The following is a 57,671-nucleotide window of genomic DNA, read 5'->3' on the forward strand; positions in this document are numbered from 1 at the left end:
ATTCCGCATCTTTAAAGGTATCGATCATCCGCTTCATGGCTTCCTTCGATTCTTTTGTGTATCCGCTATTATAAGCAGGCTGCCCGCAGCATACTTGTGATTCTGGAAAATCTATTTCACATCCTAATCGTTCTAGCAATTCAACGGTAGCTTTCCCAACATTGCTTTGGAAAAGATCCACGAGACATGTGGCAAATAAACTCACTCTCATCTTTCTTACATCCCCTTTTTGCATTTAGCAATTGGCATACATCATAGCTTTTATTTATTTTTGTTTTATTATAATACATTTTTGTTTGTTTTTGAAAGCTTATTGATTAAAATGTAAAATCTTTGTTTCTATTATATTATATATCAACTATCTTTATAGACTTTTTTCTTTAAAAAAAAGGAAGTCAATGGCTGCCCATTAACTTCCTTCTCAACATCATAATTTATAACTAATTGCCTGGCTTCCCATTTGTGCCCACGAGGCTTCAAAGCTTTCCCTGGAAATAGCCTTATAAGGATCCTCAGTTAATGGGTCATTAACGTAAACGTAGTTATTATCATAGCCTAGTATTAATACGCTATGTTCTCGATAGGTAATTTTTACTTGCCCTGAAGGAGTATTCCAAGTAGAAAACTCACTTTCGGGCAGTTTGGAAAATCTTGAATTTGTAATCACCCAAACCGGATTTCCTTGTTCTACACTCTTATAAATAGAATGGATATCTTGACCCGTCATATCAACAATTTTACCTGGTAAGTATTTTTCAGCTAAAGCAGCAATCGGTGCATGATAAACCCCGTAACCCGATTTATTGAACGAATAAATATCACCGACAAATCCCTCGTTAGGATTTCCTTTGAGTCCGCTTTGATAACGAAAAGGAACAGATGTTATTTCTTTTGCAAGTGTCAGTTTATCTACGGAAACTCCGGCATATTGCAACATCATGGTAAGACTAGTTACTTCACACCCCCGTGATAATTCCGGCAGTTGTTGGACTAAGGGGACATCATTTATAACAAATTTTCCATTTTCTCCAAGAGTTACATTTGTCGTTTGTTCCTCAGTTGAGCTTCGGGTTTCGTCTTGACTTGTATTATCTACTTGTCCGGAACTAGCCTGTGAAACATCAGAGGCTGGCGCTGCTTCTTCAGTAAGTTTTTGTTGATCTTGCTTCTGTTCGGTTATATCTTTATTATTAGTCGCATTTGATGAAAGAACAGTTTTTTGTACTCCTACATATCCTACGCTTGTGAGTATCCCCAAAAGAATGATAAGTAGCAAGACTTTTTGCTTCAATGAGTACACTCCTCTCTATTTTTTCTCCAATATGTGATTGTCATACCATACTATTAAACTCTAAGTTAATTATAATAAGACTTCCTTAAAAAAGTCTTAATTTTTCAATTGATTTAAAATAATTGTAAAGATAAGTCCAATTTACTGTCTATTAAAATAGTAACCTTAACATAGATGACGAATTTTGACAACTTAATGATAGATTTTTTCGAAAATACCATTTTATTACCTTTTCATTTTGGCAAAGAAACCCGCACAGGCTCTGTGCGGGTTTCTTTTGAATGTTAACGTTAACATTTTTAAGTTTCCTGTTTAATCTGCTTTTGTTTTCTTACAAATGCCATTTTTTGCTTTCGAAACACCACGAATGAAATGGCTACTAATCCGACTACTTCGCCAGCAGAAGCGGCCATCGCCCCAGCTTTTCCATTCAGTTCCGGAAAAACGTGTACTAACGGGATCATGATCAACACGACTGCAGCCATATTTAAAATTTGTGGTTTTAATAGGGATTTCGTGCTTTTCTGAAGCATGAGCAATCCACCAAAAAAATCAACCCAAGGAAATACTAGTGTTTTAATCAAAAAAAACTTTAATACATGTAAACTTTCTGCGGCAAGTCTCACATCAGCACCTAAGACTGTTCTCATAAACCAAGGCCCAGCTGGTGTAAAACATAACACTCCCAGTAAAACAGAAGGGACTATACTAAAAATCAATACACATTTTATCACTGCTGCTTTATTATGTTTGTAAAATTGTAGAACAATCTGGTGGGTATACATAAAAAAGCTCAGAATTAAATTCGTGATACTAAATGCCAGTGCAAATGAGGCTATGCCCAGATGGGTGTCTTGTATTTGCCCTAAAAAGGCGTATATGATTGGAATCAAGATGCTCTGAAACGACATATAAAAAACTAATGGGAAGTAAAAAGAACCAATATCCTTTTGTTGTAAGTTTTGCTGTTTCGCGGTGAGGCTGCTACCTGCAATTTTCTGCCCCCGCCAAACACTGACCAAACATTCAATCCCCATTCCAATTAAAAAAATAATTGCTCCTGCTGTACTAGTGTTTGCATGGTGCGCATATACAAGATAGCTGGCAACGGCAAACATTCCTGCCAATCTGATAATAACCCCAACGGTGACCCATTTCGTTTCCAGTTGGTTTATAATGATTCCTTGATACAAGCAACGCAATCCCGAAAAGATGATGACTGCCGCCAGAACCAAGAAGGTAACTTTTAAGGAATTCATAGAAGCTGTTTCCGCATTGAAACCATATATAAACAACCAGTCTCCAAGTTTAGTAAAACCGATTATTGCGCTTAAACTAATAATAACGAGACAGACTTTTATAAAAAAAGCCCAAATTCGTTTAAAAGAAGCTTTATCTTTTGCCAATGCCGATGCCGTTTGCCGAAAAACCAGGACCGGCCGCTCAAGGATACCGAACAATGACAAGGCAATCGCATAGTTGGAAATAATCATTTCAGCATGTTCTGCCCTGCTTAACGTCCCATTAATGATGACATGGGATATGGAGGTTAAACTGGCGGAAACAGCCAACGGAACAAAGAATACCAGCATCCTCATTACGTTAAAATCCTTGGTTGCATCTTCCGTTTTGATGGAATTCACCCCATATCTTTCTGATCCTAGACTATGCCTTTACCAAACTGTGATTCATCTTTTTAAACTCCGCCGGAGAGAACCCGGTATACTTTTTAAAACTGCTGCTAAAATAATTGGAATTGGAATAACCTGTTTGTTCAGCCACTTCATAAGTTTTCAGATCACTTTGTTGAAATAGCTCTATTGCCCTGTTCATCCGTTTTTCCAACAATATTTCGCCGAAATTATACCCTAGTTCAACCTTAAAGAGATTGCTGAGATAGGCATAACTCACATGGACTTCATCTGCAACCGTTTGCAAATTTAGACTGGCACATTGATAATGATCATTGATAAAATCAATGGCTTTTTTCACTAGTGTATGCTTTCGATTCCGATTAATGTTTTTGACCATATCAGCTGCTTCCAGGGCCAATCGTTCAATTTCCGTAAAAATATCATCCATGATCTGCATTTTAATTAATTTGTTTTCCAATTCAAGGATTTTAGTTTCATCCCAATTGTTTATGATTTTGGCAGATTCGTAGCCTATTAAATGGACAATTCTAATGGCTAACAGTACCGTGTCCTGTAAAGTCATGTTTCTTTTTATTTTAATTTGTCTCTTTATCACCTCTAATACTTCTGACACCTTATCAGGCAGCCCAAGAGTAACATATTTTAGCAGTTCATGTTCTACCTCGAATGCGTCCCCCCTTTCCTCCCACTGAGAGGTATCAATTGCCTCAATGGAATAGGTGCAATTTATGCCCATTATATGACGAAAATCCATCGCTTTCAATGACTCTAAATAAGAATAGCGAAGGTCCGTCAGCTGTTTATAAACCCTCCCCCTGGTAATTGTAACAGTTGTTTGGAACTTATTTTTTATCAAATTTAGCAATTCTCTTGCCAAATCAGCAATGGACTGAGCAAACATATCTTTACTTGTTTCTGCACTAAATATAAATAATCCAAATTGTTCACCGTCATCATTTAATACGAAACCCTTTAATGGCGCTGTTTTAATATATTCCCTGCATTCCTTCATTATGTTGGTTTTCAATGCAGACGGGAATTCCGTTTGATCCAATTTAACAGATAGAGCGACCGATATAGATCCGACTGGATGGATTCCAATCATAGAAAGCTCTTTGAACATTTCCTGGTTATTTAGAGGCCGGAGACAAAGTGTTTTCAAAAATTGTTGCTGTCGGTACTCATGGCTATCATGTATTTGGCATTCTATTTGATTTTCCCGTTCAATTTCCATTGATGCCTGCTCTAATTTTTCAATCAGTTCACTGGTTTCTATGGGTTTCAAAAGGAAATCAAATGCCTTTAACTGGATAGCCTGATGGGCATATTTAAAATCCTGGTAGCCAGTTAATAGAATAATCTTGGTCTTGGAATTAAACTTCTTTATAGCTCTTGTCATTTCCAGACCATCCATAAATGGCATTTGGATATCAGAGATAACTATTTGTGGATCGGTTTTCTTAATCACATCTAAACCCTCCACTCCATCGGCTGCCAGGCCAGCTAATTCAAACCCATGTTTGGCCCAGGGAATCACCTTCGATAACCCTTTGCGGATAATTCGGTCGTCATCCACAATCACCACCTTATGCATCAATCAAACTCCTCCTTTGGTATGTCGAATGATGGTGGAACAATGGGTACCACTATTTCACCTCACACCATCAATCGGAAACGGTTACATTCAAAGCATTTCTCCTTTCTAATATTTTCTATCTATTACTAAAAATAACCTACTCGTCCCTAATGATAAATGGGTCTTAACGTTTATATTTTTGGAAATAAAAAACCAAGGCTATCAGGAAATTCATAGCCTTGGCGTACATCCAATTAATCAATCTTTCCAGTTCCTGCCTTTGCTTTTACAAGTGCTGGGACTGATTGTGTCGGATAAACTTTGGTAAATAAAGTTGGCTGCCAGCCGACATTTTCATCTAACTGTATATCACTGATTTTGTTATGGGCTGCCACTAAATCCACCTGGCTCCCAGAGCTTTTGCCATTGACAAAAGATCCGTCTTCATAAATGGAAGTTCCCTTCCAATCTTTAATGATTTTCCCTGGATCGACATCTGTGTCAAAATCAAAGTAGTTATTTTCCGCATAAATTTTTGATTTGACCCCAACCCCAAGGGCATAATCAAATTCATAATCTGAATTGCTATTAAACTCATAGTAGTTGTTGTAAACATGGACTTGACCATAACGTACCCTTGGCAGACGCTGCGTTAGGTTCTTGTAATAGTTGTGATGGATGGTGACCTTTAAGTGGCCCTCGTCAGTAGATTTGCTGTCACTTGAACCAATCAGCGATGTCTTGTCATGGTCCTCTAAGACGTTATAAGAGATGGTTACGTAATCAGCACCGTTAGTCACATCGAGTAAGCCATCATGCTGCTGGTAGGTCCGTCCAAACACTTTTCCAAAGTCCTCATCATGATGTTTGCCATCGGTAAATTTATTATGATCGATCCACACATTATGAGTATTATTGGTCACGGTCAAATTGTCATATTCGGAGTTCCACTCACCATAATCACCGTCTGTTGGATCCCATTGCGGGAAGAAATCAACAGGTGCTTCAAATTCAATGTTGCGGATAATGATATTTTCTGACTTGTTTAATACAAAGCTGCCGCCGATAATTTTAGCATCATCGCCTATTCCGATGATGGTGGTGTTAGAGCCAATATTAACGGTTATCTGCTGCTTTTGTCTTTGGGCAGAACGTGCACGAGCATCCTCAAGCGGACCGCTTACTTCGTTATCAAGTCCCCATTTCTCAGGTTTATAGGCTTCCAGGTAAGCATTAAAATCATAGGCTGGATCTGCGTAAAATTCAGGGCCAATTGGCTGATTATTCTCGTCTACATTAAAATCAATCGTGCCCTTAATATAAATAATTTTGGGGGTGTTTAAATTTGCACCGCCAAGGGCCTGTAACAGCTCACTTTTATTAGTTACAGTAAAAATATGATTCACATCTGCTTTTGCCCCGCCTGTGGTTCCCTCACCAGAGGCCGCCCAGCCATCGTTTGGTTTAAGGACTTCTGTACCTAAATCAGATGATGCGGCTGAAACCGAGGATACACTCATTGCTAGTAGAGAGGTTGCTAAAACACTGCTGAATACCTTTTTCATACGCTACACTCCTTTTTCCTTTTTGATAGATTAGCCGGATGGTTATACGCCATGGCCGCTACTTGCTTATGTATCTAACTACTGAATATTTTAACGGAAAACGTTTTCATTAAGAATTTAATATTTTTCGAAAAACCTTTGATATTTTTATTGTTTTATCCTTTTATAATCAAAATGGTAGAAAAACAGCCAATTGCTACAGCTGTTTTTCTACCCTACTCATATTTTTTTGATGTGGTTGCGTAGCTGGACAAGATTCAATTCTTCTGTGCAGCCAATTACTAAACGGGCAATTTGTTTGGCCCCTGCTTCTTGGAAATGGGTGTTATCCTGCCTCAATCTGGATAATTACCAATTTCCCCTGCATCCAACCAAAGGAAGACATCTTTTGCTGCTTCTCGAGCCCAAGTTCTTGAAATAACGCCTTGCTTTTAGCCAAAAAATTAATAACAGGCACATTTTCTTCCAATGCAAGTTCCTTCATGGCCACGGGATCATCACCATGAGAATTACGGGCTTCTGTAAACGACGGCGTTCCACTGGAGTTACAAGCACCGAAATGGCTTTTTTGGCACGTGCTCCGTCGATGTACTGTTTTACATAATTCTTGTATGTTGTAAACGGCTCTGTGTACCAGGTGGGATCGTCGGCATTTTCGTCGTTATGTCCGAATTGGATGAAGTGATAATCGCCTTTTTCAATTTGATTAAGAATCGTCTCGAGCCTGCCTTCATCAATGGCACTCTTAATCTTCTGCCAGACGGGGCTTCATTTTTAACAACTATTTTATCATCGAAAACACATCAAACACTTGACCCAACCTTTTCGTGGTGCCAAATCATCGCTCTGATCACTGAGTGAACCCGCGGCCATGCAGGGGAGTCGAGCGCCGTCCGCTCCAATCAACAGAGATATTAAAATTAACGGCATCGTTTAACGGAGTCAATAAACAAGAATACCTTTTTAAGCACATCTTCGTTTTCTAATTTTCAGAAAATAGTATTGACACAGAATGGTATAACTGCTTATACTTTATTTGTTAACCATTACATGAAATAAGTTAACAAATAACCAGGGGGTATATTGTTATGCTTCAATCACACAATCAATTAAAAATGTGGATTTTTAGTGCATTGTTTGCTGCCATCATCGGAATTTTGGCACAGGTTACGATTCCACTGCCGCTTGTCCCAATTACTGGGCAAACACTTGCAGTCGGGCTGGCAGCGACCATTTTGGGGTCTCGGTATGGCACTCTTTCTGTTATTATATATGCGCTGTTAGGAGCAATCGGCGTTCCTGTTTTTAGTGGTATGTCAGGAGGATTTGGGGTCATTGTTGGTCCTACTGGCGGTTTCATTGTCGGATTCATTCCTGCAGCATTTTTGACGGGGGTTATTCTTGAAAAAACAAGTTTCACAATCCTGAAAGGGATGATTGCTAATACAGTTGGCATGCTTGTTACCTTAGCATTTGGAACAGTATGGCTCAAGTTTGCTGCGAGTCTTACTTGGACAGCTGCCTTAACTTCAGGGTTTTACCCATTTATCGTCGTTGGCTTAATAAAAGCATTTCTGGCATCATGGATTGGCATTACACTTTATAAAAGATTAGTATCGGCAAAGCTGTTAACGTCTCCGCAACAGGTATCGAGTTAATGCTTTTCACACAAAAAGAAACCCGCCAAAGTGAAGTTCACTTGGCGGATTTCCTTTTCTTGCCTTTAAGAAGGCACATTTATTTAACAATTAACGGTAAATTACTTCGTTCCAGCGCAATTCATTTATAAAGGCTTGACTGTCAGTGTTCTTATTAATGACTACCATTTCAATTCCAGCAAGTTCGGCAAAGTCTCGCAGTTGTTCCGTTGTCACTACATAAGAGAAACAAGTGTGATGAGCGCCGCCAGCTTGAATCCAATTCTCCACTGCCTGACTTAAAGATGGCTGTGTCTTCCATAAAACCCGTGCTACCGGAAGTTGCGGCATATCTTTCTCAGGCTGCAATGCATCGACTTCATTCACCACTAAGCGAAAACGATGACCCAGGTCAACAATGGAAGCATTTAGGGCACAACCGCCTCTTCCATCAAACACAATTCTAGCAGGATCTTCCTTACCGCCAATACCAAGCGGATGAACTTCAATTCTCGGTTTAACAGCTGAAATGGTCGGACACACCTCGAGCATATGTGCACCAAGAACCATTTCATTGCCTGGTTCTAAGTGATAAGTATAGTCCTCCATAAAGGAAGTACCTTGATTTCCAGCGAGAGTTTTCATTAAGCGAACAAGAGCTGCTGTTTTCCAGTCTCCTTCTCCACCGAAACCATAGCCTTGTTCCATCAACCGCTGAACGGCGAGACCAGGCAGTTGCCTCATTCCATGTAAATCCTCAAAAGTAGTTGTGAAAGCAGTGTACCCGCCTTCCTCTAGGAAAGCTTTCAAGCCAAGTTCAATTCTTGCCTGATAGCGGATTGCTTCTCGAACTGGGCCGTCAGTCAATCCTTCCGAAGCAATATCATATTGTTCCTCATATTCAGCCATTAGCTGGTCGACTTCTTGTTCCGTTACATCATTCATGCGCTGGACCAAGTCGCCTACGCCATACCCATCGACAGTCCAGCCGAACTTGATTTGCGCTTCTACCTTATCACCTTCTGTTACCGCAACTTGACGCATATTGTCACCAAATCTAGCAACCTTTAAGTTTTGGCTATCCACAAAAGCAACGGCCGTTCTCATCCAGCCGCCAATTCGCTCCCTAATTTCAGCGTTTTCCCAATGGCCGACGATCACTTTTCTTTTCACTTTCAAGCGGCTAGCGATGAAACCATGCTCACGGTCACCGTGTGCGGCTTGGTTTAAGTTCATGAAATCCATGTCAATTGAATTCCATGGGATATCCCGATTAAATTGGGTTGCAAAATGAAGATACGGCTTTTGTAATACAGATAGCCCAGCAATCCACATTTTAGAAGGTGAAAAAGTGTGCATCCAGGTAATAATACCAGCACAGTCCTCATTAGCATTTGCTTCTAAAATCAACTTACGGATCGAGTCTGGATCCTTAACGACTGATTTAAAAACCAATTTAAACGGTGTGTTAGTATCCTCATCCAGACCTTTAACTATAGCTCTTGAGTTTTCTTCTACTTGACGGAGCGCATCTTCTCCATAAAGCAATTGGCTTCCTGTTACAAACCAAAATTCATAGGCTTTTGTTGCTAACACAATAACTCCCCCTCAATAATAATTTTTTAAAATTGAACCTGCTATGTTTAAGTGATACGAGCTAATTACATTTAGATGCTCTCCTGCCTAAGCGCTTACTTTTGTCCGTAATAGGCATTCACCCCGTGCTTTCGAAGATAATGCTTATCTAATAAAAATTGGTCAATCGGTTTCACTTTCGAATTGAGCTGGACCGTATGGAAGGCCATTTTAGCCACTTCCTCCAGCACGACCGCATTGTGAAGTGCTTGGTTGGCATTTTTCCCCCAGCAAAACGGTGCATGTCCAGCTAATACCACACCCGGCATTGCCACAGGATCCAAACCCTGTTTTTCAAATAACTCAATAATCACATTGCCCGTTTCTAGTTCATAGCCGCTGTCAATTTCCTCTTGGGTCAAGGGGCGGGTACATGGAATCTCACCATAAAAGTAATCCGCATGAGTTGTACCTAGCGCTGGAATAGGAAGATGTGCTTGCGCCCAAGTCGTGGCCCATGGAGAATGGGTGTGGACAATCCCGCCTAATTGCGGAAAGGCACGGTATAAAGCAAGATGCGTTGGCGTATCAGATGACGGCCTTAAGTTTCCTTCCACGACCCTGCCTTGCAAGTCTAATACCACTAAATTATCGATTTCCAACTCATCATAGGGAACGCCGCTTGGCTTAATGACCACCAGCCCTTGTTCACGGTCAATCCCGCTGACATTTCCCCATGTAAAGGTAACTAAACCATGCTTTGGCAGTTGTAAATTAGCATCTAGTACCTCTCGTTTTAATCGCTCTAACATACGGTTTCCCCCTTACCAGCCAAGGAGCTTTCTTTCTTAATTTGTTTCAAGATTTTCATGACATTGTTTTCACCGCGGCCAAAATATTCATAAAGTCGAGCATACTCATGATAGAGTTTGTCATATGCCTCAGCATTTGTTTTGATAGGTTGATAGATATGCTTCTTCACTCGTCCCATATCTTTTGCGGCGTCGGTGATGCTGTCATAACCGCCGTGTTCTACTCCGGCAGCGACTGCCCCAAACATTGCAGCGCCAAGGGCTGGGGCCTGCGAGGAGGCAGCAATTTTAATATCCATATTTAATACATCTGAATAGATTTGCATCATCAATGTATTCTTTTCCGCAATTCCCCCTGCGGCATACACTTCATTCACTGGCACGCCATTGTTTCGGAACGTTTCCACAATCATTCGTGTCCCATAGGCAGTGGCTTCGATCAATGCTCGGTAAATTTCTTCCGGTTTTGTTAGTAATGTGGCCCCCAGAAGCAAACCAGTCAAGTCCACATCTACCAGCGTGGACCGATTGCCATTCCACCAATCAAGCGCTAAGAGACCGCTTTCACCGACCTGTAATTGACTTGCCTTCTCCGTTAACAGCTGATGAATGGTAACGCCTTTCTCTTTCGCTTCTTCTTGGTAACTTGCCGGGACGCAGTTTTCAGTAAACCATTCAAAATGGTCTCCCACACAGGATTGGCCTGCTTCATAACCCATAAATCCAGGGATTACGCCATCCTCTACCACACCACACATGCCTGGGACTACTTTCTCTTCTTCCCCAAGTAAAATATGACAAGTAGATGTTCCCATGATCATCAATAATTTGCCAGGTTCGGTAATCCCCACTGCTGGAATCGATACATGTGCATCCACATTGGCGATGGCTACCGCAGTACCTGGATTTAGCCCTGTCAGCTTTGCTGCTTTTTCGGTAATTTCCCCAGCTTTCGAGCCAACCGAGTAAATTCTAGTGGATAATTTATCTTGAACAACGTTCTCCAAACGTGGGTCTAATGCTTTGAAAAACTCAGGTGATGGATACCCATCATGTTTATGCCAAATGGCTTTGTACCCGGCTGTGCAACTGTTCCGTTTGATATCTCCTGTTAACTGAGAGATAACCCAATCGGTTGCTTCTAGGATTTGATCGGCAGCATCATAAATTTCGGGTGCTTCATTTAAAATTTGCCATATTTTTGGAATCATCCATTCGGAAGAAATTTTACCGCCGTAACGCAGCAAAAACTTTTCTCCCCGCTGTTCGGCGATCTCGTTCAGTCGGTTCGCTTCATCTTGGGCAGCATGATGTTTCCAAAGTTTCACATAGCTATGAGGATGGTGTTTAAATTCTTCTTTTAAACATAGTGGTGTTCCATATGCATCAATGGGCAGGACCGTACAAGCTGTAAAATCAATTCCTAAACCAATCACATCATCAGCCGTGACTTGTGCTTTAGTTAATATTTCAGGAATTGTTATCTGCAGCACTTCGAGATAATCCGCTGGATGCTGCAATGCCCAGTCATGCTCTAACTTTGTCTTGCCGTCTGGCAAAAATTCATCCATAACACCATGGGTGTACTCCTTTATAGCTGTAGCTACCTCTTTACCAGTACCAACTTCCACTAAAACTGCCCTGCCAGATTGTGTCCCATAGTCTACGCCTATTGAATATTTAGCCATAAAATACGCCCTTTCTTAAGATCTTCAGCAAAAACATTTGTAAGCTCTTCGAAAACACATACTGTAAAATTTTAACTATATATAAGTACAAGTCAATATTAATTCTACTTGTACGTATAAGTTAATACCATCTTATCATTTCTTTATCTTTTTTCAATATTAAAAATTTAAAATTACTCGCATCCACATATACTTATATATATATATTTAAGAAGGAAAAATAAATTGGAGATATTTCATATTTTTTGTTAAGATAAAGCTTAAAGATATATCCATTTGTACGTACAAGTAATTGCAACGAAGGTAATGGAAGTGGTGATACATTGGCACAGCAAGCTAAATATATGGTGATAAAGGATCAGATAAAGACTTGGATTATCAGTGGAGAGATTAAACCTGGTGATAAAATTTACTCCGAAAATGAATTAATGAAAATGTTCGCGGTGAGTCGGCATACGATACGGCAGGCGGTCGGGGATTTGGTACATGAAGGTTGGTTATATAGAGAACAAGGCGCTGGTACTTTTTGTTCCAACAAAGTTACTTCAAATACTCTATCTGGACAACAGACCGTGGAGCCAAAGCCTGGAAAAAATATTGGAGTCATTACTACCTATATCTCGGATTATATTTTTCCATCAATTATTCGAGGAATTGAATCCTATTTAACAGAAAAGGGGTATACCTTAACACTTGCCTGTACAAACAACGATACAGACAAAGAGAAGCAGTGTTTACAAATGATGTTAAACAGGAATATTGATGGACTTATCGTAGAACCAACTAAGAGCAGCAATTACAACCCTAACATCCAGTATTATCTTGAGCTGGAGCAAAACAACATTCCCTACTTGATGATTAATCAATTTTATTCACAGCTAATTCCACCCCACATTATTGTTAATGATGAACACGGTGGATACTTGGCAACCGAACATTTAATTCATTTGGGGCATGAAAAATTTCTTGGTTTGTTTAAAACCGATGACCTCCAAGGAGTCAATCGAATGAGAGGATTTATCCGAGCCTTTCGGGAAAACGGTTTGACGGCTTCTCCTGAAGCAATCCTTACCTATAACACTGAAGAACGTTATGATCCGTTAATGGATCGACTACTAAATTTATTTAAAACCGGTACAAGACCAACAGCTATTGTTTGCTATAATGACGAACTAGCTATTCACGTATTGGAAGTCCTTAGAAACCTAGGAATCCGTGTTCCGGATGAGATTTCTATTGTTGGTTATGACGATTCCTTCTTAGCAGAGGCTTCGGATATAAAGCTTACAACTGTTGCCCATCCAAAAATGAATATGGGAATGGATGCAGCGAGATGGATTGTTTCAGCAGTTGAAAACAATAGCATAAAATCTCCATCGATTGTATATGATCCGGAATTGGTGGTTCGAACATCCACGGCTCCTGTTATAAAAGAGCAATGTGAATAAGTAGGAGTATAGATACATCCCGTCATATCCAACATAAAAGTCGGAGGAATCCCCCCGACTTTTATTAATAAATAGCGATACCGCTGTGTTGTCCTACATAGCCAATCCAATGTTTTTCCATAACAGTTCGGTCATAATACGATATCAAAGGCAATATTTTTATTTTAGGCTTGTTTTCTTATGGATTGTTCTTTTTACCAAATGAAAATAACAGACCGATTATATATTAACGACCAAACTCCCAGAAAAATAGCCTGCGCAGTCGTTAATAGCGCTTGTGGATAGGATAGTCAAACATTACTATTTTACTACTATAGAAGGGACAAGATTTTGAAACAACTAATTAACCAGAAGTTGAGCAATCCCATCTTTCCAACCAGCCTAGAATGTCATTTCTCAATAATCTCAATAGAAGAAATCCGGGTTGGATTAACCAAGATTTTGCTTTCTCCATCCAAATAAACCAGATTATTGTTCAAGCTTCTTGAGCCATCTGGCAAATCTGCAAAAAAAGGACGAGTAAAGTCATTAACAGAATAATCGTTCTCGCACATTACATATTCTTTCCCAGAATCCATAACAACCTTTATTTTCAACTTCACCACTCCTTGTCAAAAGTATTTTCACTTTTCAGAATTCGATAGCCGTATCTGTAAATCCTTCTTGAATAGTAATACAATTTTTCCTATATCTAAATATAATTAGACATTAAAAAGGGAAAAAGGGAATACCAAGCTATAATGGTATCCCCTTCTTTTTATTTTGGTTCAACAACCTCAACATCGCTTTTCTTTACAAATCCTACACGATGATTGAAAGTAATTTGGTAGTATTCTTCTTGCCCTTTGACAACTTTGTTGGTCGATGGATCATTGAAATACTTAGCATGATAATAATCGGATTGAACTGGTCCAGTTGCAACATAACTTTGTCCTTTTGGCAGTTGGTATAATACTTCGGCAACTCCTCTAGCCGAGCTGGCAATCCCTGTACCATCATAGGCGGCGTTTTCCGGATAAGCTGCCCCGTAAACAGGTATTGAAGTAAGCCCCTCTTTTGGAGTAATCACGATTCCATTTCCTTGTACCGTGTTCTTATTATTAGGATTGTAGAACCACGCCTTTTTCCCACCAAAGTAAATGGCCGACCAATCACCCTGCTGATCTGCTTTTACATAACTTTGACCGATTGCTGCTTTATTGCCCCAATCATTGATGTTAATCGTTCCTGGTGCCCCGTTACTCTGAAGGACAGAATCACTGATGAGCGGTGCGCTAAAGTAAGGTTCTGTACGCAGTTGGATAAAACTAGATGATAATGGTTCAAGGACACTGCCTCCATAGGTATAACTTTCGAGATTAGTATTGTAATTTGGACGAATGGTGACAATCGAGCTGTTTCCAGCATTACTTGGATTAATTGATTCTCCTAAGACATTAAAGAAATGAGACCAGTTCCAGTAGGCACCTGGATCCCAGTGCATGGCTTTCTGTTTTGCCACGGTCAATCCAGGAATTTCGTCATGGCCAAGGATGTGCTGCCGGTCGATTGGAATATTATATTCTGCAGATAAGTATTTTACAAGTTTAGCAGTGGAACGATACATTTGCTCGCTGTACCAATCTGCTCCTGTTGCAGCAAAACCTTCATGTTCGATCCCAATTGAGTGCATATTGAAATACCAGTTTCCTGCATGCCAAGGTACGTCATTTGGTCGGACCATTTCTGTGACCGCACCTGTTTTTGAAATAATGTAATGGGAACTTACAAACGAATTTCCTAGGAAGGTATTAATCGCAGACTGTACACTACCTTCTATATCATGGATGACGATATAGCGGATATCTAGTCCATCCTGCGGACGGTTGGCAATATCATAATTCCCATAATTTGTCTTGCTAGCAGAAAACTGTTTATAGGCAGCCGGTATATAAGTGCATTCCAATCCATTCGGACAATCATTACCCGTGAATTTCGCATTGCGTAAAGGAATGTTTTTGGCTGTATCTTTATTTGGGACAATATTCTCAGCATTTAGTGTAAGCTTATTTCCGTTACTTGTTGTATTTTCGACCCCAGTTTGGATGGTCGCGTATACATCGTCGGCAAATTCTGTTGCTGTCTCCTCGATATCGGAACCAGTATATTTTACAACTGCCCCGTACCAATCTGCGGAATTAGATGGAAGTTCACCTGTGGTTTGTTTGGCATATTCAGCTAGCAGGGCCGCACCTCCGCGGATATTTTGTTCAGTGTCAGTCTTTAAAAGATTAGAATCGACATTTAGAAGCTCCGCAGCCTGTCCAATCATATCTTGTGTCTTCTCCTCGGACGAGGAGGAAGCGCCTGAAACGGTTTGATCCCCTTTTGCGTTTCGACCATGGTCACTCTCTACTAAATTCATGACCCCATATCCACCGATTTCACTTTTGCCCTCATGCTGCTGCCAACGAGATTCATTATAAGCAACAGACATAAGAACATTCACCGGCACTCCAAATTCTTTTGCAGCATTTTCAAATACCGCTTGGGATACTTCTGTTTTTGTTACTGTTTCTGCGTAGGCTTTAACATCTCTTTTTAAAAAATCGCCAGTAGGAACAGTAAATAAAGAAGCTGTTAGTACAGAAGTCAAAACTAATTTCGTTACCTTTCTCACATCAGATCCCCCTTTTACTGAATTATTAAAATTTATTATTCTCTCATAAAGGAGGGACTTCCTGCAGGTTGTCTAATAAATGATTCTAAATACATAGGGAAAAATGCAATATTATGAAATATTAGGAATAATTAACTAATATTTTCCACCGAGTTCAGCATCATGATTAAGAGCCAAAATCATAGAACAAAAAGGTCACCCCAAATTGGTTACCTTCTTATCATTCCACTTCCCCCTTTCAATGTGCCTATTGAGAAATGTGCAGTATTTGATAGACTGTAAGCTGTTTACCGGTCTGGATCTCTGGTTTTTCATGATAAAAACTATAGTGACTATATTCCCACTTGTCTGGATTATAGATAATTAACTCTCCAAAAGATTCCACGTTACTGACGTATTGATTGGCAGTTTGAAACTTGGGATCCAGTAATGATTTCCGTTCCGGTAAGGTTCCGGTAATTTCCACTACATATCTACTTTTATCAAAATCTTCGTTTAAGTGAATGGAATATGGAACACCGATATTGATTTGCTGCCATCCAAATGAAGCCAGGATATTATCATAGAATCCTTCAAAGATAAATCGATTCATTCCCTCTGAAGCATTCCAAATATATAACGGGGCATACGAATTGTATAAATTCCGATTTTTCTCCGCTTCGGTAATTAAATATGCTTTAAACAAAAGCCCTGGAAAACCATCCGTTTTATGTCCATTGTCCCGAACCCTTTGTCTGATAATGTCCATGTTATAGTCTCTTGGCAGATTAATCTTATACTGCATTCCGATCATACTTATCCCTCCTTCAAACTATCTCTATAACTGATGATAGCTTGGAGCAGGTTATGTGTAAAGTTCCATCATTTTGATTCAATTGCTTGTCATGCCAAGGGGTTTAATAAATTGTCGATATAAAGAAAAGACATTACATTGCTGCAATGTCTTTGAATTTTCACCTGTGATATAACTCTTTAATACTGGTTTTCGTGGTTCGAGCTCGAGCTCGAGCTTGAACTTGATTCGGGAGACTCATTATGGTGTCTTTCATGTTCGTGTTCTTCTTCTCTTGGTGGCGGTCCCCAAAAAAATCCCCAAGGGTCTCTCCTTGGAAAATGGTCTTCCATGTTATTTTCCTCGTGTCTTCCATGATTTATTTTAACGCTTTCAGGGTCAACAATTTCAACATTTTTGGCGTGAATAATTAAATTGTCAACGTGGATCACTTTGCCTTTTTTCTCGGACATATTTACACCTCCTCTAAATATCTGCTTTATCCTATTCCTTTGAAACTCTAATGTATAGGCGTATACCAAGGAATTTGCTAAAAAGAAAAAGCCCAGTATCGGGCTTTTTCAAGAAAACTTATGTTTATTGGGAAATATTAATACCAGCAAACTGCTCCAACGATGATTAAGAGGATAAATAATACAACGATTAATGCAAATCCACCACCGTAACCGAATCCACCATAACCAAAACCGCCGCAACCACAGCCGCCGTATCCAAAGCCGCCATAACCAAACATGGTCCATCCTCCTTTCAAACAAGTATCAATTTATTTCTTTAATAAAACCATCCGCCAACGAAAGACGCTCCTACGATAATCAGCAGAATAAACAACACAACAATCAAAGCAAAGCCTCCACCGTATGCTCCATCTGCCATATTCGCCCGCCTCCTTTCTGATTGTCATAACAAGATATGTAAAAATAACCTAAAGTGGATGGGCTATCTCAATGGATCAATAAAAAATTTATTTATTTGTAAAAAAAAGTGACTGTTTTTGAAAAAAATCCAAAAACAGTCACTCTTTTTAAAACAATTTATAATTAAAATTTAATACACATCACGTTGATAACGTCCTTGATCTTTCATCGTGTTTAAGTACTGTTCCGCAGCTTCACGGGACATGTTGCCTTCTTTTTCAATCACATCTATTAGTGTGTTGTGAACATCTTTCGCCATATGTTGCTTATCTCCACAAACATAGAAGTAAGCGCCATTTTCTAGCCATGCAAACAATTCTTTACTATTATCAGACATTTTGTGCTGAACATATACCTTTTGCTCAGAATCGCGTGAGAAGGCTGCATCTAATCTAGTCAGCACACCCTCTTTTAGATAATTCTCGAGCTCTTCTTGATAAAGAAAATCCGTTGCTGAATGCTGGTCGCCAAAAAATAACCAGGCCCTTCCGGTTGCTTTGGTTACTGCACGTTCTTCGATATAGGAACGGAATGGGGCAATGCCTGTCCCTGGACCGACCATAATAATATCACTTTCTAATGATTCTGGAAGATGAAAATGTTTATTTGGCTGAATAAAAACAGGAAGCGTATCTCCTTCTTGCACACGTTCCGCACATTGAACAGAACATACTCCTTTTCGGTCACGTCCGTTTGCGGTATAACGAACTGCACCAATGGTTAAGTGGACTTCATCAGGATGTGCGGTCAAGCTGCTTGCAATAGAATACAATCTTGGCGGCATTTTTCTTAGAAGTGACACAATATCCTGAGCTGAAGCGTTCCATGGTCCAAAATCACGTAACACATCTAATAAATCCCGACCTTCCATATATTCTTTCAGCTCGTTAACATTTTCATTCAGCACAAGCCTTTGTAGTTCATTATTAGATGTAAAACCCGTTGCTTGCTGCATGATCTTTTTGGTCAATAGAGTAATCTCGAAATAGGTCAATAACGCTTCTCTTAACGGCAGCGTATCACCTTGCTTGTTAATGGTCACTGCAGTTTCGGGATCCCACTGCATTTCCTCTAATAAAGTATCCACAAGTTCTGGGTCATTTTCAGGAACAATACCTAATGCGTCACCCGGAACATAGGAAAGTCCAGACCCTTTTAAAGATAATTCAATATGCCTTGTTTCCTTACTTGAACCATTATTATTTAAATTACTATTTTTCAAAACTTTTGCTTGAAATGGATTTGTTCTTGAAAATGTTGCTGAAACCTTTTTATTAGAGTGATCTATCGTAAGTTGCATCATATTCACCTCAAACATCATCTTGTAAAAAAAATTATCACTTAATTATAATTCATTATTGAACGAGTCACAATAATAGTGTTGTTAAATAATTTTTTATTAAACATACTCATATCATTATCCCCTGTATGCATACTTACTTTACCACTGAAATCTTAAGAAAGTATTAACAATTTTATAGATAAAAAAAGACGCAACCTTTTATATCTAGGTCACGCCTCTCTCTTATCACTTACTATTTTAGAGGAGAAAATCTTCCCGTTGAGGTGTAAAAATGTCCAAAATAACGGAATTTTCTTCTAAAGCTTTTACACCATGCAAAGTATTGGAGGGGATGTAGATGCTGTCCCCCTTCTCGACCTTTTGTTTCTTGCCATTCAAATCAAATTCAAAACTTCCCTGAACAATATAACTGATTTGTTCATGCGGGTGGGAATGAATGGCACCGACAGCCCCCAATTTAAAAGTAACTTCGGTCATCATCATGCTACCACCACGGCCTAAAAGTTTTCTTTCTGCACCTTCACCAGCATTTACTGCTTCCGTTTCTTTTCCAAAAACAAACAACCCATTTCCCACCTTTCCGAAAATCATAATTACATTGTATCTTAAAAAACATTTGGGAGAGGATGGATTCTTTTTATATTTTTTTATACTTTTTTTAGGTATTTTGATAAATAGGTTTGTCCTAATTACTCGGGCAAGCTCTATAGTAAGAGCCATTTGTTTTCCACCACGGTAAACTTCAAACTCAATTTGGTCTCCGTTATTTACCTTTGTGTATAAATATTTTCTTAAATCGGATGAACTAGCAATCACTGTTCCGTTCATGGAAACAATCACATCCCCTTCCTCGAGCCCTCCTTTTGCTGCAGTGAGACAAAAGGACTAAGAAGATAGTCTCGAAATGGGTAATTTGGAAAATAAATCCTCTGTTTTTTAGAAAAAGATGACGGTTTATTAAATTTTTCAGGCTGGACGTTTCAACTATAATAGACTAGTAATTTCAAACGGGGGTGTTCTCACCACCTTTTGTAAGCGCATTCAATTAATATTTTTCGCGGAACAATTTATAGAGGAGGGTAACATTTTGAAGAGACGTTCTATAAAAACTAAAGTAATAACTTCGGCATTAGCATTGCCTCTGCTGTTAAGCGGTGTTTCAAGTGCATCGGCAATTGACGTTCAGAAACATAAACCTGTTAGTAAGGCAGGAATCCAACTAGAATACCTTGATAGAGGTTTGGTCGCTGCCCAAACTTCCGAGGGTATATTCTTAAGCTGGAGATTATTAGCCAATGAAGTAAAAGGTTCTTCGGAAACTGGACTAACAGGCGTTAATTTTAAAGTTTACCGTGACGGCAAATATGTCGCGACGGTCGAGGACAGTACGAACTTTTTAGATAAAGAAGGTACTTCCGCTTCCAACTATTATGTCAGGTCATTTTTGGATGGGAAAGAACTCGACCAAAGCGCCACCATTAAACCTTGGCAACAATCTTATGTGGATTTAAAACTGAATAAGCCTGCCGACGGGGTAACCCCTAAAGGTGAGGCCTATACTTACTCTGCCAATGATATGAGTGTCGGTGATGTTGACGGGGACGGACAATATGAATTTTTTGTCAAATGGGATCCTTCCAATTCTAAAGATGTATCACAAAAAGGTTATACCGGGAACACCTATATTGATTGCTATAAAATAGATGGCACTCTATTATATCGAATTGACCTTGGCGTCAATATCCGTTCCGGTGCCCACTACACGGAATATTTAGTTTATGATTTCAATGCTGACGGAAAGTCTGAAGTGATGTTCAAAACGGCCCCAGGTACAAAAGTTATCAAATATGATCAGGACGGAAAAGTTATCTCTGAAAAGTTTATTACCATGCCGCAAAAAGATATTGATGCAGGATACAGCAATCAAGATGATTATCGGATGAGTACAGAAGATTATTATAATCATGTCGTCAACATGTTTATGAATTGGCACAAACAAGAAGAGGTGGTAAAAGGAAATTGGCCAAGTTCGCTAGAAGAAGCGTTCGGTATTGAACCCAAATATAAGTATCCTCTATCGGAACAGGATGCCAAAAGCTTAGCCGATTACTTTATGGACGTATATGCCCCAAGCCGAAGCGGCAACAATAAATTAAGAGAGTTTGAAGGTTTTATTTTAGAAGGTCCGGAATATTTAACGGTTTTCAATGGTGAAACAGGCGAGGAAATGGATACGATCGATTACAAACCTGGCAGATATGATGACGGTCTGATGTGGGGCGACTATGCCATGGCAAGAATTGAACCAGGCAACCGTGTCGACCGCTACCTTGCTAGTGTTGCCTATCTTGATGGTGAGAAACCATATGCTGTTTTTGCGCGCGGCTATTATACCAGGGCCAATGTGGTTTCCTATAGCTGGGACGGAAAACATTTGAAAGAACATTGGGCAGTGGACAGTGGCTGGACTCCAATGAGCAATCCTTTTAACGACGGACCGCACGGCAAAGATGGCACCAATCCGGTATTTGGAACGCTGACTACGCAAGGGGCTCACTCCTTGAGTGCAGCAGACGTCGATGGTGACGGTAAACAAGAGATTGTCTATGGTGCGGCAACCATTGACAATGACGGTAAAAGTTTATTATACAGTTCCATGGATACCATGCCTCCGCAAAGTGCCGCACCTGGCACCACTGCAAGATTGGGCCATGGGGATGCGTTGCATGTAACCGATATCGACCCGAACCGGCCTGGGTTGGAAATCTTTATGGTACACGAAGGAGCTGCGTACGCACCCTACGGCTACTCCCTGCGTGATGCTAAAACAGGTGAAGTCATTTATGGCGGCTATACCGGAAAAGATACCGGCCGCGGTATGATTGGAGACGTGGACCCTTCACATCCTGGTTTAGAAACATGGGCGGTTGGACTTTGGACGGCCGATGGCACTAAAATCAGTGATAAGGCCCCCGGGTCCAACATGAACATTAAATGGGCTGCCGACATGACGACGCAAATTGTCAATGGATCAGGGAATTCAACTCCTACGATTGATGACTGGAAAAAAGGCACAGTGCTTAAAGCAGAAGGAACAAGGACCAATAACAGCACAAAGGGAAATCCAAGTTTAGTGGCTGACGTGTTTGGGGATTGGCGTGAAGAATTGCTGGTAAGAACGGCCGATAGTTCCGCCATTCGGATGTATTTCAGCACAGATGTCACCAATCACAAATTATACACACTGATGCATGATCCTCAATACCGTGCTGAAGTGGCAAGGCAAAATACAACCTATAACCAACCTTCCTATACAAGTTTTTATTTTGGAAGTGATATGGACTTTTCAAAAGTTCCTGTGCCGACTTACTGGACACCAGGCTTATTATCCTACTTAGAGAACGAAATGAGTAAGTATAAAGATAGTGGCGAATTATCAGGGCCTCTTTGCAGCCAGCTTGAAAATTCTCTCAAACAAGCCGAGCACCACGTAGAAAAAGGTTCCGTTACACAAGCTGTTAAGTTTGTCGAGAAGTTCATATCGGAGCTTGAGCAGAAAAACAATCAAGAATATATATCATCTGAAGCGAAGCTTAACTTGACACATAAAGCCCAACTAGTAATCGATTTACTCAGCAAAACGAACCAATAAGGAATGTACTAAAAAACCAAACAGGGTACCCGCTCGAGGGTGCCCTGTTTGGTTATAATTAATGGTCGGCAAAGAAAGCTCACCTCATATACTAAGTCCGCCAGATTAAATTATTTCTTCCGAGACTATTACGGCTTCTTCCTGTGCACGAAGACACAGTTCAGCTGCTTTAAAGGCATGGGCCTGAGTCATAGCATTTTCTGTTCGATTCAAACAATCTAAAATGAATTGTCCGAAAAATGGGTAACCCACTTTGCCGGAAACGTTGAAATACTGCTCTCCGTCCCGATTGACTAAGAAGACATGATTCCCCTTCCTGTCCCTTGAAAGATCTACGTATTTACGGATTTCAATCGTTCCTTCTGTTCCAATAATAAAGGTTCTTCCGTCTCCCCATGTACTTAATCCTTCCGGTGTAAACCAATCCACCCGGAAATAATTTGTTGCACCATTGTCTCCAAGCAGTGTAGCATCTCCATAATCATCCAACTCAGGGTATTGTGGATGATGATAGTTGGCTATTTTACTATGCAGTACTTTCGCATCCTTACAGCCAGCATAAAATAAGAATTGTTCAATTTGATGACTGCCTATATCACATAAGATCCCGCCATAATGTTCTCGCTTAAAAAACCACTCCGGCCGGACGGCTGGGTTCAATCGGTGCGGGCCAAATCCAGTAACTTGTATCACACGGCCGATGGCTCCGCTCCTAATTAATTCACCGGCAAAAACAGCCCCTTCTACATGGAGACGCTCACTATAGTAAACCATGTACTTTTGTCCAGTTTGCTCAACCACTTTCTTTGCTTCTTCCAACTGTTTTAACGAGGTAAAGGGAGTTTTATCTGTGAAATAATCTTTCCCTGCTTTCATGACTTGAACACCAAGCTCACTTCTTTTAGAAGGAATCGCTGCTCCTGCTACAAGCCTAATATCTTGATCCGATACTATCTGCTCTAAAGACTTGGCAAACTTAACTTCAGGAAAAGCTTTCATAAATTTGGCCACTTTTTGAGGATCAGGATCATACACCCATTTTAACGTTGCTCCCGCTTCTTTTAGTCCATTGCACATCCCGTATATATGTCCATAGTCAAGATGGACTGCGGCAAATTGAAATTCCCCTTGTTCCACTACAGGTTGGGGCTTCCCTGTTGGAGCATAGTTCATACCATCCTTTGTCATACTAGTCTCCCTCTCTTAGTGCGTTCCTGAAACATAATAGTTAACCTTATATTCTTCCAATTTATTCAACAAAAACAAAAGGGAATTATACAAAATTGTGAAATATTCTACGAAGATCACCATTTATTCTACAAATATTGGTATATATTTCAAAATAATTCAGAGAACAGCACATGCCACTGTTCTCTATCATTTCATATCGTTCTTCTAAGCAATCTCTCTTAACCTAGACATTATTCCTGGTTTTTCTTCACTTCAACTATTTTGGGTGCCGGTGGCTTTTCCATATTGTGGCCGAGGAAGAATCCCGGGTGAGGCGGCTGGTTATAGGCTACATTCTGCCAGGCAATTGCTAATCGATAATTTGGGTCATGCATGAGTGTATAAATTCGATGGTCCGTAACATCTGTCGTGGTATAGATTCTTAAGGCCGTACTATCATCGGTACGCCAAATAACTTCCTCTCTCCAGTCTCCAAAGATATCGGCTTGTAAACATGGGTTTCCCTTTGTACCGTTGTTTGACCTCGTGCCATCAGCCGTCAGTATGTTCACAAGTCTTCCATTCTCATGATCCCATTTATCAATTTTTCCTACACCAATACCCGTTTTTGGATCGTACTCATGGTCCAGGAGTTCTCTTAACAAATCCCCGTCCCACCAGATGGCAAAATTAAACGACTGCGGATTGGAATCAGAGATCTTCTCACCAGAACTGTTATAAAGACCCGCTCCTCCTGTCTTCCAGTGAGTCGATGACCAAACTTCCACCCCTTCATACCGCGGGTCAATATCTGCGGCCATTCCTCTTCCAACATCGTCAACCGAAGGAATTCCCCATAAAATTTCCCCTGTTCTGGCATCATGGATTTCTGTTCCTTTTTCTTGAGGCACCTCATGGACTTGAAAGATTTCCAAACCTGGTCTGCTTGGAATCAAATTCCCCACATGGATGGCGTCCCCGTGGCCTAAACCGGTTGTATACAGTCCTGTCCCATCATGGTCAATCACACAAGATCCATAAATTATTTCGTCTTTTCCATCTTCGTCGACATCCGCCACACTGACACTATGATTTCCCTGTCCGGAATATCCTTCATTACCAGGCTCGAGACTATCAAACTTCCAAACTTTCGTCAGCTCTCCATCACGCCAATTATAAGCAACTAAGACAGCCCTGGTGTAGTAACCACGGCACATGACCAGACTTGGTCTTACTCCATCAAGATAGGCAATACATGCCAGAAAACGGTCGACCCGGTTGCCTTCATCATCACCCCAGTCAGAACCCTTTCCCCGTGGAGGGTCGTACTCTGTTGTCATTAGTTCTCTTCCAGACAATCCGTCAAATATCGTTAGAAATTCCGGACCTTCCAAAATAAAGCCATCTTTATTTCGGTAATCGGCATCCCTATCACCAATCACCTTTCCTTCCCCGTCAATGGTTCCATCCGCCGTCTTACAGGCAATTTCAGCCTTCCCATCTCCATCAAGGTCATAAACCATGAACTGGGTATAATGTGCCCCTGCCCGAATATTCTTTCCTAAGTCAATTCTCCACAAATGCCTTCCATCTAATTTATATGCATCTAGGTAGACGTTTCCGGTATACCCCTTATGGGCATTATCATGGGAATTGGAAGGATCCCATTTTAGGATGATTTCGTATTCCCCATCCCCATCCACGTCTCCTACACTGGCATCATTCGCACTATAGGTATAGGAAACACCATCAGGGGAAATGCCTCCCTCCGGTTTTTTTAGAGGAATGGTCAAATAGTTTGTATCCCACACTTCCGCATTCTCTGATGGGGGCTGTTCCTCCCCCTTTAATACTGCACAAACCCAATATGTAGAATCTTCATTTCCCTCACCGTCCAAATAATTGGTACTGGTTGTTATAGGGAAAAGATTGACTTTAACCCCATCACGATAAAGATTAAAGGAAATCTCATCAGGGTCGGTTCCGAACAGGCGCCATCCGAGATAGACCCCATTTTTAACCTTTACGGCAATCAAGCCACGATTAAGATATTCCATTTGACGTAATGTACCTGATTCCATTTAACAATCCTCCGGAAATTCAATATTTATTAGTAAAATTTATTTATTGAGATTGCTGTCATTTTCAGCCGATTTAAGTACTTTTACAAACCCTAGATTAGCAGCCCACATGAAAACAATCGCCACAAGACTCACACTGAAAAAAGGCAGAATGGCGGGAAAAGCCCAAACGATAAAGCACATGGCGAATAGTACACCAACCATGATAATGGTTCCGGTTACATTCGTAAGTCCAAACAGGAGCGCATATTTAAAATATTGTGGGATCTTTAAATCGTAATGGACGAAAATCGGAAAAATGTACATAAGCAAAAGAAGATAAAAGAAACAAGTGACAATAAATGCCAGTAAAAGGGCAATGGAATGAAATCCATGACTGGCTGTTAAGTAAACAAAATCGATATAAATGATAAAGCCTATAACAAACAAAACGACCCCAATGAGATTAGTTTTTGCAAAACTCTTTCGATAATTTCCCCAAAAGTTTTGAAATATCGGAATTTCCGGCTCTCCTCTGATCCATTTGCGGACAACCACAAATACAGAAGTAGTTGCAGGCATAATTCCAAACACAATCGCCCCCATCAGTGTAAACACTAACCAAAGTATATTTAAGTAGGCAAATCGCATAATCCATTCCGAGATACGGTAGATTCCATTTGTCATTCCACTAAGTTGCATCGTTCATCACCTCCGCCCCACATTGTTTTTATGTGTGATATTTAAGCTAAGCTGCTAACCTCATTAGAAATGAGTTTTCAATACCAATCTCCATTAAAAACTGCCTCAGTTATATTCCCCACCTGGATAAAGTGTGGAACTGTACAGTCTTTTCGTTTGAAGTAAACTCCTGTTAGATACCTTTTCAGTATTTTGGCTATGAGAAAAAATAAAGGCATGGTGATCATCATAAATAATGATTTGTTCTTTTCCCATACCATATAAATCGCCGTGAACAACGTAGCCATCGACAGGAAAAGTGAAGACTGGCTGTAAATATCCATCATATAGACCTGGCAGCACTCCATCTCCTCTGCGATAGGCCAAAATATAATCCAAATCACTGTCGTCCCAGTTGGTGACCGTATCGATAATCGTCAGCCAGCCTTCTGATTGGCGATTTTCTTTGCAAATTTCGTTGCCATGGGCATCTAAGAGAAACATCCCATCTTTTCCATTTTTATTTCCGCCACGGCCACGGATGATCCGGTCCAATCCGGCAATCTGTAAGCCCGGAATATCCTTTCTGAACTTGCCGACGCACACATGCTGTGACTCAATCGACCCTTCATAACGCCAGATTTCATTCCCTGTATGGTCATACATAACCGTCACACTGCCGCCGATAATGAGCTGTTTATTTTCTGAAGGAGTTTCATACACGTCAGCAACCCAAATACAGTCCGCATGGTCCTCGAGATTGTGACAAGCCCATTGCTTCTGGCCTTTATGGTTAAGAAAGTCATAACCCGCCATAACTTCGTCGTAACCATCGCCATCAAAATCATACACCCAAGGAAAATGCCCAACATTTCCGGAGTGAGTCCACAGCAAGTTGAAGTCGTTGTCAAAAGCCCACAGTTTGTTGTAACGATTTTTTAAGATAATATCCTGCGGGTATGGGTTTCTAGATAAATTGGCGATGATGATACAATCATGTGCTTCGGGATCAGGCAAGTCATACTGTTTTTTGACAGTCCCCGCTGCCCCATCCAATATGGTAAATTTCTTATCCATGACACATAGCACTTCATTTTTTCCATCACCATCAATATCATAAATCTGAGCAGGATAGTCAGAACCAGGTCCCCCTGCGTCAAGGTCGGGAACCCCTGTCTGCCAAAGCAGGTTCCCCTCTAAATCAAAAGAGGTTAAACATTGTACTTGATGGGGAACATAACGGTCATCAATTCCCCCATCCGCTTGCACCATTAGCATTTCCATACGGCCATCTCCGTTCAAATCGCCAATGAGCATCTTGCTGCGAAAACCAGCTTCGCTAATATCAATTTTCGTTAACAATACAGGCTCGTTTTTTCCCCTTTTGGAGTGCGCAATTCCATCTGTCATTTGGTCTTTCTCCATGTGCGGATGTCCCCCGTAGATTATTTTTGTTTGATTTCATAGACTTTCAGATTGGCATATTCAGCAATTAGTGGCGAGGTTTGCCGGAATCCAATTTTTCCGCCTGATAATAATGACCCATAGCTTTTTCCATCGTCCTCCCAGCTAAAGACAACTAGTTCGTTAATGGAGAATTGAATTTTTTCTTCATATTTTTCCAGTTTGATTTGATAGGGCCCTTTTGCATCCGCAACGGAAGGGATGGGGTCTGCCCCTTGTGCTACTAAGTGAAAACCGTAGCTTTTTCTAAGATTACACGTGTGAAAAATGCGTTCATCCGGTTCTTTTCTACGGAAATACGATACATGAAAGGCATTGATATCACCATGATGATACTGATCATAAACGCCATTCCTAGCTTGTAAGGATGAGTCAAAAAGGTCTTTGCCATCCTTACCTTTGGCAGCAAAAAATAATATACAAAGCCCGGGTTCTGCAATCGGCCAAAAATCCCAGGTAACCGCGATATTGGAAGGGAATTCTTCAGGGCACCAATAGACAAAATTAGACTTTTGTCCTTCTTTTGGATCCCGCTTATTTTCCATCCTCATTCGGTTTAAAGGAAAAGTAATGGCCGAATCCCCTTCCATTCTAAAATCGGCAACGTCCTGCTCGGATTGCAATGCATTTTCATAGATCAATGAGTATTCAAAGTTATCCCTGTTGAGCATTTAATCTATTAAACTCCTTTCGGAAATGATTCAACCTGTTTCACAGTTCTATTTTGTAGTAGAGTGTCCCCAATAAATTCAATACACATAATCGCATTTAACGACCATTGTGAAATCGTATTAGTGGTTACCCATGGTAGTTCATGGATTGGTCGAATCACTTCATCTTCTTTTACTAATACTGTTTCTTCATTAATAGATGATTTTCCTACTCTATCATTCAATAATATGGACCATGCTAATTCTGAAAGCTCTTGGTTATTTTTTTTCATGGCAGCATAAGCAGTAATACCAGTTGAGAACATGGGCCAACCATAACTGCCGCGTTTAAATTCTACGGACGTAGAACGAACCTTTTCTTCCCACGGAAGATTATAAAACTCGCCTATTTCGATTAACATCTCTTCCCATTCAGGATCATCGATTAATGGTGAAAGCTCGAACCATACCTGTGGCTCACCCATACAAATTGCTAAGTGTCCCCCAGCAAAATTCCCTATATCATAAATTTTTCCGGTTTTAGGATCATAACCATAGGCAGCTAATGCCTTCATTTTAAGTGGCATCTTTTTTAAACAGTCAATACCCGTCAAAATTTTGTCTCGATACTCCGTATCCTCATATCGCTCCCAGCGGGTCATCCAATTCGATACAAAAGCAGCCCAATCCGGTCCAATTCGAGTGTGCGTCGGATGATCGTCTTTCGGAAAATAAGCCCGCATCGGATCAAGATTAACAGTGGTGTAATCGGCGTTCACCACTTCATCCATAATGTCGCCAATGCGCTCATCAGCTGTCAAATAATAATAGAATCGGTGGAGGCCAGCCATCGCAATCCTTGCTTCTTTACAGCCACAGCCCCAGTGGATAACATTATGCCTCGACCCGAGACCGGCGTATTCACCCATATGATAGACATCCACCTCGCTTGTATGACGGGTCATTGCTTCCGCCATACGGAAGATATCGGATCTTCCTGACCGTAAGAACATGTACCAAAGCCACATGTTCGGCACCAATTCGGTATTTTGCCATGCATAGCCGCCAATATCATAACGCCACGTGTGCCTTACATGATCATAGGTATGCATGACATCCCCATAGTTCCAGAATCCATACCACCGTCTTTGTTCCACCTCTTTTTGGTAGAAATCAATCGTCTGATCCAGTTTTTCTTCTATTTCTTGTAGTGCTGGTGTACAGTGGTCTTCCAAACTCCATTCACCAAAAGCCTTTACCTCATGGTAATATTGCGGTTCGCACACTAATAATGCCGGGTTCTCTTTATCACTGTTCCATTGCAGCAGTTCGCCATGTGCTGGTGTACGATCGAAGCAATGAATAACAAGCTCACTAGTATTGGCAATCCCATAAGGCGTGCTGCGCATTTCTTCAAATCCTTCATAAGAGGATTTCAAATGCGTTTCTGTATCATAATGGCGAAGATCCATTGTCTCTCCATCCGGTGACCAAAACCATGCCTTTAATTCTGCTGTATCTTCTGCCATACCGCTGACTTCCAGAGAAGAAGGATATCTTTTCCAGAAATTCCTAACTCCTGTTGCAAGCCCTCCACTTTCACTGCCTACAAAGATGGTTCCACCAGCACGATGGCCAACAGCCGCATGCAGCCAGCTACACCCTGTTTTCGTTTGTTTGGACAGACAATAGCTGTCCGCTGACTGCTGCACCAGTTTAAACCGGTCCCAAACGGCGGCATCATCCAAGATGTCGAGAAACTTCTCATCCTGATTTTCATCAAAGGTAATAAAGGTACCAGACTGTTGCTTTTTAAATAACTCTTCATATTTTCCTACTGTCCGCATGGTTGCCAGATTCTTAGGCGTCTCGCTAAACAAACCGGTATCACCGACTAAACGGACATGACGATTATATAAAGGACCTTTCATCGGTATAGAAAAGGACATGCCCAATCCTTTAATGTAATCTTCATGCGGATTGCCGTTGTAGATAATGGTATGATTGATTTTAATCGATGCTTGATTCACATAGAAATAGAATCGTAATGTAAAAGGAATCCAGAGTCTTCCCCCATTTACTCGCTCATGTCTGCCCTCTACCTTTACTGTACAGCGGATCGGGCCATCTTGTTCAACCGCTACTCGAGAAATATGACTGACAAAGTCCTCCTCTTTCTTGATGCGGTAACCCGTCGTTTGACTTCTTTCTTCCCGAATCAGGTTTAAGTGGCTTCCTGTGCATATGACTCTATTTTCCCGGGTGATTTGTTTAATAATGGTATTACCGTGTTTATTCAATTGGCACATGATACTGCCAGTATCAATTTCTATGTATTCTTCGGATTCTTTAACGGTCAGGGTGCAATCCGAAACTTCGCATATTCCTAGTTTCATTTTGTATTGGTCTTCCACTTTTCCATCAAAAGACGCAGCATGCGCTGTCCACTTAACACTTCCATCCGGCCAAAATGCAGTGGGCCATGTTTGGATTGGCTGCGGCTTCCCTTGTTCGTTGACCAACACCAGCTGATCCTGTCGTGAAAGAAAACCCCGTTTCCATGGGACTCCCCATGTTACCCCCGTTATTCCTGACGATTGTTGATCCAGCCATTTCAGATTGATATGAGATGTCATGAAACCGCCCCTCTTCCCAATAGTTAAATGAAGAATCGAGCTATGCTAAACAAAGCCCGATTCGATTCAGTTAAAATCATCCCTTAAATTATAACGCTTACTTTTTCGTTTTGGAGTATAGTTGATTCATTTCTTTTGTCACTTGGTCTCCACCTTGGGATTTCCACTGCTCGATTGCGGCTTTTAGGCCGGCCTTGTCGATTTGTCCGGAAATGTACTTAATTCTTGCGTCGTCAATAATTTGATCAAGTTGGGCTCCCATACGGCTATATGTCTCTGAAATCAATCCTGCAGCCGGGTTGCCCACTACATATTTTTCGTTTTCCTTTTGAATTTCTGCCTCTTTTTCTCTTAATGGTGTTTGTTGTGGTTTAATTGTTAAATCCTCAGGGATAAACGTTTGAAACTGGTTCAAATCCTGCAGGTCCTTCAGCACCGTCTTATCAGTAGTTGCAACAACATAGCCATTACCATCTAATGTGTACTGTTTGCCTTCAATCCCATGGAATAATAATCTTTGATTTTCTTGATTATTGGTTTGGTCGATGAATTTAAGAACTCTTTTCAATTCTGCTTCTGTTTTAACGGCAGGTTTCGGAATTAACAAAAGATTACTAAATCCCGATGTTGGCAGATAATGCTTTTTCCCATCCGGATCAGCCACTCCTCCAAGAGCCGTCATAAAAGTTTTTTGTTCTTGCTGTTCGGCAGTTGAATTTTCACCAAATTCAAGCTTATCGAGCTCTTTTTCGATTCTGTGCGCGGAATCCACAACGTCCACAATGACCCCTGCTTTATTATTTTGAATATCGTCGTACCATTTCGACGGAGGCATGGCGGCAAAATCTTTGTTGATGAGACCTTCATCAAATAGCTTTTTGAAGTAATCCAGTGCTTCTTGATATTCAGGGAATTCAAAATACGGTTTTAATTTCCCCTTTTCCACTCCCCATTCGTTCGGGACACCAAACCAAGTTTGGATGTTATCCCATGGACCACTGAATTGAGAAACCGTCATGCCATACGTATCATCTTTACCATTTCCATCTGGGTCATCATTTTTAAACGCAACGAGTATCTTGTATAAGTCATCAGTGGTTTTCGGTTCTTGTAATCCTAGTTTGTCTAACCAGTCTTTTCGGATCATGATACCGTTTCTTCCCAGTGCTCTTATTCTTGGAATCCCGTATAATGTTCCGTTTATGGAAGCATTCTGCCTAATAATCGGGTTCAATTTCTTTAAATTAGGGTAATCATCTATGTATTTGCCTACATCCCAGAATTCCCCGGATTGTGCAGCTTTCACGTAGCTACTTGCCGAAACCATGATGTCAGGCAAATCTCCGGAAGCCAGCGTAATGCTAAATTTGTCGGGATAGGTGTCATTCGGGGTCCATCTTAAATGGATATCTGTATTCGTTTCCTCTTCCAGTTTCTTCACAACCGTACTATTTTCGTCTGCTAGTTCTTGATCAAAGGAAGGCATCATAATCGTAATATCGAGTGGTTTGTTACTATCACTTTCACCACCCTTTTTACTTTTAGTACTTGCTGCTTCGTTGTTAGAACAGCCAGCAGTAATTCCAGCGACCAATAGACTTGAGACAACCACCGGTAATGCGCGTTTCATTAACTTCATTCCATTTTCCCCCTTTGTTTTTTGAAAAGAAATAAATCCAACTGCCATGTCCCCTTAGCTTTTAACCGATCCTAGCAACACCCCCTTAGTGAAGTACTTTTGTAAGAACGGATAGACTAAGAGAATTGGGACAGTTCCTACGGCAATCGTTGCCATTTTAACGGTTTGTGCTGGCGGTTCTACAAAGTTAGGATCCAAACGATCCCCAGCAGCCACAACATTTTGGGACAATGCCACCACTTGCCTTAAAATAACTTGCAGCGGCCATTTTTCCGGACTATTAATATAGAGCAGCGCTGCCGTAAAGTCGTTCCAGTGCCCTACTGCATAGAATAGGGAAAAGGTTGCGAGAATGGGCTTGGATAAAGGCAAATAAATTCTCCAGAGAACCCCCAATTCATTACATCCATCAATACGTGCTGCATCTTCGAGCTCCTTAGGCAGTTCTTGAAAGAAGTTTTTGACAATGATCAGGTTAAACGCACTGATGGCACCTGGGATCATCAATGCCCAATAAGTGTCTAGCAAGCCAAGGCCTTTTACGACCATATAGGTTGGAATCATGCCGCCACCAAACAACATCGAAAAGATCACTAAGCCAAGAATTTTATTTCTGCCTCTTAAATCTCTCCTGGACAGTGGATAAGCCATTGTCATGGTAAAAAACATATTCACCAGTGTACCAATTATGGTTACATAGACTGAAACACCAAGGCTTCTAACCAAGGAACCATTAGAGAAAATATACTCGTAGGCATCCATTGAAATCGTCTTTGGTATAATAAAAAAGGCTCTTGACCTTAATTCCGCATCTGTTGCAAACGAACCCGCGATAATATAGATAAATGGCAGCACCGTACATACTGCAAACAAAATCAAGATGACGTAATTTAAACAATCAAAAATTTTGCCGCCTGTTGAATTCCACTTCCTCATGTTTGATCCCCCTTAGTAAAGTCCCTCTTCGCCAAATTTCTTGGCCAGTTTATTCGCACCCAATACAAGAATGATAGAAATGATTGACTTAAATAATCCAACCGCCGTTGCAAAGCTGAATTGCCCGCTAGTTAAACCTATGTAGTAAACGTAGGTATCGAAAACATCCGCAACCGAACGGTTTAACGAGTTACTCATCAGATAAATGTGTTCAAAGCCATTGTCCAAGAAATGTCCCAGTTTAAGAATTAACAAGATGACAATCGTACTTCGAATAGCTGGCAAGGTAATATGCCAGAGCTGCCGCCATCTTCCGGCACCATCCATCATAGCCGCTTCATACAATTCTGCATTCACACCTGTCAAAGCAGCCAAGATGATAATGGTGCTCCATCCGGTTGTCTGCCAAACGGTTTGAATAATAATTAAGGGTCTAAACCATTGGGGATCCGTTAAAAATGGAATCGTATGACCGGTTACATTTTTGACAATTTCATTGATATAACCGCCGCTTGTCGTAAAAAACACATAGGTCATACTGGTAACTACTACCATCGATATAAAGTGTGGAACATATATTAACGTTTGAATGCCTCTTTTTACGAGTGCGTTTTTCAATTCATTTAGCATCAAGGCAACGATAATCGGTAATGGAAAGACAAGGACCAAATTTAAAAACGATAAAATTAAGGTATTTTTAAATAACCGCAAGAAATCAGGGCTTTGGAAAAAGAATTTGAAATTATCGAGTCCTACCCATTCACTATGCCAGAAACCCAGAAACGGCTGATAGTCTTGAAAGGCGATCAACACACCCCACATGGGCAAATACTTAAAAAGCAGAAAGTAAAGTAGACCTGGAGCAACTAAGAGATACAACCACTTATCTCTTTTTAAACTTTGAAACAATGCTGACCTTTTGTTTGGTTTTACAATCAATGCCGGTTCACTCATTGCTTCTAGTGAAGAACTTGCATCTTTCACTATAATCTCCCCCTTTTATCGATGTATCTTGATTTACAGCATCAATGTGTGCTTGATTATTTTGGATTTCATTATTATCGAAATTTTTAAAATATTTATAGCCTGCTCGTTCCATTGATTTATTCAATCATGGAAGCTCAATCCTGAATAAATTTGCCTTCTCATCATAATAGGAGATTACTCCTTTTATATAAGACACAAATGCATTTATTTCTAGGATAAGGACCCCTAAATCATTTATATATGGTTCAGCATTTAATAGATTTTCTTCCCCATCTACCATAAGATGTGTCCGTCCTTTTTCTGCTATGATGGTTTTGCCGTCTGACGTCAAAGTAAGGAGACCTTTTTCCACATCATAATCATAGTCAAATAGATGAGGTTGTGTATTTTTCATTCTTTCTAAAATGAATAGAATTGGACTGTAGATGCTTCCGTGTTCATAAGAACTATATATCCCCCGTGTATCCGGCTCTTGGCCATTTACGACGATCTTGCAATACACCTTATCATCAGGCTTGTACTTTACAGCGTCTGCCTCAAAGATCGCTTCGAATGGATAAAAGCTTTTAGGCGGGAACTCAGCATAAGTAGGAGCCAGAATCTGCGGGAAATATAGTGACAATGCCCCTGTATCAACCGGTTTGCTTTCAATCGTAACGGAAGTTTCCTGAAGCCCCATCATTTTTGCAATCAATCGAATATTTCCAGCATTTCTAGTTGAACGGATGAACACTCTATTATTCCCGCATTCCGCATACACATGATTTTGATGAATCACGCTATCCTCTTTTCCGTAACCATTAAACCGACCGCTATTATAGCCACCAAGAAAAATTCCCTCACCTTCGATGGTAAAATCAATTCTGTTATTGGCTATTGGATGCAGGCGGCCTTTTTCATCCAGGACCTCCACATCTACATAGGCAATGTCCGTTCCGTCGGCTAAAAGTCCTTGATCACCGACATGTGCGGTCAGTCTCAATTTGGATGGTTCTGCTGCCGTTTCAATGGTATTGCCCGCTACCTGATTCCCGCTATAATCATAGCCCCTGGCAGTAATGGAACCCGATTGTGTGATATCAATATGATAAAAAGGGAAAACAAAGGTATTTACCGGTTTGTCACATATACCAGCCAATTTTCCGTTGATGAAAAGCTCGATCTTGGCAATGGAATAGCTGCCAATCACGTAAACTGTTTTGTCCTTAGGATTCCGTAACCTATATTCGCCTGTTTTTCTCCAGTGAGTGCCATCAAATTCCTTCACCGCATAACGATAATTCGTATCTCCCTCGGGAGGATAATTCCAGTGTCCTACTATTTTTATCATTGGAACAGGTGATTGCATGGTTCGAAAAACCTCAAAGTTTTGCTTCTTTATTCGTAAAGGATCTACACGTCCACTCATTCTGGCATTTTCACTGGCTGCCTGTCTTCCATGCTGGGCAGAGTCAGTCCAGCATAACGCTGCCGCTGCAGAATAATAATGTTTCCCAGAGGCCCCGCCGATACGGTCATTGAAAAATTCCGCATATCCTTTGGCTGCCTGAAGGGCATGATCCTCTGCAGTCAGATCGTGACAGTCACCACCAATTTGTTTCCTTCCGCCTCGCCCAAGCCAAAAATTATCATAATCAAAATCTGGCGGTGTGAAATCATCCCAAACACGTCTTGGTGCTTCCTCGCGCAAATATTCAGTTTCCATTACTGGCATTTTTTCTGATTGGTAGCGTCCCGCATGACGATTTAACATCGTGCCTGCATATTCTGCCTCAGCCAAAACCTCTTCCGTATTTAAGGTACGGCAACCCATATATCTGCCGCCATAAGGGTCAAGCTTCTCTTTTAATAAGCGCATTTCACGCATATGTTGCTTATTAATTGCGTTATTACCCGCCTCCCAAAAAAGAATCGACGGATTGTTTTTAAAATAGATGATAATATCCCGCATTAATTCAACACGCTGATCCCATTGTCTTCCGAAGTTTTCCTTTTCCTTGTCGCCTGCTGGCTGTGTACAAACCACTCCATAACGGTCAAAAGATCGAATGTCAGCGGGGGAACCCGCAACATGCATAAATCGGATATGATTGGCATTACTTTCCCGGATTAATTTTGCATCCATATCTTTGAGCCAATCTGGAGCCGTACCAATTGCAGCCCATTCATTGGCTGCACGCTGGGCATACCCCGTAAGCCATACTTTTGTTTCATTAATAACCAATCCATCTTTGAAATCATAAGAAAGCTTCCTAAAGCCTGTCACAGTCGTTACTGAATCTATAACCTCTCCATTGTGAATAAGGTAGGTTTGTACGGTGTAGAGATAAGGATCGTCTGGTGACCAAAAACGCAGGTTGGAAATTGGGTTGGAAGCCTTTACAATTGTAACCTCAACTGAGTCTGTTACGGTGGGTTGGACTTTCTCTTCAGACAGTGGTATGTAGCTATTTCCTTCTTTTCTGTAGGCGTCTCGTGGAGTAATCGATAATGGTGGGTAATCAGGGAGATTCTTCGCTGCTGGAATAAAGACTTGGTCAGAAGATATACGTCCTAATTCTTTTCCTTTATGGTCAAAAATAATCGATTCTAGTGTAATGGATTCATCCGAGCCAGTCTCATTTCGGATTTCCGCTTGCGAATGGATCGTGGCTTGTTCGTGTTTTATATTAAAATCAGTCCCATAAATATAAACGCCTTTTGTTTGTAGATTGCTATAAATGGGAAGTGTAATATACAACTTTGGCTTTACATGTAACTTGATATTCTTAGAGAGTCCTCCAATACATGGATTAAAGTCATTGCAATTCCAAAAGAAGCCAACCCCTCGTACAGATTCGGGTATACTATCTGGAATTTGCGAGGCCATGAAGAAGCCTGGTTTTGCTCCCGGCATATTTGGTGTCTCCGCTGCAAAGGCATCCAAATTTCTAGAGGAAGTATTGTCTGTTGCAACGGCAATTAAGTTCTCGTGGTCATAATCAACATATGGAGTTAAGTCAAAAGCAAAAGGTGCTACCCCTGCCTCATAATATCCTGCCATTTTTCCATTTACATAGAGGTAACAGGTTTGACGGATCCCTTCGAATTCGATGAAAACTTTTTTACCATGATGAATGGCAGGAAGGTTAAACCATTTTCGGTAGAATGCAAACGTTCTTTTTTGTCCACTTCCAGCATCTTCAATGCGAGAAACGAATAAATCCTTGTCATTATAGGTGTGCGGAACCCCAACCGCTTCCCAATCCTTTTCTGCATACTCCTTTTCAAAAAAATATCTTCCTGCGTCATCCTTCCATTTATCCAATGCCTTGTTCAGAGGAAAGGCGTCCGCAAGCATAAACTTCCACTCATAATTAAAGTTATAAACCTGTGCCTGACTTTCAACTGATGGTATGACGGTCTCGTTTGCTTTACTGTTAACTCGCATTTTGATCCCCCTGTATAAAATACCTTTCTCCTTGAAAAGGCTTTAAACAACATTTACTGAATGACCATCCTTTTTCCTCAACTATGAAGTCTTAAACGTGAACGTTGATATTCTTTCGCCGTAACACCTACTTTTAATTTAAAATACCGGCTAAAATGTGAAACGCTTTCAAATCCACTTTCGAAAGCTACGTCTTTTATTGGCTTACTTGGTTCCATCTCAAGCAAAAACTTCGCTTGATTTAACCGGCACCCCATTAAATATTCCATAACAGTAAACCCTGTCATTTCTTTAAAAACATGGGAGGTATACGATTTACTTATATTGAGGTTCTCGGATATCTGATCTAAAGTAAGACGTTCTTTATAATTATTTTGAATATATCCTGCAATATTCTCGGCGTGCTCTTCCTTTTCAATCTTACTCGTTGTCAGTTTCCTCGAATCCATCTGACCAAGACGATTGACCGTAAATAATATCTCTACCAACAATACTTTCATCTCTGGTACCACGCTGTGATCATCTAAGTTATATTTATCTCTTAATATAGCAAGCCGCTTAAATAGCTGTTCTAAGAGCTTCGATTCTTCGTTTTCACTGCTGCGAATTAAACAATGATGCAACTTCTCAAACACTTCTAATAGGTGAAAAGCTTTTAATTCGGATAAAACACCATAAATCCATTCCGGGGAAAAATGACAAGTGCTCCGTATATATTCTTTATCTTGCTGGACATTTGCTCTGTGCAGAGTTTTGCCATCCATCAATAATATATCCCCAGGCTCTAGGTCGTATATTTGGTTATGGATCAAATATCGACATGATCCCTCATGAAAAAAATAAATTTCGTAGTGTTCTAAATGGGCATGATAATCAAGCTGCTCCCAAATTCCCTTTGATCGATACCTTACTAATAACGGTTCAACCACATGAACCCATCCTTTCATGAAATTATTTATAGTATATAATCCTCGTCATTTTAAGTCATTGCATTAAAGTGTTAAATTTTCCAATAAATTTTACCAGAAATGCTTTTTATAAACCATTTTGAGTCAAGAAAGTTTTTGAAACATAACTTAATACTTACAAGGGATTAAGCCAAAAGCAGGCCCACAGTACTAATAGACTAGTAGTTTTTATATTCTACTAGTCCATTTTACATATATCAAAATGTTCTGTTTTCAGATATTTAAAACTCCTCGTTTGTTTAATAGAGCCTATTAAAAAAGAGAGAAACACCCACATAGTTAAATTGGGTGTTTATCTCTCATTAGTTATTCCTTATTTGGTGATTAATGCATACGCTTCTTGTAGAAGAATTTCTGCTGTATCCTGATCAATATGCTTTCCTGATTGTGCCTCTATTTCATGGATAAAAGAAGTTAGGTTGTGATCTTTTAGTTTCATCTGGAGGCTGTTGGCGATTCCATCATTATCTATTTTTCCGTCTTGGTCGAAGTATGTCACTAGTTCCTGTAAGGAAATAATGGGATCTTGGTCAGCAAGGTAGCCTAATCCGTATTTAGAAAGAGGACTAGTTGGTACAGCACGCATAAATGAAACTTCAGGTAAGCTGCCGTCCGCTTTTCTAGGTGAAGATAATTGGGCCACATCCAGACTTACAACATCTTTTGCAGTAATTGGAAGACCACCATCGATGGTCCATGAATTATTCGCTAGATTTTCTGCCGGTGTTTTATCATAGTCTATATTATCGGTTAATGTACCGATATAAGAGATATTATTGTGTAAAACCTCTCTGTAACCTGGGATGTTGTTTATATCAGTCGGGTCAACGCGCTCTAGCATATTGAAGTTCGCACCATAAGAAAGGCCATTGTTATAGGCCGTGTTATTCGTCCAGTTAGCTGATTGCCCTGGCATATGGTTCGCATAAAAGCCATTGGCCCCGTTATTAACAGCCAAGCAATATCTAACGGTATGAAGTGGCATGGGGTCTGGAATTCCAGTTGTCCGATATGTATATCCGCCGACCTTGAACCCATTTTTGTCTCCGATGCCATTCTGATTACCTTGATTATTAAAAGACCAGTCATGGTCATAAGTTACTGGACCATTTGAACTGAGACTTTCAAATCCATCATCACTGTTATTCCATGCACGGGAGTTAATGAACCAAACGGCATCTCCATGTGCTCCAAAACCATCTGTATTGGAGGCTGACACATCTGTTGGCCCAATGTTGTTATAAGCATCAGAATTTAGAACAATTCCCGTTCCATGTCCAGTAAAGTTAAAGCCATTCGCTTCATTATCATGGGCAGCCATATTCTCGAAATCAGCTTGACCCCTAATTCTAAAAGCTTCCGATTGCTTTTGGTTCCCTACTTTAACGCCTGTCACCTCAAAACCTTTAAATTTGATACCGGTTACGCGATCTTCCACAAAAAAGGCAGCGACCCGTAAATTAGTGGGTACATTTCTGAAGTCAAAGACAGGTCTTTCTCCAGGATAAGCTTCATAGGTGATTCCACTTTTTTTAATATCATGTACGTAATTATAATCTTTATCTGTCTTTGCAATTTTGAAATCATCATAAATTCCACCACGAATATATACGGTATCCCCAGAGGAGGCTGCTTCTTGCGCTTTCATCACACTTTTAAATAGAGCTTCTTTCGTTCCTGGATTGCTATCATTACCAGTCGGCGAAATGTAGTAGGCATCCTGAACATCTGATGTGATTTCATCTGCGTTAACTGCGGTGGTCATAAACAACGAGGCCAACATACAACCGCTCAAAAACATGCTCCCTATTTTTTTCAAAAAAATTTCTCCTCTCGTCAATCGATTTTATTCAAGCTGATTTTCCCTTCCTTTAAACGTTTCAAAAGTGAAAGTTTAATAGGAAGGAAAAATCCGCACATTATAAGATATCTAACGGGTATAAAATTCAGAAAGCTGTTCGTCTGTCAGTGGATATCCCGGTTTATCTTCAAATCCCATGACATATGCCTTCAAAGTTTCCTTTTGCTGCACATCCACCGTTAAGTCCGTTGTGAATGTAACAGTTTGTGTACCTTCTATTGTGTTATCAATTTGCTCATTTGCATAGGCAGTGCCTTTTAACTCGCCATTGGCCTTATGGATTTCGACAATTCCCCGCCCATAGGTGGATAAGTCACCTTGTTTTGTCACAGTCATCGATACTATTTTTCCATTTGCATCCAAAACTACGTTTTCGATGGCTAGCGGATATTTATGAGTAACTCCAGGTACATATGGCTTGGGGTACGCACTATTTGGTGCCGGTCCTAAACTTGTGATGGAATCAGGAACCGTATAGGGAAGTTCATCTCTTACACCCTCCAATAGACCTGCTAATACTTTTGCTTGCGGTGTTTCAGGATGATCATTCACGATAGCTTTAACACCATCAAAAAACAGTTTCGCAAAATTGTCCGCACCTGCATCATTCGGATGAGTGCCGTCTACCTTCTCGCCTTGCATTCCCCTAAAATAGTAATCTGTACTCTTGGCTGTTTTCCCCAAAGCTTCACAAAGCTGCGAATACCATGAGAGTGTTGGTGCATTTAGGTCAACAAAGGCAATATCTGTTGCGCCTGCAGCCACTTTCTCTTCCACATATTGTTTTCCAATCGTAGAAAAACCGTCTAAAGTAGAAGACCATGTGTTTGCTGCCGCATTGTATTGATAGGCATTATGCCGATCTACTGGGCCTACAATAATGAAATTAGCTCCCTTACTGTGAACATAATCATAGTAATAGGAAATGCCATTATAGTAACCTGTTGGACCGTCCGTTTTATGATTGTGTCCAAACTCAAAGTAGATAAAATCGCCAGGCTTAATCCGATCTTTAAACTGATTAAAATGTTTGATACTACTATAGTTATTCAATCCGCTTTCTGCATGATTAGATACGGCAATATCTTGGCCAATATATTTAGACAGCGCTTGCCCTACACCTGAATAGTTTTGAAGCCTAAAATAAGGAAGTGGAGCTAATTGGTCATTCACGGTAGAGTCACCAAGAACCCAAAGAGTTTTACCTTGCTTCATCTGCATAATTTTAGCAGAAGAAATGGCGGCATTTTCCCCGCTTACGGCAATATTCAGCATCGTATCTACATATGTCCCCGTTACCTTGGAATACACATCTTGAACATTTACATTAAATTCATAGGTCAAACTAGTACCTGCAGGAATCACCTTTTCGGTTAAAAGAAAATGCCTTTTTTCAGAAAACAAATTGACTTTAGCATCCTTGCTTTGATCAGCACCCGTTAAAGTAACTTTAACTTTATAATAGGTATTTGGTGTAACATTAACGGCAAATCGAATTGGCATATCCGGGTCTGTAACAGCCACTGCATCCTCATCGGCAGTTTTCGGATTTGGTTTTGAAACGTCTTGAAGCTTAATCTCTTGTCCTTCTTGCATGACAAATCCGTCACTTCGATTATCCTCTTTGTAGCCATCGGGTCCCAATCCTAAAAAGCCATACCCTCTATCCGCTGTGTAGGCTAAATTGGAAGGTACACCTGTATAACCATTTGCCACATTTTTAGCAGAGCCGAAGTCGAACCTCCAGATTTTGGATTCCTTGTTGAGCTGGTCAGCAAGGTAACCTAAGCCTTCTTTGTAAGGTTGACTGGAAGTGACTGGACGCATAAAGGAAACATCAGGTAAACTGCCATCTTCTTTTCTAGGTGCAGATAATTGGGTGATATCCAGACTTTCAAAATCTTGATCTTTAATGTTAAGACCCCCATTGATGTTCCAAGAATTGTTCGTCATATTTTCTGCCGGCGTCTGAGCATTGTCGATGTTTTCGATTAATGTCCCCTTATACGAGATGTTATTGTGCAAAACTTCTCTGTAACCAGGGATGTTGTTTATGTCCGTTGGACTAACACGTTCTAGCATATTAAAGTTGGCACCATAGGAGAGACCATTATTATAGGCCGTGTTATTGGTCCAGTTTGCTGATTGCCCTGGCATATGATTTGCATAAAAGCCATTGGCGCCATTGTTTGCAGCTAAACAATATTGAACCGTATGGAGTGGCAGTGGATCTGGGATTCCAGTAGTGCGATAAGCATACCCGCCGACTTTAAACCCATTTTGGTCGCCTATTCCATTTTGATTACCCCGGTTATTAAAGGACCAGTCATGGTCATAGATTACCGGACCTTGTGAACTGATACTGTCAAATCCATCATCGCTGTTATTCCATGCACGGGAGTTAATGAACGAAACAGCCTCCCCATGTGCTCCAAAACCATCTGTATTGGAGGCTGATACATCGGTTGGTCCAATATTGTTATAAGAATCCGTATTTAGAACCGTTCCTGTCCCGTGGCCGGTATAGTAAAAACCGATTGCTTCATTATCATGGGCAGCCATATTTTCAAAATCGGCTTGCCCCCTAATTCTAAAGGCTTCGGATTGCTTTTGGTTTCCTACTTTAACACCAGTGACATCGAACCCTTTAAATTTGATACCGGTTACACCATCTTCCACAAAAAAAGCCGCCACACGTAAATTAGTGGGTACATTTTTGAAGTCAAAGACCGGTCTTTCACCAGGATAAGCTTCATAGGTGATCCCGCTTTTATAAATATCATTTACATAATTATAATTACTATCGTTTTTTGCAATTTCAAACTCATCATACACTCCACCGCGAATATATACGGTATCCCCGGAAGAAGCCGCTTCCTGCGCTTTCTTCATACTTTTGAATGGCGCTTCTTTCGTTCCTGGATTGGTATCACTGCCGGTTGGAGAAATGTAATAACTTGTTGGACCTGTTGGAACAGTTGGCGTATCTGAACCTGGTGACGTAATCCAATTCGTATAATCACTCGGGTTCTGGCTGCCTGTGGTTAAGTATATTTGCTTAATGGCAAAGCCATCTTCTCTCACCCATAGATTGAGGTCATGCAATCCCGCTTTGTCGACAACTAATGGCCCTAACTGGTTCCAAGTAAAATTACTCGTGCCTTTGAGCCCTTTCCAAACTTTCCACCCTCCATCCAGACCAAGATGAATGGAATCACTGGATGTATCCGGCGCCTGGGCTAGCACCCACACATTATAAGTTCCCGGAGTGTCAAAATTGATTTTATAAGTGAGTCCAGGTGCATTCCCATTGAGGTTGTTGGTATCTGTCCAATATTTACCATTATTAGGGCTTTGTAAGGCTCCATCTTCCTCTGTCCAAGTATGTCCAGACACATTCGTGACTTTCGCGATATTCGAATTTTGTAGTGCTATATTGCTATCAAATCCAATCTGTCCATCCTTCACATTTAGTGTAATTTCATCATCTGCATAAATGGCTTTTGGCATAAACATAGAAATAAGCATACAACCAATCAGAAACAAACTCCCTATTTTTTTCAAGTATGATTTCCCCTCCCGTGAGTAGTGGATCAGAGCTGACCCATCCTCGCTCAAAAAGTTTCATAGTTTCCATGGAATTAATAAGTATGAATAATTTCACCTCCTTAAAGGACACCAGTAAATCCAATTAATGGTAATAATACAATAATAGAATTATAGTCCAAACATTCAGTTATTTCATGGCCTGATAATATCTAGTTTTCCTTCAAAATTATCTGAGAGTCCTTTCGATAACCTCTTCACTTTTAAAATCACAACAAAAAACTTGGCAGCCACAAGCCTACCAAGTTAGTTATTAGTGATTTGTTAACTATCAATCTAAAGTATTGACTGTTTTTTTAAATAATCTACCGTGTTTTGTGCTGCTTCTTCGCCACATTCATTATATGCTGCTTGATGATAATGAAATGGATCCTTCATTAAGCCTCTTTCCGCCATCGTTTTTAGACATGTAGAAACGAGAGTCATGTCGCCAAAGTCTGAATCCATATTGGTTTGTGCTTCTTGGATAGGTAAATACAAGGCTTGATCATCGCGGTGATGGCCGATTTGGAGCAGGAAGATATGTTCAACACCATGTTTTTTGATTTCATCAAAGGTTATTCTTATCATCGAAGCGTATTTTTCAGGCGGCGTTTTGAAATCGCCATCCGATTCGCCTTGGAGCCAAAGCAAATAAATATGGCCAACCCGAATATTATTTTCCATTAGCCAAGACTTGGCTTTATCCAAACGATTAAGCAAATCTATTAATAATGGTTGACCTGGCTGCCACTGCGCGATCATTGATCCGCCTTTGCTAGCTGAAACACCAATTATTTTTCTCCTGCTTAGCTCGTAATACTTTTAACAAAGCTCGAAACAAGACTTTCCGTTTTCTTGTTGGGCTCGTAGATACCCTCAGAATTATTTTCAGCAGCGCCAAACGGTTCAACCATTTTGTACAGTCTAGTTGGATCAGAGATGGCACGAAATTCAAAAACCATATTTCCGCAGATATAAGGTGCCTTTTCTGCTTCGCCCCGGCCTGCCATATTGGATTGACCCCCAAAAACAAACAGATCATAACTTTCCATGTAATGCTCCCTCATAACGAAACTATTTCATTGAAAAAACGAGTTCTTCATTGGCTAGAATGACTTTTAGATTATCTTCATTATATCGAACAACAGGTTTTTGTTCCCATTTTCCCCTGGCATATTGCAAATCTGGATGTGCATAGACACCCGTTAAGAGCCAATGAGTTCCTTCAGTCAATGTAACCTCTAAACCTGGCAAAGCGGTCATTTCTGGCGTCATCAAATTGGTATTGGGCAGGCAATTCACTAATGCCGCATGGCGCTTTTTCACCCATGACAAATCCACGATACCGGTAAGGCCTTTTGGACCCATATAATAATTCTCATTGTCTTGAACGGTAGATGTGCCCGGTAAATCAGGATTATTCTCCACAGCAAAACCCGTTTCGTATAAAACAGCTGGCTCCTTTAATTCCACTTTATGAATCCGAATTTGCCAGCCAGATATACTTGTCAGCCAAGTACGAACAGAAATCGTTTGGGACGCTTTCCAAGTTGAAGCCACAATGCCTTTGCTGACCTTGACGTCTGTTATTTTATTACGGACTAAAAATTGCCCCGTTTCTTCAATGGTTTCCCCGCTACGATTTGTTAAAATGGTCAGGTCTGGGGTTTGCACCCCAAGCATTGAATCCATCGCGTGTTCTTCTTTGAGTTGATTCGTGCGTGGGATAGAAAAGCCAAAGTAACTGGAATAAGCAAACTTCAAATATTTCTCATTTGTTAATGTTTGATAGTTAGCCCCGGGTTGACCAGCATTTAAAAGTTGCGCATGTCCATTGTCATGCACGGCCAGCATGTTTGCCCTATTCAATACTTTCAGTGCTTCCACTTCTGGGTACGCACTTTCCTCGACTGTCCAGTATTCATGATCATCAGGTAAAGCCAATAGTAGAAATACCTTGTTTGACCAATAGGGTGACAACGAACTGTTGTATGGTTCCGTCAGCGTCAATTGCGGGTAAGTATATCCAAGAGATAATATTCCATTATCATCAAAAATCGGTTTTTCCATCCACCAACGAAGATGTCGGTTGATAATTCCTTTTAACGCACTTAGAGGAAAAGCTTGAACATCAGCGTAAACTAACGCAGACCAGAATGATGCTGCCGCATAGCGATAGATCATGCTTCGGCCAAAGGCGATATTCGCTCCATCTTCCGCAAAGAAATGAATATATTGCTGCGCAAACTCCTTTGCACGCACACGGAACTCGTCACTATGCCAATCTTCTGGAACTAACGTACTGTAGATCAAACCATAATAATGAAAAGCAAACGGTGTGTAATAATCTTGACGTCCTCGAGTGCTGTCTTGATACCAGCCATCAGCCAAATAGCATTTATCAATTTTAGTAAGAGGCACGTCAATGCATACGTCCGGAATTTTATAGCCTAAAGCTCTTAACACTAGACTCACAATGACTTTAAAGAATTGCCAATTTCCATCCGCACATTCATGCTCGTTAATTTGGAAAAGCCAGTTATAGACATTTTGTTTTTCGTATTCTGTTAACCTTTTCCAAATTAATTGGTTATTATATAAAAGCGATAAGGCAACAGCCGGCATCTCTACCATGCGTTGGTCGCGATCATGAAGTTGGCCCCAGTATTCTTCATGATTTGGGTTCGTCCCATTGCTAATCCCATGAATAATCGGATGCACTAGGTCCTCTACTTCCGCATTTCCTATCGCTGGACCTAAGCCCCACAACAAACGGGAGAACCCCTCAAAGCTGGCGATGCGGCTTCCGTACCCAACCCCGTTTGCACCGTACTTGATACTCGCGTTTCCCTTTGAAAAGTAGGTTGTCAGCGGACGATTGATTCTATTAAATAAGTCGAGATACTCTTTTTTATTGGTTAATCCTAACTCCTTATGATTCATTATTAACACTAATTTCACTCCAATGTCTGACGTCTCAAGTTCATCGCAGAGGTAACGAAAGTAACGTTCTACCAAATAAAAAGTTCTTTTTCCAATAAGCGAAGCAGTGCTTCTGTAAAGAAATAATCCGAATAGATGAGTGGCACTTCGTAAGTGGCAGGACGATGGTAGGCTTCCGTTCCGCCCCCAATAATTCCGTCTTCCTCTTCATTCCAATTCGCATATTTTTCTTCAATCGCTTTGAGCATTCTGATGGCTGCTCTTTCATAATGGTCTTGTTCATCTATCAGCACCCATTTGGCGATTTCTAACAGGCCACAGGCGGCACAAAGTCCGGCACTTGTATCGTAGATTACCGGCATTTTTGGTGCACGAAAATCTACTAATGGGATATTATCGGTTTCATAGATATGTGCCATAAAGTAATTGGCAACACGTTTGGCAATGGAAAGGTAATATGGATCTTTCGTGTGATGATAACTTAAAGCAAAGCCGTAAATGGCCCAAGCGTTACCACGACTCCAAGCTGAGTCAGAGGAATACCCTTGACCACCTATTAGCCCGATAAACTCACCAGAATTCGCATCAAAGCTTGCGATATGTCCGACTGACCCATCTTCACGAACGAGGTATTTAGCAACTGTGTTCGCATGTCGACGTGCTATTTTTTCGAAACGTGGATCCTTCGTTTGGGCTGTTGCCCAATAAAGCAAAGGGATGTTCATCATGCTATCGATAATGACCCAGCCAGGTTTCTGGTCATTCCAGGCAACCAAATAGTTTCCGTCCACATTAAAGCGGCCAGCTAATAAGTTCGCTGCATGCAACCCCGTTCGAAAGGCTTGTTCATTGCCAGTTTCACGGTAATGGGCGACAGCCGTGTGAAGCCACATAAACCCAACGTCATGTTGAATATCACGAAACAGGTACAGCGCCTCATCTAAACGTTTTTCTTGGGCAATCGCGGCTTCCACAAATACATCATCACCTGTAGCATGCGCTAATTGCCAAAGAAGTCCGCCCCAAAAGCCATTGGTCCACCATTCAATTCCGCGCTCTTTTGAAACATCTGTGTAACTTTCATTAAAGGGAATATAGGGAATGGCATTACCCAGCCGTTCAAGTTCCTTTTTTACTTTATTACTGACAAGCTGAAGCTTCTCTTCAGCCCATCGCTTTGTATCTTCTGTTGCCATTTCATTAACTCCTCTTTTAATTTATAACTCTTTTATGAAGGATCTATTTTATATTAGCTGTTGATATACGCTTCAGACACTCAGGCCAGGGGAGCCTCCTAACCCATATACTGCCGCAGAAGTCTAGCTTATCCGCTTCATCGCAGAGAGTATTAATAAATCAACAATATCGTTTAATAGAGCATTTTTTTATAAAACGAGACACCTAGACTCCTCTTTCTCATATGCCCTTTATGAATGGTCGCTCATTCACCATTAGTTTAAACTATATCTAATGCTTGGAGATTGATTACAATCTCCAAGCTTTTTGGGTTATTTCTTTGCTTTTTTGTACAGTTTATTTATTTCTTTGATATAGTCATCTCCGCCGGAGCTGCGCCATAATGCAATAGCATCTTTAAAGCCAGCTTCATCAATTTGACCAACGATAAATTTAATTCGCGCATCATTAATAATGTTGTCTAATTGCTGGCCTTTTTGAGCATAAACCTCAGAGACCAAAGATTCAGCCGGGTTGGGAACGACAATTTCTTCATTTTCTTTTTTTACTTCTGCTTCCTTTTCTAATAACGGTGTTTGTGCCTTTTTATAGAATCGCTCCTCAGGGATGAACGTTTGAAATTTATCTAAGCCCTGCCCCTCACCAATAAGCGCTTGATCTTCTCCCTTTAGGTCTATCGAATTGCCGTCTTTCAGTTCAAAGTGGCGCCCCTCAATACCATTACTAGCCAGTATTTGGGCTTCCTCATCATTTAGTTTATCAATAAACGTTAGTACTTTTTTCAATTCTTCTTTGGTTTTTACGCTGGTTTTAGGTATTGCTAGCATGCCCTCATATCCTGAGGTTGGAAGGTTATGCAGTCCTTCAGGTCCTTCCACGGCACCCATCACATCAATTGGATCTTTTGCATTTGGATTGATTGCTTTGATTTTATCTTCCGCCCGATGAGCTTGGTCCACCACATCAACAACTACACCCGTTTGCCCATTATATAGAGGGTCTAGCCATTTTTGTGAATCCATTACGGCAAAGTCTTTATTAATTAATCCTTCATCATAAAGCTTTTTAAAGAATTTTAACGCATTCACATATTCCTTAGTCATAAAATCAGGCTGCAAATTTCCATCAGCGTCTTCGCCCCACTTATTTGGGGCTCCGAACCATACTTGCATAATATCCCATGGACCGGTATATTTTGATATCACCATACCGAATGTATCGTCTTTTCCATTTCCATCTGGGTCTTCCTCTTTAAATGCCTTTAGCATGTTGTAGAAATCATCAATGGTTTCTGGCAACTGCAACCTAACTTTTTCTAACCAATCTTTTCGATAAGTTATTCCCATTCTTCCTAGGGGCCGGGCACGATAAATACCGTAAATTTTGCCATCAATTGAGCTATTTTTTAAAGTAATTTCATTTGCTTGGCTTAAATTAGGATAATCCTTTAAATAGGGGCCGAGTTCCCAGAAAGCACCATCCCTTACAGCGCTGATGAAACTAGGAAGCTTTTTAGGGATTAACATAATGTCTGGTAATTTTCCAGATGCTAGGGTAACGTTTAGTTTTTCCTGGTAGGTACTGTCAGGAACCCAAGTTATTTTTATATCGGTATTCGTATATTTTTCGAGTGCTTTCAAAACAGGGCTTTCATCAGTAGGATTATTGGTAGTGAATGTGGTAGTCATAATACTTATGGTGTGGTCAGAGTTGGCTGCTTCTTTTACTTTTCCCGATGTTTCTGAATTGCTGCATGCTGCCAAAGGCGAAGATAGGAGTACTGTAGACAATAATGGAAGGACCATTTTTTTTGTTAATTCACTTTTGCTTTTCCCCATATAAAAACACTCCAGTTTTATTATTTCTATGAAACTGACTTTATTATAGATTAAACACTCAGTTAATTCATGGTCTGATATTATTGAGTTTTCATGAAAAATTATCTGAGAGTCTTTCTAAACCTCTTAATTTTCATAAACGCCAAAAAACTTGGTAGCTTATAAGCATACCAAGTTCATTATGATTGACTTCTTAAAACGGCAGATTTGTTGTGCCATCTGTCAAATCGATACCTGTAAATATTTTTAAAACTGAAAAACGACGCCCAAGCATTTTAAGTGCTTGGGCGTTTGGTTTTTATTCAATTGTAAATGTCTTATACAATAGATTTCTCACTTACAATCAGCCTCTTTAGTCAGTTATAGCTTATTTTTTATTTTTTGCCAAAATAGCCTCTGCCTGCTGTCTGAATTGTTTTGCTGCATCTTCCGGCTTCATTGTTCCATAAGCCATTTGATCTGTAAAGCCTTTTAAGGTATTAATAACTTCGCCAGCTCCAATTGGATCTGGACCACTAAATGCAGAACTGTTTTCCCCAGCCCAAGCCACATAATCAAATACTTGCTGCTGTGATGGTGAAAGCAATGGTTTTAATGCATCTTGAACCTTTGGAGAACCCGGAACACCGCGGTCACCGAGCATTAATTTATTAGCTTCAATATTATTAGTCATGAAGTCTATAAATTTAGCTGCTTCTTCTTTTTGTTTAGAATTATTAGCAATTGACCAAATCATACTTGGTTTTAGGAACAAGCCCTTATCACCATTTGGCCCAGGCATGCCAACCATTTCTAGCGGACGGTTTGCCACTTGCTGGATTCCTATAAATTGGTTGGACCATTGGAAAATACCGATGGATTTTTGTTTTACAACAGGGTCATCTTCAAGTCCTTTTACTTGAGCAGCTGCATCCGGTGATTGGACTGCTTTCTCTTTTACTAAGTCAGCGTACATTTTAAAATAGGTAACAAATAATTTATCATCCGTGTAGCCTAATTTTGTGCCATCTTTGCTATAAAGGCTTTTCCCTTGTGACCTTAAATAGTAGTTAAAAAATACGTCTGGAGCGGTTCCCGGTCCATTATCAATATACAGTCCGGCTTTGCTTGCCTTTTGCGCCATTTCTTGGTAATCATCCCATGTCCAATCTTCAGATACCTTATCAACGCCGATTTTCTTTAGCAATGCAGGATCATATTGATAACCAATTGCGTTTACTCCTGTGCTAAGACCAAAGTATTTATCACCAATTTTTCCACCCTCAAGGAAATTATCACTAAGGTCTTTCGTGTCTATTTCCTTGCCAAAGTATGGTTTTAAATCTGTTAACTGTTTATTAGTAGAGTACTGTGTAATGTAAGAAAGGTCCATCTGAATAATATCCGGAAGCTCATTAGCTGCTGCTTGCGGGGCTAATTTCTTCCAATAATCATCCCAGCTGGCATACTCCGGTTCAATTTTTACATTTGGATGTTCTTTCTCATACATTTCAATAATTTTTAACGTATAATCATGTCTTGGCTGTGATCCCCACCATGCCATACGCAGTGTTACATTTTCTTCTTTACTGGAGGTTTTTTCTTTCTCCGGCTTGTCTTCACTTTTGCTTGTCGTACTACTTCCGCTGCAGGCTGCAAGTGAAAAAACCATTAGCAATGAAAGCGATGATACCATGAACTTTTTCAACAACATAATCCCCCCAAACAAACTGTAAGTGCTTACATTCAGAATTATACAACTTTTCTCGAGATTGTCTGGTAGAAAAGCCGACTATTTTGTTTAAAAAACAGACTTTATTCCTAGAAACGGCCCAATCAGCCTTGTTAGGGGCAACTCAATAATTGATTCCCATTTTCACTATTAAATAGAAACTCTATTAGTAGGGTTATCTTGTTGTAATCCCCTTGAGTGTACAAGTAGATAAAAAAACGGCTATCATGAACTAGATAGCCGCATTTTATGGTGAATTAGATTACATTTTCCTCATAACTTATTTGCTCTTCCTTTTTGCGTGATGACAACTTTGCAAGCGCGTTTGGCAGGGCAATCATCGCCGGTAAAAAGACAGGAAGCAAAACAAAGCACAAAACAATTAGTCCTGTTATAACCGCTATGGCCAATTCAGCTAATAATAACATTCCAGAAGGCATTAATGTTGCAAAGGTGCCTCCAAGGATGATAACTGCTGCTATGATAACACCACCGATATGCCTTGATGCCAACACGATGGCCTCTTTCTGTGGCATATGAGGGTATTCCTTAAAGCGCATCATCAAGAATATACTATAGTCTACTCCTAAGGCTACAATAATGATAAAGGAGAAGAATGGAACGAAGGAGGATATTCCTTCAAGACCCAGCCAATCTATGAAAATATAGTTGATGATGAACATCGCGGCATAATAAGCTCCTAACAGGGATGCAGTAATGAAAACTGGTGTCCAGAAAGAGCGGATGACAAAGAACAACACTAGCAATACACCAATAATGACGATAGTGGTCGTTCTATTCAAATCCCGGCTTAAGATATCATTCATATCATTCGTGGTTGCACTTGGTCCGGATGTACCATACTTGGCATCGGATAGGTTGGAACCTTTAAGTCCATTGGAAACCGCTGCATTCATTTTATTGATTGTACTTAACACTTCCTTTGAATAAGGATCGGCTTTTAAAACGACAATCATTTTGGTAATTTTACGATCATTGGACATAAACGCATCTAATGATTTTTCAAAGTTCTTGTCCGTTAAGGCTTCCTTCGGAATATAGAAAGTTTTATTGGTCTTGTACTGCGTTAAAAATCCGTTCGATTGACCTAGTCCATCAGAAATTTTCGTCAGCCCGTCATTTACTGCTGAAAGCTGTTGGCCAAATTGTCCGAATCCATTAAGACCATCGACAAGCTGCTGCTGGCCTGATTTCATCTGTCCTAATCCATCCGACACACTATTCATATTGGTTACGATAGTGCCAATTCCCGAAGAGGCTTTATCAAGGCCGCTTTCAAGCTGTTTCAAACCATCCGCCATTTGGGCTAGACCGCTGCTCATAATTGTTAGGTTTTTATTCGCTTCTGCAAAGCCGGCAGTTGCTGCATTGTAATTTTGATTTAATGTGTCTATTCCTTCAGGTGTAACTTGACTTAAAGAGGCGATTAGCCCATCCATTGTTTGCTTTAATGCCAGGTAATTCGTATCACTACTTACATCAGTATAGCTACCCAAAGCATTCACCATTGGCTGCATCTGAGAGAGTGCACCTTTTACACCCAGGAGTGCTTGCGCCGCATCTTGGTAATGGGTTCCCATTTCCGCATAACCCGCCTGCATCTTTCCAAAATTATCAGCTAACAAAGATACGCCGCTGCTCATCTTTGAAAGATTTGTTTCGATGGCCACTAAACCATTACTTATCGTTTGGGAATTGTTGGCCCCATCATCTATACCATCTTGAATTTGCTTTAATCCGTTTGTTAAAGCATCCATACCCTCTTGGAGCTTGGCCGTACCGTCAACCATTTGGTTAACCTGGGAAAAGTCTGCGGATCCTAGCTTTTCTTGGGCCAGCTTCAATCCATCATTTATTTGGTCTACTCCACCTTGAGTTTGGCTAACTCCATCTGTAACAGATCCCATTTGATTGCTGATATAAAAATCCGCAATTTGCTCACCCTGAGGTTGCGTGACAGAAGATACCTGCTTTACACCATCAATATTTTTAATGCTTTCGGTTATGTTATCAATGACAGTTAGAGATTCATTATTCGTTAACTCTTTACTATTTTCAATGACAACGGTAGCAGGCATAGCCTGACCCTTGCCAAAATGGTCTGCAACGATATTAAAACCTTTGGAAGATGGATATTTGTTTCCAAGTTCTCCCACGGTATCAAAATTCAGCTTTTCTTCGTGCAGATATACCATAGGCCCTAAGATTAACAGTATCACAACAACTGATATTATTGGACGCTTCGTTGCAAAGGAAGATGTTTTTCCCCAGTATTTGTTCTCCTTATGTCCATTTATACTCTTGGACGGCCAGAAAAGTTTTTTCCCCAATACTTTCATAATAAATGGAGTCAACGTCAAAATTTCCAGCAATAGCACGGTTACACCGATTGCTACCACAACTCCGGATTTATAAATTGGCGATTCGGCAAAGACAAGGCCAAGGAAAGCAATAAATACAGTCAATATACTGTAAGCAATTGTCTTACCAGCCGTTTTATACGTGTTTACGATTGCTTCATCTATCGAGTGGCCATGGGCCAATTCTTCCCTAAATCGATTAAACAACAGGATGTTGTAATCCGTTCCTATGCCAAAGAGGATTAGCACTAGAAGCATCTGGGTAAGACTTGTGATTGGAAAACCGGCTTTATCAATTAATTGGGCCGCAATTCCCATAGAGACTAAATAGGAAAAGGCTACTGCAATTAAAGATACCAATGGCGTAACGACTGACCTAAAGGTGATAATCAATACTACCAAAATAAAGATGACAGTCAACGCAGCACTCTTTTCCACTCCTGCCATCGACGCCCTCAGGTAATCATTATTGATAAAATCCTCGCCGCTTAAATAGTAATCTACTGGAACCTGGTCGAGCTTGCTGTCAAGTTCCTTTTGAATGTCATCCACTTCTCTGCCTTTTTTATCAAGCTTAAAGCTAACCATCACTGTGGTGCCATCTTTAGAAACCAAAGAACTTTTTGCATCGGGTATACTAAAAGGATCAATCATACTAGTAATCCCGAGCTCTTTGCTGTTGTCGCTGATGGCTTTTACGGCATCCCCGACTTTTTCCATTTCAGCGTTTGATATTTTATCTTTATCATAAAACACGATGATGTCGTTTGTTCCTTTTGTCGTATCCATCTTCTTTAGGATTTTGTCTGCAATGACGGATGGGCTGCTATCACTCGTCCCCTGCTGTCCTTTTTGCCTTAGTATGGCATTGATGTCCGGCTGAATGACAGTAAGCAGTATAGTGACAATCAACCATAAGGAAAAGATTGCCCAACGGCCTTTGATTATTTTTTTCACATTGTATCCTCCCCGTTATTCGTTATTTTTCTGTTGTTTTTTCTCCTGGAAGGAACAAAACATCAACGAAGTTTTTATAAACACAATAGTCACTATAACAGGGGACACGGAAGGGTTCAAAAAGCAAAAAAAAACAAGTGTATCAAAATGCTACACTTGCGTTAATTTGTATTATCCAAACACAACCTGGTTGAAGATTTCGAACAGTTCTTCCTTCTGGTAATGATATTCTTTACTTATCCAATTTTGCAAAATGGTCATAATGGACGTGGCATATAGCTCGCACATGACATCCGGATATTTGGACTGGTTAATTTTTTGAGAAATGAGATCACTTTCTGTTTTTGAATGTTCACGTAAGATATTACTGGCGATTTTAACCAAGCTTTTAAAAAGTATATGCCCATCCGATCCTAACAAAGTATTTTCGAATAGCACGAAATTTCCCTCTATATAATCAACCAATAATTTAAACGGGTCAGTATTGGAACTTTTATTCAGTTTAATCAGTTCCTCCGATAAATGATAAATAAAATCCTTCAGCAGACTGTATTTATCCTCATAATATCGATAAAATGTAGTGCGATGAATCAATGCATCGTCACATATATCCTGGATGGTGATGGAGGAAAATCGTTTCGTTTGCAGGACATGCATAAAACTCTGGATGATTTGGCGTCGTGTGCGTTCGGTAGTATAGGTCATCATAAACATCCTTGTATTATTTTTTATCTATAAATAAATTCCCGTCTATATAAAAAATCATAATTACCCTTACAAAGAGTAATTATGATTCCTTAATCTTAACTCTTACTTACCATCCAACAGTTCCTCTAAAACTGGGTATTTTTTCCATAAAGTTCAATCTGAGTTAAAGCAGGGAATGGTGAGTCATCCTCAGCCTTTTTCAGGTTGCAAAGGACTGCTGTAGACACTTTTCTTTTTTCAATAGAAAAAAACTGTGGTGTAGGTATTTTTTCTATTGAAAAGGTCTCACTGCTTCCATCGGAAAATTCAACAGTCACTTCCGTCCAATAACTGTCATGTGGAAAATCGTTTCGAAGTGTAAAACCAACTTGATCGATTTCCACTTCACGACCGAAATCAATCGTTAACGCTGCATCCTCCCGGCGATTGATTCCCCATGACTGATATGGATAGGAGCCATGGCTGTTGTTTGCATAAACGCCATCAATTGCATTGCATGCAAAGAAAGTGGCATCATTACGTGTCTCAACATTTGCGGAAGCATGAGGATATGCGCCCCTATATTCCTTTTGGTCATGTGGGTTTAACGCCCAATTGCGGTAAGAAGCAATCTCTTCTTCTTTCGCAAAACGCGCTTGAAGATAATGTCGTTTTCCTTTAAATGCTAAATCGCTGCGCGCTTCAAGAGCCGTTTCGTTCATCTCAATCATATAATCAAATGAACAGTTCGGTACAAAGAGAATCGTAGAATCTAAGGTTTCATCCAGCTTTACCACCAGATAAGCATCCTTTACATCTGTTTCAACACGAATTACATCACCTTCAACAAAGGTTAAATCTTGTGTTGAGAGGTAGCAATAATCATTACTCTCTTTGGTCATTGGTAAGACATATTCTTCATAATCATTCTTCCCATTTTTTATGTTTCCATCTTTATCTAAAATTGATAAACGAATCATGCACTCTCTCCCCTATCTGCCTTTACAGTTCCTCTTTTTTAGCCAAGTCATCAATAGCCTAATTATATAATTTACTTGACTCATTTACTACCATCAATCATCGAACCACATACAAAGCTGTTTGATGCCTTGAAACATATTTATTATTTGTGACCCAGAAACGCCATGGATAATCCTTGGCTTCGCCAGAATTATCTATTCCAATCCTTTTTCCAGCTGATATACTTTCCGGATAGAATCCTTCAGCCACATATAAAGGTGGAATGATTAGTGAATGTCCATAGTCTTCCATGGTAATTCTTAATGCTTTTGTCAGTTTGCCAGGTCCGTTAGTCAAAT

Annotated in this window: 43 protein-coding genes and 1 pseudogene (2 of these 44 cut by a window edge); 3 read left to right on the plus strand and 41 right to left on the minus strand. The window is 40.3% G+C overall.

What is annotated here, in order from left to right; all coding sequences use genetic code 11:
- From BN2425_RS18080 to BN2425_RS23185, 6 genes are all read right to left on the minus strand, one after another.
- Positions 1-211: the start of a (Fe-S)-binding protein gene (locus BN2425_RS18080; protein WP_042462385.1), read on the minus strand. 506 nt of this gene lie to the left of the window's left edge; the window shows 211 of its 717 coding nt (coding positions 1-211); its start codon is at positions 209-211; its stop codon lies beyond the left edge, outside the window.
- A 216-nt stretch (positions 212-427) separates the two neighbouring features.
- Positions 428-1,291, minus strand: a complete 864-nt coding sequence (locus BN2425_RS18085) for a C39 family peptidase (protein ID WP_319922087.1) — start codon at positions 1,289-1,291, stop codon at positions 428-430.
- A 299-nt stretch (positions 1,292-1,590) separates the two neighbouring features.
- A complete protein-coding gene (locus tag BN2425_RS18090) occupies positions 1,591-2,934 on the minus strand; it encodes a hypothetical protein (protein ID WP_052352948.1) in 1,344 nt (447 codons plus the stop codon).
- 22 nt (positions 2,935-2,956) lie between these two features.
- Positions 2,957-4,540: a response regulator transcription factor gene (locus BN2425_RS18095; RefSeq protein ID WP_042462387.1), complete on the minus strand. Its 1,584-nt coding sequence runs from the start codon at positions 4,538-4,540 to the stop codon at positions 2,957-2,959.
- Positions 4,541-4,776: 236 nt separating this feature from the next.
- Positions 4,777-6,087 carry a pectate lyase family protein gene (locus tag BN2425_RS18100; protein ID WP_042462389.1) on the minus strand — a complete coding sequence of 437 codons (1,311 nt, stop codon included), beginning with the start codon at positions 6,085-6,087 and terminating at the stop codon, positions 4,777-4,779.
- Positions 6,088-6,412: 325 nt separating this feature from the next.
- The gene (locus BN2425_RS23185; RefSeq protein ID WP_154663544.1) at positions 6,413-6,577 is read right to left on the minus strand and encodes a hypothetical protein; all 165 of its coding nucleotides are present in this window, start codon (positions 6,575-6,577) and stop codon (positions 6,413-6,415) included.
- A gap of 598 nt (positions 6,578-7,175) precedes the next feature.
- Between BN2425_RS23185 and BN2425_RS18105 the strand changes: the two genes are divergently transcribed.
- Positions 7,176-7,745, plus strand: coding sequence for a biotin transporter BioY (locus tag BN2425_RS18105; protein ID WP_042462391.1), 570 nt, complete (start codon positions 7,176-7,178; stop codon positions 7,743-7,745).
- A gap of 90 nt (positions 7,746-7,835) precedes the next feature.
- On the opposite strand, the gene araA is transcribed toward BN2425_RS18105, so the two are convergent.
- The 3 genes from araA to araB form a co-directional block, all read right to left on the minus strand.
- Positions 7,836-9,320: an L-arabinose isomerase gene (gene araA / locus BN2425_RS18110; protein ID WP_042462393.1), complete on the minus strand. Its 1,485-nt coding sequence runs from the start codon at positions 9,318-9,320 to the stop codon at positions 7,836-7,838.
- Positions 9,321-9,415: 95 nt separating this feature from the next.
- Positions 9,416-10,111, minus strand: a complete 696-nt coding sequence (gene araD, locus BN2425_RS18115; RefSeq protein ID WP_042462395.1) for an L-ribulose-5-phosphate 4-epimerase — start codon at positions 10,109-10,111, stop codon at positions 9,416-9,418.
- Positions 10,105-11,799 (minus strand): ribulokinase, encoded by a 1,695-nt coding sequence (gene araB / locus BN2425_RS18120; RefSeq protein ID WP_042462397.1) that lies wholly within the window; start codon positions 11,797-11,799, stop codon positions 10,105-10,107. The genes araD and araB overlap by 7 nt, the downstream gene beginning before the upstream one ends.
- A 323-nt stretch (positions 11,800-12,122) precedes the next feature.
- Between araB and BN2425_RS18125 the strand changes: the two genes are divergently transcribed.
- A complete protein-coding gene (locus tag BN2425_RS18125) occupies positions 12,123-13,247 on the plus strand; it encodes a GntR family transcriptional regulator (protein WP_042462399.1) in 1,125 nt (374 codons plus the stop codon).
- Between the two features lie 389 nt (positions 13,248-13,636).
- On the opposite strand, the gene BN2425_RS18130 is transcribed toward BN2425_RS18125, so the two are convergent.
- The 9 genes and pseudogenes from BN2425_RS18130 to BN2425_RS23375 all read right to left on the minus strand — a co-directional run.
- The gene (locus tag BN2425_RS18130; protein ID WP_042462401.1) at positions 13,637-13,843 is read right to left on the minus strand and encodes a hypothetical protein; all 207 of its coding nucleotides are present in this window, start codon (positions 13,841-13,843) and stop codon (positions 13,637-13,639) included.
- 161 nt (positions 13,844-14,004) lie between these two features.
- A complete protein-coding gene (locus tag BN2425_RS18135; protein WP_042462402.1) occupies positions 14,005-15,906 on the minus strand; it encodes an N-acetylmuramoyl-L-alanine amidase in 1,902 nt (633 codons plus the stop codon).
- A gap of 247 nt (positions 15,907-16,153) precedes the next feature.
- Positions 16,154-16,699 (minus strand): DUF4865 family protein, encoded by a 546-nt coding sequence (locus BN2425_RS18140; RefSeq protein WP_042462404.1) that lies wholly within the window; start codon positions 16,697-16,699, stop codon positions 16,154-16,156.
- Positions 16,700-16,878: 179 nt separating this feature from the next.
- On the minus strand, positions 16,879-17,151 hold the full coding sequence (locus BN2425_RS18145) for a hypothetical protein (RefSeq protein ID WP_074433087.1): 273 nt from the start codon (positions 17,149-17,151) through the stop codon (positions 16,879-16,881).
- A gap of 137 nt (positions 17,152-17,288) precedes the next feature.
- Positions 17,289-17,432, minus strand: a complete 144-nt coding sequence (locus BN2425_RS18150) for a YjcZ family sporulation protein (RefSeq protein ID WP_042462406.1) — start codon at positions 17,430-17,432, stop codon at positions 17,289-17,291.
- 38 nt (positions 17,433-17,470) lie between these two features.
- Positions 17,471-17,572: a YjcZ family sporulation protein gene (locus BN2425_RS18155; RefSeq protein ID WP_074433088.1), complete on the minus strand. Its 102-nt coding sequence runs from the start codon at positions 17,570-17,572 to the stop codon at positions 17,471-17,473.
- 171 nt (positions 17,573-17,743) lie between these two features.
- Positions 17,744-18,913 carry a sulfite reductase subunit alpha gene (locus BN2425_RS18160; RefSeq protein WP_052352949.1) on the minus strand — a complete coding sequence of 390 codons (1,170 nt, stop codon included), beginning with the start codon at positions 18,911-18,913 and terminating at the stop codon, positions 17,744-17,746.
- Positions 18,914-19,153: 240 nt separating this feature from the next.
- Positions 19,154-19,636 carry a cupin domain-containing protein gene (locus BN2425_RS23370; protein WP_406603204.1) on the minus strand — a complete coding sequence of 161 codons (483 nt, stop codon included), beginning with the start codon at positions 19,634-19,636 and terminating at the stop codon, positions 19,154-19,156.
- A pseudogene (locus BN2425_RS23375) lies at positions 19,628-19,774 on the minus strand (PDZ domain-containing protein); the annotation flags it as partial. The pseudogene BN2425_RS23375 and the gene BN2425_RS23370, both read right to left, overlap by 9 nt.
- 226 nt (positions 19,775-20,000) lie before the next feature.
- On the opposite strand from BN2425_RS23375, the gene BN2425_RS18175 reads away from it, so the two are divergent.
- A complete protein-coding gene (locus BN2425_RS18175) occupies positions 20,001-22,568 on the plus strand; it encodes a rhamnogalacturonan lyase (RefSeq protein ID WP_454557339.1) in 2,568 nt (855 codons plus the stop codon).
- Positions 22,569-22,673: 105 nt separating this feature from the next.
- Here the strand turns inward: BN2425_RS18175 and BN2425_RS18180 are convergent, their stop codons facing one another.
- The 23 genes from BN2425_RS18180 to BN2425_RS18285 form a co-directional block, all read right to left on the minus strand.
- Complete coding sequence (locus tag BN2425_RS18180; RefSeq protein WP_042462410.1) at positions 22,674-23,756, minus strand: Gfo/Idh/MocA family protein; 1,083 nt, start codon at positions 23,754-23,756, stop codon at positions 22,674-22,676.
- 233 nt (positions 23,757-23,989) lie between these two features.
- On the minus strand, positions 23,990-25,819 hold the full coding sequence (locus BN2425_RS18185; RefSeq protein ID WP_042462412.1) for a rhamnogalacturonan lyase: 1,830 nt from the start codon (positions 25,817-25,819) through the stop codon (positions 23,990-23,992).
- 39 nt (positions 25,820-25,858) lie between these two features.
- Positions 25,859-26,500: a YesL family protein gene (locus BN2425_RS18190; RefSeq protein WP_042462414.1), complete on the minus strand. Its 642-nt coding sequence runs from the start codon at positions 26,498-26,500 to the stop codon at positions 25,859-25,861.
- Positions 26,501-26,605: 105 nt separating this feature from the next.
- Positions 26,606-27,904, minus strand: coding sequence for a hypothetical protein (locus BN2425_RS18195; protein WP_406603202.1), 1,299 nt, complete (start codon positions 27,902-27,904; stop codon positions 26,606-26,608).
- 20 nt (positions 27,905-27,924) lie between these two features.
- Positions 27,925-28,614: a DUF1961 family protein gene (locus BN2425_RS18200; RefSeq protein ID WP_042462416.1), complete on the minus strand. Its 690-nt coding sequence runs from the start codon at positions 28,612-28,614 to the stop codon at positions 27,925-27,927.
- A gap of 8 nt (positions 28,615-28,622) precedes the next feature.
- Positions 28,623-31,229, minus strand: coding sequence for an exo-rhamnogalacturonan lyase family protein (locus BN2425_RS18205; RefSeq protein WP_042462418.1), 2,607 nt, complete (start codon positions 31,227-31,229; stop codon positions 28,623-28,625).
- A 97-nt stretch (positions 31,230-31,326) separates the two neighbouring features.
- On the minus strand, positions 31,327-32,868 hold the full coding sequence (locus tag BN2425_RS18210) for an extracellular solute-binding protein (RefSeq protein WP_042462476.1): 1,542 nt from the start codon (positions 32,866-32,868) through the stop codon (positions 31,327-31,329).
- Between the two features lie 54 nt (positions 32,869-32,922).
- Positions 32,923-33,804 carry a carbohydrate ABC transporter permease gene (locus tag BN2425_RS18215; protein ID WP_042462420.1) on the minus strand — a complete coding sequence of 294 codons (882 nt, stop codon included), beginning with the start codon at positions 33,802-33,804 and terminating at the stop codon, positions 32,923-32,925.
- A gap of 12 nt (positions 33,805-33,816) precedes the next feature.
- Positions 33,817-34,758 (minus strand): ABC transporter permease, encoded by a 942-nt coding sequence (locus tag BN2425_RS18220; protein ID WP_042462478.1) that lies wholly within the window; start codon positions 34,756-34,758, stop codon positions 33,817-33,819.
- Between the two features lie 157 nt (positions 34,759-34,915).
- Positions 34,916-38,221, minus strand: coding sequence for a glycoside hydrolase family 2 protein (locus BN2425_RS18225; protein ID WP_052352950.1), 3,306 nt, complete (start codon positions 38,219-38,221; stop codon positions 34,916-34,918).
- Between the two features lie 77 nt (positions 38,222-38,298).
- A complete protein-coding gene (locus BN2425_RS18230; protein ID WP_195891967.1) occupies positions 38,299-39,150 on the minus strand; it encodes a helix-turn-helix transcriptional regulator in 852 nt (283 codons plus the stop codon).
- Positions 39,151-39,502: 352 nt separating this feature from the next.
- The gene (locus BN2425_RS18235) at positions 39,503-41,008 is read right to left on the minus strand and encodes a right-handed parallel beta-helix repeat-containing protein (protein WP_235714680.1); all 1,506 of its coding nucleotides are present in this window, start codon (positions 41,006-41,008) and stop codon (positions 39,503-39,505) included.
- Positions 41,009-41,119: 111 nt separating this feature from the next.
- Positions 41,120-44,614 (minus strand): right-handed parallel beta-helix repeat-containing protein, encoded by a 3,495-nt coding sequence (locus BN2425_RS18240; RefSeq protein WP_235714681.1) that lies wholly within the window; start codon positions 44,612-44,614, stop codon positions 41,120-41,122.
- Positions 44,615-44,932: 318 nt separating this feature from the next.
- Positions 44,933-45,433: a sialate O-acetylesterase gene (locus tag BN2425_RS22370; RefSeq protein WP_319922088.1), complete on the minus strand. Its 501-nt coding sequence runs from the start codon at positions 45,431-45,433 to the stop codon at positions 44,933-44,935.
- An 11-nt stretch (positions 45,434-45,444) separates the two neighbouring features.
- Positions 45,445-45,690 (minus strand): hypothetical protein, encoded by a 246-nt coding sequence (locus tag BN2425_RS22375; protein ID WP_052352952.1) that lies wholly within the window; start codon positions 45,688-45,690, stop codon positions 45,445-45,447.
- A gap of 22 nt (positions 45,691-45,712) precedes the next feature.
- Complete coding sequence (locus BN2425_RS18250) at positions 45,713-47,581, minus strand: DUF2264 domain-containing protein (RefSeq protein WP_042462486.1); 1,869 nt, start codon at positions 47,579-47,581, stop codon at positions 45,713-45,715.
- A gap of 68 nt (positions 47,582-47,649) precedes the next feature.
- Positions 47,650-48,777, minus strand: a complete 1,128-nt coding sequence (locus BN2425_RS18255; RefSeq protein WP_042462424.1) for a glycoside hydrolase family 88 protein — start codon at positions 48,775-48,777, stop codon at positions 47,650-47,652.
- A 312-nt stretch (positions 48,778-49,089) separates the two neighbouring features.
- Positions 49,090-50,616 (minus strand): extracellular solute-binding protein, encoded by a 1,527-nt coding sequence (locus tag BN2425_RS18260; protein ID WP_042462426.1) that lies wholly within the window; start codon positions 50,614-50,616, stop codon positions 49,090-49,092.
- 367 nt (positions 50,617-50,983) lie between these two features.
- Complete coding sequence (locus BN2425_RS18265; RefSeq protein WP_406603203.1) at positions 50,984-52,306, minus strand: ABC transporter substrate-binding protein; 1,323 nt, start codon at positions 52,304-52,306, stop codon at positions 50,984-50,986.
- A 278-nt stretch (positions 52,307-52,584) separates the two neighbouring features.
- On the minus strand, positions 52,585-55,665 hold the full coding sequence (locus tag BN2425_RS18270; RefSeq protein WP_042462429.1) for an MMPL family transporter: 3,081 nt from the start codon (positions 55,663-55,665) through the stop codon (positions 52,585-52,587).
- Between the two features lie 171 nt (positions 55,666-55,836).
- The gene (locus BN2425_RS18275) at positions 55,837-56,370 is read right to left on the minus strand and encodes a TetR/AcrR family transcriptional regulator (RefSeq protein ID WP_042462431.1); all 534 of its coding nucleotides are present in this window, start codon (positions 56,368-56,370) and stop codon (positions 55,837-55,839) included.
- A gap of 128 nt (positions 56,371-56,498) precedes the next feature.
- Complete coding sequence (locus tag BN2425_RS18280) at positions 56,499-57,332, minus strand: discoidin/SUN/FTP domain-containing protein (protein ID WP_042462433.1); 834 nt, start codon at positions 57,330-57,332, stop codon at positions 56,499-56,501.
- Between the two features lie 97 nt (positions 57,333-57,429).
- On the minus strand, positions 57,430-57,671 hold the 3' portion of the coding sequence (locus BN2425_RS18285) for a DNA-3-methyladenine glycosylase (RefSeq protein ID WP_042462435.1). 373 nt of this gene lie beyond the right edge of the window; the window shows 242 of its 615 coding nt (coding positions 374-615); its start codon lies off the right edge, out of view — the gene reads right to left on this strand; its stop codon occupies positions 57,430-57,432.

The organism is Neobacillus dielmonensis (assembly GCF_000612665.1).
In the GTDB taxonomy this organism is placed as follows: domain Bacteria; phylum Bacillota; class Bacilli; order Bacillales; family Cytobacillaceae; genus Neobacillus; species Neobacillus dielmonensis.

Bases quoted from the DNA above. Each gene is read 5' to 3' on its own strand.
- BN2425_RS23370 (WP_406603204.1), bottom strand. From the start codon at position 19,636: ATGGCTCTTACTATAGAGCTTGCCCGAGTAATTAGGACAAACCTATTT.
- BN2425_RS18225 (WP_052352950.1), bottom strand. From the start codon at position 38,221: ATGCGAGTTAACAGTAAAGCAAACGAGACCGTCATACCATCAGTTGAA.
- BN2425_RS18255 (WP_042462424.1), bottom strand. From the start codon at position 48,777: ATGGCAACAGAAGATACAAAGCGATGGGCTGAAGAGAAGCTTCAGCTT.
- BN2425_RS18280 (WP_042462433.1), bottom strand. From the start codon at position 57,332: ATGATTCGTTTATCAATTTTAGATAAAGATGGAAACATAAAAAATGGG.
- BN2425_RS18220 (WP_042462478.1), bottom strand. From the start codon at position 34,758: ATGAGTGAACCGGCATTGATTGTAAAACCAAACAAAAGGTCAGCATTG.
- BN2425_RS18155 (WP_074433088.1), bottom strand. From the start codon at position 17,572: ATGGCAGATGGAGCATACGGTGGAGGCTTTGCTTTGATTGTTGTGTTG.
- BN2425_RS18140 (WP_042462404.1), bottom strand. From the start codon at position 16,699: ATGATCGGAATGCAGTATAAGATTAATCTGCCAAGAGACTATAACATG.
- BN2425_RS18205 (WP_042462418.1), bottom strand. From the start codon at position 31,229: ATGACATCTCATATCAATCTGAAATGGCTGGATCAACAATCGTCAGGA.
- BN2425_RS18260 (WP_042462426.1), bottom strand. From the start codon at position 50,616: ATGGGGAAAAGCAAAAGTGAATTAACAAAAAAAATGGTCCTTCCATTA.
- BN2425_RS18210 (WP_042462476.1), bottom strand. From the start codon at position 32,868: ATGAAGTTAATGAAACGCGCATTACCGGTGGTTGTCTCAAGTCTATTG.
- araB (WP_042462397.1), bottom strand. From the start codon at position 11,799: ATGGCTAAATATTCAATAGGCGTAGACTATGGGACACAATCTGGCAGG.
- BN2425_RS18145 (WP_074433087.1), bottom strand. From the start codon at position 17,151: ATGTCCGAGAAAAAAGGCAAAGTGATCCACGTTGACAATTTAATTATT.
- BN2425_RS18105 (WP_042462391.1), top strand. From the start codon at position 7,176: ATGCTTCAATCACACAATCAATTAAAAATGTGGATTTTTAGTGCATTG.
- BN2425_RS18095 (WP_042462387.1), bottom strand. From the start codon at position 4,540: ATGCATAAGGTGGTGATTGTGGATGACGACCGAATTATCCGCAAAGGG.
- BN2425_RS18100 (WP_042462389.1), bottom strand. From the start codon at position 6,087: ATGAAAAAGGTATTCAGCAGTGTTTTAGCAACCTCTCTACTAGCAATG.
- BN2425_RS18185 (WP_042462412.1), bottom strand. From the start codon at position 25,819: ATGGAATCAGGTACATTACGTCAAATGGAATATCTTAATCGTGGCTTG.
- BN2425_RS18160 (WP_052352949.1), bottom strand. From the start codon at position 18,913: ATGCAACTTACGATAGATCACTCTAATAAAAAGGTTTCAGCAACATTT.
- BN2425_RS18150 (WP_042462406.1), bottom strand. From the start codon at position 17,432: ATGTTTGGTTATGGCGGCTTTGGATACGGCGGCTGTGGTTGCGGCGGT.
- BN2425_RS18190 (WP_042462414.1), bottom strand. From the start codon at position 26,500: ATGCAACTTAGTGGAATGACAAATGGAATCTACCGTATCTCGGAATGG.
- BN2425_RS18275 (WP_042462431.1), bottom strand. From the start codon at position 56,370: ATGACCTATACTACCGAACGCACACGACGCCAAATCATCCAGAGTTTT.
- BN2425_RS18180 (WP_042462410.1), bottom strand. From the start codon at position 23,756: ATGACAAAGGATGGTATGAACTATGCTCCAACAGGGAAGCCCCAACCT.
- BN2425_RS22375 (WP_052352952.1), bottom strand. From the start codon at position 45,690: ATGGAAAGTTATGATCTGTTTGTTTTTGGGGGTCAATCCAATATGGCA.
- BN2425_RS18250 (WP_042462486.1), bottom strand. From the start codon at position 47,581: ATGAATCATAAGGAGTTAGGATTAACCAATAAAAAAGAGTATCTCGAC.
- BN2425_RS18200 (WP_042462416.1), bottom strand. From the start codon at position 28,614: ATGCTCAACAGGGATAACTTTGAATACTCATTGATCTATGAAAATGCA.
- BN2425_RS18215 (WP_042462420.1), bottom strand. From the start codon at position 33,804: ATGAGGAAGTGGAATTCAACAGGCGGCAAAATTTTTGATTGTTTAAAT.
- araD (WP_042462395.1), bottom strand. From the start codon at position 10,111: ATGTTAGAGCGATTAAAACGAGAGGTACTAGATGCTAATTTACAACTG.
- BN2425_RS18195 (WP_406603202.1), bottom strand. From the start codon at position 27,904: ATGGAGAAAGACCAAATGACAGATGGAATTGCGCACTCCAAAAGGGGA.